Source organism: uncultured Maribacter sp., from assembly GCF_963974015.1.
Taxonomy (GTDB): domain Bacteria; phylum Bacteroidota; class Bacteroidia; order Flavobacteriales; family Flavobacteriaceae; genus Maribacter.
Map to the genome: position 1 here is coordinate 1 of NZ_CAXBBZ010000005.1, position 57,671 is coordinate 57,671.

Genomic DNA, 57,671 nt, shown 5'->3' on the forward strand with positions numbered 1-57,671 from the left:
GTGTAAACGATGTTTCTATAACTCTGTAAAGGATGTTTGTATATCGTACCTAATGTTTGCCAACGGTTTGTATATGAAACGTAGCGTGTAAAAATGCGCTGTACTTTTGATATTTTTTATTAAAAAAAAATCATTATTCTACCTTAGTCTTCAACTCATTTTCAATTTCAAAGATCAGGGATTCTATCCCACGTTCAACTCGATGTGCGCGATTTTGTACAAGTGTATTATCGAAAGCAATTGCATAAAGTAACTTGGAGAAATCAGCATCTTTTTTAATCATTAAATAGTCCATTGAACTAATCTGATAATGGCCAAAAAATTGTAATTCTGGGCGAGCGTGCCATTCGAAATATTGCAATAACGAAGGATTTATTTCTTGTAATTTAAATTGAGTGCGTTCTTCTTCATACCTGTAATAGTAGGGATACAGGGATTCATAAAGCAGTGAAAGAGATCCTCTTAAACTATCATTTAAAATAATTTCAACTCCCTTTGAAACCAAAAGATTATAACCACTTTTATTAGGGTCAAAATGGGGGTTCACACGAATTTTCGCCACATCATAGAAGAATGTCTCAGATGGGATAGAATCAGTCTTCATAAATCGGTTAATGTCTTTAGTAGCCTTGTTGATGCTATCCATTGATTCTATATCGGAACGTATTTCGACCAAATCATGTTCTAGATTGCTTAATATTTCTTGTAAAATTTTGATTTCTACGGATCTTTCTTTTACCGTGTCATTCCAGTTATTGAGCTGTAATGCAATCAAAATACCAATGACCACAAGTACTATTTCTCCAATCGCATATTTAAAGTACTTTCCAGTCCTGTTTTCCATCAGCAGGTTTTGTCTAATTTTTCGAAAGAATTTTATCATTGGTTAATGGTTGGTTTAATGAAGCACAACTACATCTATTTCTATTTTACAGTAATTTAAACAATCTTGTAGAATTGACGTAAAATAAAAAAGGGATAGTCATCGACCATCCCTTTTCTGAATATTTTATAACTGTCGTTCTAAGCTCTTGAGATCAATGATTTGAAGAATACAAACCAAAACCCAAGAATAACATAAAAGGAAAAGGAAACAATCCAAAATCATTTAAAGGTATAGCGCTGTGCATACCGAACATGAAATAGATTATTAAGGCGAATTCCAATACCATATTCGGAGACAATTTTTTAGCCAAGTACTTATTTCCTTTCCAACTTTGCTTCAACGTACTGTTGTTGAATTTTGGTGTACGAACAAATTCACTTTGCTTACCCATGTAGCCTTCTATTACAGCAATGGTGTTATGTAAAGAATATATTCATTCAAATTCGGTAGTATTTGTATTTATTGAACATGGGGAAGATAATTTTATGCTAGTAACATAAATTTTAAAACAAATATTATTTGTGATAATTTATATCGTTTGATCAACGGGAGTAAACTGTTAGTACAAAAGTATACTTACGCCAATGAGTGAATTGAGGGTGATCTATATCATTTTACAATTCAGTTTTTTACCATTACTTTATTTTTAAAAAATTATATTTTGAAAAATGTTAAGATCGGATTAAAGAGGTTTTTAAGGAGTACGAAGTGGTTTTCTTTTACTTCAGTTATCGTGCTTTTTATTTCTATGGGCATCTTAATATTAATCGGAATACACAAACTTGTTATTATTATTAAAGATATTTTTGTTCTTGGCATTAAGAATTTAGATGATATTAACATGAACATAGTGTCAACTGGAATTTTAAGTATTATTGATATTTATTTATTAGCTATAGTTGTTTATATTTTAGCTATTGGTTTGTATAAGTTGTTTATTGGACCTTTTGAAGGTTATACTTGGATGGAAATTGACAATATCAACGATCTTAAGCAACACATCGCAAAAATGATTGTATTATTTCTAGCAACTTTTTTACTGCAAAAGATAGTGGAATATGATGATCATGAAAAAATACTAAATTTTGGGTGTGTAATTATTGGAATCATGGCAGTTCTAATTTGGTTTAGTATTTCTCTAAAAAATAAAACAAAGCATAAGTAAAAAGATTTATTGGAATTACGACCAAATAGGCAACAAGTGTTCTCTTCGTGCAATTTTGGCGAATCTAACTTTGTTCAAGAAATAAAAAGAATTTATAACTCGCCATTTTGAGTAGTAGGAAATGGTATTGATGAAGTTTGAACAGCTGACAAGTGGCAATCTATAGAGATGCTAGTTACAAACTTACGCTAGAACTGAAAGTTACTTGAAATAATATCATAACTTCCATTTACTTATGAATACATCCTTTAAATTTAAAAGTGTCACAAGTTCTTGAGCGCATTCACTTATAATTGATTTTTATTGAAACTTTTGGCTAATGATTCACTTTTACACACATGTATAACACCCATATTTAACAAGAACCATAAATGCTAAAAAAATTTCTGATTACGCCAAAAATATCGGTACTTGGCTTCAGGAGATTTCTTGCATTAGACCATATTACCACTTTATTTTGACCAAATACCAAAGCATCAATATCTTTGTTATGTCATTATGATATAAATTACCTTTCTTGTTGGCAACGTGTTAACTTCAACTTTAAGTATTTTAGTTACATAATCTACAACCTTAAAAAGAAATTTTGATGCATCAATTTCATTTTGTTTTTCTGACGAGGTATTTTTATATAGAATGATCTATTTTCTCAGCCATAAGTTTGATAAACTCTTCTTTTCAAACATTTAACTTAATTTTCATGCTTTTTTTTTAAGTCCTAAAATGTTCAATATTTTGTCCATAAATATAATTTTATCAAATTTGCCATAAATAAGAACAACTACGCATATTCCTATTTTACCGGTAATTAAAACAATTTTGTAGAATTGAAGTAAAATAAAAAAGGGATAGCCATCGACCATCCCTTTGCTGAATATTTTACAACTGTAGTTCTAAGCTCTTGAGGTCAATGATTTGAAGAATACAAACCCAAAGCCCAAGAATAACATAAAATGAAAAGGAAACAATCCAAAATCATTTAAAGGTATAGCGCTGTACATACCGAACATGAAATAAATCATTAAGGCGAATTCCAATATAATATTCGGAGACAATTTTTTAGCCAAGTACTTATTTCCTTTCCAACTTTGCTTTAACGTACTGATGTTGAATTTTGGTGTACGAACAAATTCACTTCGCTTACCCATGTGGCCTTCTATTACAGCAATGGTGTTATGTAAAGAGAAACCTAAGGCTACCGAGAAAAATGTAAAGAATATTCTTATGTAATCTACAAAGTTGTTAAAGCCGCTACCTTGAATGCTCTTGTAGGTAAACCAATAACAGACAAATAAAATGATCGTACTAATGGCGAACAAACTTAAAAGAGAGAAAACCCAGTCTAGGTGCCCATAGGTGTTCTTAATATATAAAGAGGGTATGCTTAATATTGCTACTAAGAATACACATAAGAACATAGAGCTGTTCAGCAAATGCATAACCCCATGAAATTTTGTTTTAAATGGTATGTTCTTGGCTCTTACAACACTCCAAACGGTTTTTCTAAAGTTCTCTGCGCCACCTTTGTTCCATCGAAATTGTTGTGAACGTGCGGCACTGATAACTACAGGTAGCTCTGCAGGAGTTTCCACGTCTTCTAAATATTTGAATTTCCAGTTCTTTAATTGTGCACGGTAACTTAGGTCTAAATCTTCTGTTAGCGTATCGCCTTCCCAGTTACCAGCGTCAATGATACATTCTTTACGCCAGATACCTGCGGTACCATTAAAGTTAATGAAATGTCCTTTGCTATTACGACCTACTTGTTCTAATGTAAAGTGGGCGTCTAAGGCAAATGCCTGTATTTTCGTTAACGTTGAATAGTCGCGGTTTAAATGGCCCCAACGGGTCTGTACCACTCCTATTTCTTCATCTTTAAAATAAATAACGGTTTTCTTTAACCAATCTGAAGCTGGCAGAAAATCAGCATCAAAAATGGCGATGAATTCGCCCTTTGCTATTTTTAATCCTTCTTTTAGTGCACCTGCTTTAAAGCCAGATCTATCTGTTCTGCGAATATGCTGAATATCTAAACCGGTCTCTTGTAATTTAGCAATGGTGGCGGCAGTAGCAATTACGGTATCATCAGTAGAATCATCTAACACCTGAATTTCCAATTTGCTTTTTGGGTATTCTATTTTGGCGATATTCTCCAATAAACGGTCCATTACATACTCCTCATTAAAAACAGGAAGTTGAATGGTTACGAACGGAATTTCCTTTGGATCTAGAAGATTAAATTTAGGAGCGGTTTGGTTCTGTCTTTTTTGAGACAAATAGTTGAATAAAAGATTTAGCTGCGCCAAGCTATAAAAGAAAATCAATAGTAATGATAAACTATAAATTGCTATAATAAAATACGCTAGTGCTAATTCCATATTATTTTATACTGTATTTGAAGATCCACCCCAAAATTTTTATGCCTGCAAATATACTACCTTTTACGGTTCCTGAAACTTTTGAGACACCTATTCTTCGTTTGTAACGTACTGGTACTTCGGTATATGTCATTTTATTTTTAAGAATTTTCAATTGCATTTCCACTGTCCAACCATAGGTTTTGTCTTCCATGTTCAATTCTTTGAGCTTTTTGTACTTAATGGCTCTAAAAGGGCCTAAATCAGTAAACTTTGCGCCAAAAAATAATCGCATTAGAAATGTAGCCAACCAGTTGCCGAACACTTGCTGTGGAGTCATTGACCCTTCTTCACGCAAGTTTTTTCTTCTGGCCCCTACAACAAAATCAATATCATCTTTTAAAATAGGAGCAACCACCTTATCCAATTCCTCAGGATAATCAGAATAGTCTCCATCGATAAATACGATAATATCGGGCTGTTTGGATTTCGATGCTACATATTTTAAACCATGAAGACAGGCATACCCATACCCTTTGTTCGTTTCTGTAAGCACGGTAGCACCAGCGGCTTCGGCATTTTTTACCGTATCATCGGTGGAATTATTATTAACAACAATAACCTCGGATACCGTTTTCGGGAGTTCGTTGATGACATGTGCAATCGAATCTGCTTCGTTAAAAGCCGGAATAATTACTTTTATATCGGCCATTATTTTAAATCTGATAAATTGTTTTCACGAGTAAAGTCTTCGAATCTCGACCATTCTTTAATCTTTTTACCGTTACTATATTTTTCTGCAGAAATCATTTTCGAATTTTTGTATTTCAAACAATAACCATTTTCAAGTCCATTATTTAATTGACATTTATGATTTATTTGACCTTTCTTGTCATAAAATAACCACCAGCCTTCCTGCTTATTTTTGACATACTTACCTTCTTTAGTACGAATTCGATTTTCATCATAGAAAAACCAATATTTTTCTTTCTTACCATAAGTAAAAAAGCCTTTCTCGGCTATTTTACCATTCGTATGATAAAACGACCAGTAATCGGTCTTTACATTAAAACGCATCCACCCTTCGCTTGCCAAAGTACCATCTTCATAAAAGGTGCGTTCATAGCGTTTGTCTTCAGAACTTGTAAAAGCTAAAAAGACAAAGCTGATTAGAATGGCGTAAACGAATATTAATGGCTTCATGTTCAATCTTTTTACCAATTAATGAATTTGGACTAAACTTGGTTGTCAAAGATCGGTTAAAATACTTTGATAGTGAATTTGTACCGTTGATTATCGTTTTTATGCTTTGTTTGTATTTTAGATTAAGATTGATAGGTATCGATAATCATTGATTTAAGTCACTAATACTGATTTTAGAAATTGCCAACTTCATTTGAGCATCTATTTTTTATTGACCAAATCCATAAGGTCTATATCGTTGCCTAATAAAACTTCTGTAGGATTGATACGGCCTTCTTCAGGACCATTTTCTAATTTAAGTACCCCTCTAGGGCAAACAGCAGAACATACACCGCAACCTACGCAGCTAGAACGAACTATATTTTCACCCTTTTGGGCATAAGCCCTAACATCGATACCTTGTTCGCAATAGGTAGAACAATTACCACATGAAATACATTGGCCACCATTTGTGGTAATTCTAAAGCGCGATTTAAATCGTTGTACAAATCCTAAATATGCGGCTAATGGGCAACCAAACCTACACCATACCCTATTACCAAAAATCGGATAAAAACCGGTACCAATAACCCCTGCAAAAATAGATCCTATTGCTAGGCTATATACATTTTGTACACTTTGGGTCTTAATACCTAAAACAGTACCCGTTTCTGAGAAGAAACTATAAAGTGTCATACCTGTCATTACAACGGCAAAAAGAAGTACTCCGTGAATTAACCAACGTTCAACTTTCCATGCGAAAAGAGATTTATCTGAATGTTGTCTGTAGGGGTCACCTAATGTTTCAGCTAGGCCGCCACAACCGCAAACCCAAGAACAGTACCATCGTTTTCCAAAGAAGTATACCATTACAGGAACAATTACCAAGGTTAAAACCACCCCCCAAAAAAGGATGAAAATACCGATGCTACCACTATTTAAAAGCGTCTTTAAATTCCATTGAAAAAAGAAGTCATAATCCAAGGGGAAAGCATTTTTAAAATCATAGTAGGGCATTTGTAAACGCACCATGATTTCTGGAATAAGAAAGGCGAATACAATCTGAAAGAATAGTACAGATGTTGTTCTTACTACTTGGTATATGTTGTGGCGGTATTTTATGTACATACGTACGGCCATAACCGACATTACAACACAATACATAAAGCCATACACGAACCAATGACCGGCTGGGTTGCCGCTTAAACTTTCGCTAATTGGGTCTACTAAGTAGGTCCAATTGGTTGCGTATTCTGGACGGAAATATAAGATCAAGTAAAATGAAACCAAGAAGATAAAGACCAGCCAAGCGATCCAACCTCTATTGGTGGAGCTCTGATGATAAATTCCGTCATTTTTAATTCCTTTAGGTCCCAAAAGAACTACTTGGGGAATAATGAAAAGTAGGGCGCCGATAATACCCAATCCAAAGGTTATGAACCACATTAGCCCTTTGTTTTCTGCTATAAAGCCTACTCCGGATTTTTTGGCAATAGACCCTGCCATATCTCTACCCTTTGTATAAATAATTTTTTTATACTCTTTATTTTTTCTGTGCGTCGCATTGGCATTATCCACGGCAGAAACAATTATTGGAGATAAGCTCTGAACACCATTAAATTCTTTGCCCTGTATTTTGGTTTCTAAATCTTGAATGAATAACTCACTTTTAATTGAATTGTCCGATACTATTTCTTGAACGATGGTTTTGTCGACTTTGAACGTTCCAAGAAGTGGTAAGGCAGCAAATGTGCTTAGACCTACCAAAAAAATAATCATTCCTATATTTTGAAGTACTTTCATTTTTTTGTGCGTTAAGCTTTGCTAAAAATTCGTTTCCAACTTTTCTTTTCTAGACGTATATTTTTATTGAAGTCTGTATTGTATTTCTTAACGATTTCTGAATCATATAGTTTATAAAACTCAGGGTCGAAATTTGCATCTTTGAGGTAAGTCATAACATAGTCTACATCTTTGTTTTCTGTAAGCCATTGGTCCAAAATCTCATGCCGCATTCGAATACCGAAGGTGTTGATGCCTAAGAATTTCATCGTGTCTTTATGATATGCAATGGTGATACAGATTTTTTCTTTTGAATGTCTCCAATGAAAATGATGCTCGTAATCTTCTTTACTTCGCTCGCTAAATACCCAACCATATGTTTGGTATTCTATATCTAAAAATTTGGCAGAATTAAACCAGTGTCCAGGATTATATTCTCTAGGATTGTCACATAGGGTTTGGGCCAAAGCTTCCCCCATCATACGACCAGTGTACCACACCGCTTCAATAGGTCTTCTACTGCCAATGCCTTCATGTTGTTCTGCACAATCACCAATAGCATAAACATCTTTGGCGTTAGTCTCTAAAAATCGGTTGACTTTTACGCCTCTTCCTAATTCGATGCCAGATTTTTTTAGAAAATCAATATTAGGAGAGACGCCAGCGGTTAACCCTACAACATTACATTTTATTGTTTCGCCTTTATCAGTTACTACAGCTCTTGCTCTTCCGTTTTGATCAGATATAATTTCTTCTAGATTGGTGTCTAAACGTAAATCGATATGATGTTCTAAAATGTGCTCGTTAATCATAGCAGATTCTCCTGATGGTAAGACTCCGTTCCAAAAACTTTTTTCACGTACAAGAAATGTTACCGGTATTTTTCGAGAACGAAGCATTTCTGCCATTTCAATACCAATGAGTCCACCCCCAACAATAACAGCTCGGTTACAAACCTCATCATTAGGAGCATTTTTTTCAAGTAATTCTAGGTCTTGTTTTGAATAAAGTCCTTGAACACCTTTTAAATCTTGACCTGGCCAGCCAAATTTATTCGGTTTTGATCCTGTTGCAATTACCAGCTTATCATAAGTAATGGTAGAGCCATCTTTTAGAATTAGTTTTTTTGAATCAGTTGCTACTTTTTCTACAAAGCCATTAACTAAATCGATTCTGTTTTTTTTCCAAAACCAATTTTCATATGGCTGAGTATGTTCAAATTTCATATGGCCCATGTAGACATACATCAATGCGGTACGGGAGAAAAAATAATCGCTTTCTGCAGATATAATGGTGATTTTATTTTCTGATAGCTTTCGCACATGTCTGGCTAAAGTAACCCCAGAAATGCCATTGCCTATAATTACAATATGATTCATATAATGCTTTTGTTGGTCCTTGTGTCGGTATTAAAGGTAATAACTTAACAGCTACATTTTTATTTAGAAAGATTATAAACACATGATGTGACAGTAGCTTTTTTTAACGTATTTTACGTTTTAATCATCTTTAAACGGGTTATTGGTAATCACATAATCAGTGTATTGTTTAATTGAAGTTTATTAAAAAAGTATATGAAATAAATTTAAGTGTATGGTTGTGATTCAAAGCACGACTTAAATCAACTCGATATCAATACTAATTTTAAAGTTTCATGAAACGACATATCATACAAATACTATTTTTCTTATTGATTGTGACCGGTTCATCAGCGCAAGAATTGAATACGTTTTTTAACGGAACCGATAGTTTTTTAAAAGCTAATATCGTAGATGGTCGGGTTAAGTATAATGGGATTAAAGAAAATCCAGAAGCTTTGAAAACTATTTTAGATTTAGCAAAGGATATTTCTGTGTCAGAATCAGACCCTATGAACTACCAAACCTTTTGGGTCAATGCTTATAATCTTATTGTGATAGATGGTATCGTTAAAAACTACCCATTAAAATCACCCTTGGATGTTGATGGATTTTTCGATAAAACTAAACATAGTGTCGGTGGTAAAATGATAACTTTAAATGGTATTGAAAATGAATTGTTACGGGCAAAATTTCCGAATGAACCACGATTTCATTTTGTGTTGGTGTGTGCAGGATTAGGTTGTCCGCCGATAATAAATGAAGCGTATATTCCAAAAAAGTTCGAAACTCAATTACAACGACAAACAGTTTTAGCAATGAACAATCCTAGTTTTATTAGGGTAGAGGGTAATAAAGTCAGTGTTTCGCAAATCTTTGAATGGTATAAAGATGATTTCGAAAGGGCAGGGGGTATAGTTGCATTCATCAATAAATTTAAAACTTCAAAATTACCAGCTTCTGTCGAATTTGGCTTTTACCCATACGACTGGACCTTAAATTCCAAATAGTTGAATTACTTCTTGTATAGGCAATTGATGGTTAACGATTAGCTGGTATTTCTTAACATATAGTTATGTGTGTACCCTATTGCAACATGCTGTAAATAATATAATTTTAGGGGACTAAGGAATTTAAAAATGAAAAAATTAAGTCTTTTATTTTTATTCGCCATTCCGTTTTCTTGTTTTGGCCAGGTAAATAAGAAAATTAATGGGGTGAGCTTTGTTGCCTCGAGGGAAAAGGTGGTTCAAGAGCAAGTGGAAGCTATAGTGCAGGTAAATGCAAATAGTGCTGCTGTAATGCCTTTTGGATTCATCAGAGAAGTGAATAATCCGCAAATTACATTCAATACCGAACGACAATGGTTTGGTGAAACGAAGAGCGGAGCAAAACAATATATAGATATGCTACATGAAAATGGTCTTTCGGTAATGATAAAGCCACAAATCTGGATTTCTAAAGGTGTTTTTACCGGAGTTCTGAAAATGGATAGCGAAGACCATTGGAAGCAATTAGAAGAATCATACTGTGAATTTATCATGACTTTCGCTCAATTAGCGGAGGATAGTAAAGTTGATGTGTTTTGTATAGGTACCGAATTAGAGCAATTTGTGAATAATAGACCAGCGTATTGGAATGGATTAATTTCTGAAATACGGCAAGTATATAAGGGGAAACTTACCTATGCAGCGAACTGGGATGAGTTTGACCGAGTACCCTTTTGGCAGCAACTGGATTATATAGGTGTAGATGCCTATTTTCCGTTATCAGAATCAAAAACACCATCAGTTGATGAGCTTGTAGTCGGTTGGCAACCTTGGAAATCTAAGATTTCAGCGTTGTCAAATCAAAATCAAAAACCAATTCTTTTCACGGAATATGGATATAGAAGCATGGACTATTCTGCTAAGAAACCCTGGCTTGTAGATCGTACTGAAGAAAGGCCTAATATGGTATCTCAAGCGAATTGTAAAGAAGCTATTTTCTCTGAGTTTTGGGGAGAAAAATGGTTTGCAGGTGGTTATGTTTGGAAATGGTTTCCAAACCATGGTGCGGCCGGTGGTTTAAATGATAACAGATTTACACCTCAGAATAAACCATCGTTAAAAATAATCAGCGATAATTATAAAAAGTACGGTGAATAGTTTCAATTTTGCAGGCCGTTAGTTGTTTCGAAAGATGGCACAAACTTTGTTTCCCTTGTCATATGTTTAGGTATTTAATTTTATTGGTATTTATTACTCAAGTCACAATTGGTCAAGAATCGTTGAAAACAGTAACGGCCCAACCTGGCGATGGTATTCTTTCCCTTTTAAGAAAGCAAGGGGTTAATCCTTATGAAATTTTTGATGAATTCATAGCATTGAATAATCATGATTTAAGAGATAGTGTGCATCTTATCGCTGGTAAAACCTATGTGATTCCGAAGTTCGAATTAGAAAAGGTACCAGTAGTAGACTCGTTACAAAAACAATCTACTGATGTTAAAAAGTTAGAGAGTGCTTCTTTTGCTATTTTCGGTGATAAGCATAAGACGGTAATAGCCAAAAGTGAACGACTAAATGGGAATGTGTATTATTTGGTTTCTGGTCATGGTGGTCCTGATCCTGGTGCAATGGGTGTTTATGCAGGTAAAACTATATCGGAAGATGAATATGCCTATGATATTACATTACGTTTGGCGAAAGAATTATTAGCTCATGGGGCAATGGTTTATATTATTATACAAGATCAGAACGACGGAATTAGAGATGAGCGTGTTCTTGAAATTGACCATGATGAAGTTGCCTATCCAAATAAAACGATTCCTTTAAACCAAGTGGCACGATTAAAACAGCGGGTAGAAATCGTTAATGACCTTTACAGGTCGAATAAGGGTAGGTATCAGCGTTTAATAGTTACACATGTTGATAGTAGAAGTGTGGGGCAAAATATAGATGTGTTTTTCTATTATCATGAAAATAGTAAGAATGGTAAAAAGTTGGCAGAAAGTATTCATACTACTTTCGATGCCAAGTATAAAAAATATCAACCCAATAGAAGTTATGCAGGTACTTTTGAAGATAGAACCTCGCTTTATTTGGTTAAGAAAACGCACCCTGCAATGACGTTTATTGAAATCGGTAATATTCGTAATGCTAAGGATCAAGTTAGAATCGTCGATCCAGATAATCGCCAAGCATTGGCAAAATGGATTAGTGAAGGGGTGTTGTTAGATTTTGAAGAGGAATAAAATTTATATGGCAATATGTTTCAAATAGTATTGATGTAATTCTTGGGGTTTTGCCCCTAGATAATATTTAAAATGAATCATTCCGAAATGCCATTGTAGCATCCACATTCCACATTCCTCATAGCGGCGAGCAGAGGTTGTTACTGCTGCGGGTATTATTTTGAAAGGTTTTAATTTATACATGCGGCCAATAAACTCATTATCCTCATATATGATATAGTTTTCATTAAAACCGTTATTCTCATGAAATAGTTTGTTGGTGATAAACAGAGATTGGTCTCCGCCCCGACAGATCTGATGGTTGATTTTTGTGCACCAAGCAAAAAACTTCAAAAAATTACTGTCACTATTAAAGCGCATTTGAAAACAACCTACTTCATGACCTTCTTCAAAAGCTTTAAATATAGCCAAGTCAAAGTGTTTTGGTGGTAAGGAATCTACATGTAAAAAATAAAGAATTTCTCCAGTTGCTATTGCAGCACCGACATTCATTTGAGCTGCCCTCCCTTTTTTGCTATTAATTACGATAGCACCATAATCACGCGCAATAGAAGTTGTTTCGTCGCTGCTGCCGCCATCAACGACCAGTATTTCTTTAATGAGATTAGAACCCGCATTTTTTGAAATGGCGAAAAGTACCTTCTTGATATAATCGGCCTCGTTCAATACTGGAATAATGATACTAATTGTGGGCTGATAACTGCTCATAAACACCTATTTGCTTTCTTATGGTAGTAAAATGACGACCTAACTTACAGTTGCTTTATCAATTCTTGAAATAATTTTACCATTTTAGGTTCTGTTTTTTCAGCTATGGTAATAATTTCACTAATGTCTACAGGCTTAAGATTATCTGGGTCACATTCGTCGGTTAAAACTGAAACAGCTACAATAGGAAGCGATAAATGGTTGGCTACGATTACTTCTGGTACGGTACTCATGCCAACGGCGTCTGCGCCTATTAGCTTAATCATTCTATACTCTGCCTTCGTTTCAAGTTGGGGGCCTACGACCGAAGCATAGACTCCGGTTTTTAATGAAATATCGTTGGCTTTGGCGATAGCTAATAATTTATTTCGCATGTCTAAATCGTAAGGTTCAGACATGTCTGCAAAACGCTCTCCATACTCACCTACATTCTTAAACGCCAATGGCGATCCACCTTGCAGATTAATGTGATCTTCGATCAACATCATATCACCTTTTTTGAAGTTTAGGTTAACTGCACCAGCTGCATTTGAAATGAAAAGTTTGGTAATGCCCAACATATGCATAACACGTATTGGGTATGTAACATCTAAAAAATCATAGCCTTCATATAAATGAAATCGGCCTTGCATAACCACTACTTTCTTGCCAGAAATGGTGCCATATACCAATTTACCCGTATGAAACTCTACGGTTGCTAAAGGAAAAAATGGAATATGGTTGTAATGGGCATCTATAGGGTCTTCGATGCTATCTACCAATTTTCCTAATCCAGTACCTAATACGATTCCTATTTCAGGTTGGTCAAAACCTTTGTTTTTAAGGTATGCTACAGATTCTAATAATTGTTCTTTAATCATGAATTTATATGTTTTAAAAAGGGTTGAAAAGCTTCAATATCCTTTATGTCCTCGTAATAATCTACGTCGTTTCTTGTTTCTAAAAGAGCAGTTTTCTTGTCTTTAAGGTCGGCAAGGGTATCCTTTAAAACCGTTTCGGTGCCCCAATCTTTGTTTGTGAAAAGTTCCGGTATATAATTTTTCATCCCAAGTAAATAATAGCCCCCATCTTCTGCTGGCCCAACTACAAAATCATTAGATTCAAGTGCTTTAAATGCTTGTTCTATATCTTCCTGCGATAAATCGAACATATCACTGCCAATTACTATGATTTTTTGATAATCGCTTTGAAATCCCTCTTGAAAAGCATTCGCCATACGAGCGCCCAAATCGTTACCATTTTGTAGTTTCTTGCCAAAATGTTTGTTGTCCCAAATATCATTCTCCCAAATCTCTTCAGAGTAATATACGAGCTTTTCAGCATACAAATTACGGGTGATTTTAACGGTATGGTTGAGTAGAAATTGATAAATATTCAAGGCCGACTCGTCGCCAACCGTTGCCGCCAATCGCCTTTTTCCTTTACCCAGCTCAGGATTTCTGGTGAAAATCAACAGTAAATTATTAGAGCTTGCCAGTGTAAAATCAATTACCTTTTCATCTCGCTCAGCTTTGTTGTCTTGTATTATTCCCAATTTAAATTTTATTGTTTGTACTAACTAATAAACCTTTATTCCTTCATGTAAAAGCTTGCCCCAATGCTTGCTAAACGAATGAACACTATCTGTCGCTATTTCTTTGTCGTTAAATACTTCGCCACCTTTATTTTTCCATTCAAAAATACCACCGTGTAAATTAAGTACTTTGGTGTAACCAAGCTTCTTCAACTTTTCTCCAATATTTTCTGAACGCACACCAATAGAGCAATAAACTATAATGGGTTGAGAAGTGTTAGGGATAATTTCAAGAATATTTTGTTCGTCAAAATCTTTATAACCTACCCAAATTGCATTCTTTAAATGGCTAACATCAAACTCTTCCTTTTCTCGAGTATCTAAAAACAGAATTGAATCTGACATAGATAAACTTTCAGGATAGATATAGGGTATACTTTCTTTGTTCCAGGTTTTTAAAGCGCGATCAATATCATCTTGCCCAACTACAACGTTTGAAAAGAACATGAGGAAAAGTAAACTGAAAACCTGCAGATATTTGATTAACTTCATGGCTACAAAGGTACTATTTTTAGTTTCCAAGGGTTATAGTTTTAAATTCGAGTTTATGGTTAAAGTTTTGCAAAAAGTATTTTTTAAATCGGTGTTAGTCATGTTTATCATGTTCGGTTTTAGCTGTAAACAGGATGTGAAAATTCAAGAAAACACCACAGAACCGGAACCATCTGACTATTATACGGAATTATATCGGCCGCAGTTTCATTTTACCCCAGAAGAAAAATGGATGAATGATCCTAACGGACTTGTTTATACCAACGGAAAATATCATTTGTTCTATCAGTATTATCCAGATAGTACTGTTTGGGGCCCTATGCATTGGGGTCATGCGGTAAGTGAAGATTTGATTAAATGGAAGCATAAGCCCATCGCACTTTATCCTGATGAGAACGGATTAATTTTTTCGGGTAGTGCCGTAATCGATAAAGAAAATACATCTGGTTTCGGTACAATAGAAAAACCGGCAATGGTTGCGATTTTCACGTATCATAACATGGAAGGAGAACGGTCTGGTAAAAAGGATTTTCAAACTCAAGGAATTGCATACAGTTTAGATGATGGAGATAGTTGGACGAAGTATGAAGGTAATCCTGTTATCGGTAATGATGGGATAAAGGATTTTCGGGATCCTAAAGTTTTTTGGAACGATAAAGAGCAAAACTGGACCATGCTTTTAGTTGCGGGAGACCATTTGCAAATATGGGACTCAATGAATCTAAAGGAATGGGAAAAAGTATCTGAGTTTGGAAAAGATAGAGGCGCTCATGGGGGCGTATGGGAATGTCCTGATTTATTTCCTTTAAAAATTGAAGGAACTGATAAAGAGAAATGGGTGCTTTTAATAAGTATTAACCCAGGTGCGCCGAACGGAGGTAGTGGTACACAATATTTTATTGGTGATTTTGATGGAACAACTTTTACAACAGATCAAACGGAATCTCGATGGATAGATTTAGGAAGAGATAATTATGCAGGAGTTACCTATAACGATACCCCGAACAATGAAAGAATATTTATTGGGTGGATGAGTAACTGGGATTATGCGAGAGATACGCCAACCGAAAAATGGCGAAGTGCTATGACAGTGCCTAGAAAATTAACATTACGTGAAATTGAAGATGAGATTTTCTTGGTGAATTATCCCTTAGACAATATGAAAGGAGTAGAAGATAAAGTTAATTCAGTAACTCAATTTCAGTTAATGGATAATCAGAAGAAAGTCATTCCGTTGAAATATGGTAATCAATCTGAAATTAGATTAACGGTCAAGAATCCTGATATGAAAATGTATTTAAGTAACGAAGTTGGTGATAGCTTGGAAATAGGAATTGATAGAAAAAACAAAATGGTGGTTTTTAACCGTGAGAAATCAGGTAAAACCGATTTTAGTGAAAAATTTGTTGGGGGTTTGCAAAAGATGGATATGTCGAATTTACCAGAAGAAGCTATTGAGGTAAGAATATTTTTAGATCATTCTTCTATAGAGCTTTTTATTAACGGAGGGCAGTATGTGATGACCAATCAAATATTTCCAAATCAGTTCTATACCGCTTTGACCCTTGAGAATAATTCAATTGGTGAATTGAAAATAAACGATTTCAGTGAGCGTAAGATGCAGCGTATTTGGGATTAGACCTATTGTTGCGTCATTTCTTTTGCTAAAGTTTCTAGGTCTATGCCTAAATTTCCCTTATTGACTTTAAGTACTTTTTCTCGTAATTCTTTTGGAAGTGCTTTATAGCCTAATTTCGCGCCTAAAATCATACCGGCTACTGCTGCAACGGTGTCATTATCACGACCATAATTGATTATGAATTGCATCGTTTTTACAAAATCACCTTTTCCAAATTCAAGGCCTGTTACTAGTATTTGCCAAATTTCTGCGGAATGTAATGCAATGCCGCGCTTATCCTTTTCCAATATTTGATAAAGCATTTCTTGACGTACCCAATCTTTTTTTGAGCCAATAAATCCCTTAGGTATTTTAAATATAAGAGAGTCCTTTAGAAATAGAGAATCAATTAAAACAAGTTGGTTTATGCGTCGAACGTTTTTTTGCGTACCATCTAAAATTACCGTAGGTATACGACCTACTAATCTACTATCTGCATACCCAATAGGATCTATGAATTTAGAAGCGTTCATTATCGAGTCTAAATCTTCCGTTCGCAATGCCATATGCGTCATGGTTGAAACCAAAGCTGAAATATCTTTGGCGTAGCCAATATCAAAAAGACTTAAGTCATATGCTTTTTGGTAAGCCTCTAGTGGGGATTTGGATATGAGTCCGATCATTGGGGTGTATAATTGTCCGGCGCACGACATTTCTCCACCATAGAATCGGTTTAGGGCTTGCAAATATGCATTGTTGTCTTTTTTGTAGGCCATTGACACTCTTGCCCATTCCTTGATCCAATCTATTTTTTCAATTTTTGTGTCGAGTGCATCCGTACTTGTTTGAATATCTTTATTGGCTAATGCTTTTGTTAGGCTGGTGTAATATTCGATGATGTACTGTGCGAAATTATCTGGAGATATGGTGTTGTTATTGGCTTTAAAATAATGTACCATCAAGCTTTTCCAACGGGTATCATCAGTTGTTGCTCCAGATAATAAATTATGCTCCCAAGTTCCTTCGGGAGATTGTTCTCGTACCGCAGGTGTTAATCCATTTATATATCCATAACTAAGCTGAATATCCTTTCTGTGCCACATCTCTGTAGAAGCTCCCATGGCATCACCAATTGCCGAACCTACCAGTGCACCTAACACTTTGTCATAATAAACAGAATCTGCTAATTGTAATTTTTCACTAGCATACGTACTGTTGGTTGGAGAGGGGATATCAAATTTTTTATTTTCATTTTTGCATCCAACAATACAAACTAAGATAAGGAGAGATACATATTTCATGATAGTATCATGTTTTTGCTCATGAGTAATAACTGTTCTTTTTCGACTAGTGTTCTGCTTAAGGGTAATTGTGCCAAACCTATTAATCTTCGCATAATTTCAATGCCCGTGATTTTTTTTAATAGTTCTGAATCTAAAACGGTAGGATATGTTTTTTCAATTTTTTCAATATAAGAGGTGTCGTTAGTTGCCATTATTAAGTGCCCCGCCATTACCCCAAGATCAAATTCGGGAAAACCAATAAACCCAAATTCTGGGTCAATAATATAAAGATGGTCATTTTTCGACATCCAACTTCCTGGATAGTAATCTCCATGTAAAAGCGTATTTCCTTTCGATAAATATTTTTCGCCAATTAGGGATACCTGCTTTTTAAGGTCTTCATTTTCTTTAAAAGGCATCGATAGTTCTTGTAGCCCTATTTGAATATCGTCTAAGGAGAAACCGTTATCCGTAAGAAAAGGCAGAACAAAAATATGCTGGTGGTTAAGCTCTCTCATTTTCATATTGGCAGGAAAATCGCTTTTTGTCGCAGTATTGTGAATTTGATGGATTATGGTAATAAGTTTTTCAAAATGATCAGTATTGATAGTGCGTTCGTGATAAATTAAATTCATATCATCACAATCACCTATATCCTCCATCGCTAAAATGTAAGATTCAGGGTCAAATCCTATAATAGTGGGAGTATTTTCTTTGATGACTCCGCTACCAATTGCTTCGTAGAAATAATTTTCGACTACAATTCTTTCTACAGGGGCCGGTATGTCTTGGTATTTCTGAACGAATGGTCTAGATTGTTTTATAACTATAGAGCTTATGTCAGTAGTTACACGAAGTACCACATTCATATTGCCTTCACCAGCCTTGGTGATCTTGGTGATTCGTTCATTTTCTTCTATCCAATGTTTATTTGTTAGATAGTTTTCTAAAGAATTATAAGAGCTGTCTTCACTAATTTGTATCAAAATCTTTTCTTGTATATCAAATGAAGATAGGTATTAAAACAAAAAAATCCTTACCGTTTAAGTAAGGATTTATTGTGGTGCCTCCAGGAATCGAACCAGGGACACATGGATTTTCAGTCCATTGCTCTACCAACTGAGCTAAGGCACCATGTCGCTATAAGCGGCTGCAAATATAATTTCAATTTTAGGATTTACAAACTAATTCATAAAAAAAGCGAATTGTTTTTTTAATTTATAATCTTTGTAACATGAATTTAATCATTGATGCCGGTAATACTAGTGTAAAGTTGGCAATATTTAAAAAGACGGAAATCATTCATTTAGAGTCTGTTGCTACCTCTGATTTTGTAGCGGCAGTAAAGATAATTTTCAAAAGTTATCCGAAAATTGAATCTGCAATTATTTCTAGTGTTGGGGCACTTTCTAAGGAACAAATGAAGGTTCTGGCTATTTTTTGCGAGGTGCATGAGCTTTCGAATGCCTCAAAAGTGCCGTTTAAGAACTCTTATGCCTCTCCTCAAACTCTTGGTGTTGATCGTTTGGCTCTTGCAACGGCCGCTTTTTATTTTAATCCGCACCAAAATAATTTAATAATAGATGCAGGAACATGTATTACCTATGATATGTTGAATGATTTTGATGAATATTTAGGTGGTGCCATATCTCCCGGAATGCAAATGAGATACAATGTTATGCATGATCAAACGGCCAAGTTGCCTTTGTTGGAGAAAGAAGAGCTCTTGGATTATATTGGAAATACTACTGAGAAATGCATGCACAGTGGGGTCATAAATGGTGTAACTCTCGAAATTGACGGTGTCATTGACCTATATAAGAGACGTTTTGAAGATTTAACAATTATTTTAACAGGCGGTGATGCACTATTTTTGTCTAAACGATTAAAAAATACCATATTTGCGGATTCTAAATTTCTCCTGAAAGGGCTTAATTATTTGCTAGAATACAACAAGCACTAAATGATCAGAAAAATTGTAATTGCAATTGTATACATATTCACTATTGGTATGTACGCTCAAGATGGTACTGTTTCTCCCTATTCTTTTTTTGGAATCGGTGATTTGAAGAATGCCAGTACGGTAGAAAATCAAATGATGGGGGGTATAGGCGTTTATGCAGATAGTATCCATCTAAACTTAAAAAATCCTGCCGCTTACGGTAAATTAGGTTTAGAGGTAATGGATAAAGAAGGGCTTGTTACCTATACTGCCGGGGTTTCCAATAAACAATATCGACTTAAAAGTTTTACAGAGGAAGAGAAAAGTTCAATAACTAGTTTAGATTATTTGGCTTTGGGGTTTAGTCTAGGTAAAGGTTTAGGAATGGGATTTGGTATTATGCCTTATTCTTCTGTTGGGTATAATTTAATAAACGAACAAACTAATTCAAGCGGTTCGTTGACGAATATTTACACTGGTGAAGGTGGTTTAAATCGTGTTTTTTATTCCGTTGGATATGAGGTTTTAAAAGATGTAAGCATTGGAGCTACTGTTAATTTTAACTATGGTACTTTAAAAAATTCGCGCCTACAACAAATTGATGGTATTCAATTTGGAACTTTCGACAGACGTAGTTCCAGGGTAAATGGTTTCGATTTCAATTATGCCTTAAATTATTCGCCTGTAATAAAAGATAGATATAGGCTGCATTCATCTATACGTGTAAACACTCAAGGTAATTTGGTGTCTACGAACGATAGGCAAATAGGCTCGTTTTCTGTAGCTACAGGGGGTGATATTGAAGAAATTGAAGTTAATTTAAATGCCCAAAATTTAAAATATACAGAATTAAAAATACCTACAACTACTACGTTAGGTCTTGGTTATGGTGAGGATTATAAATGGTTTGTAGGAGCTGAATATAGTTTACAAGCAATGAGTTCCTTTGAAAATGTTTTTCTTGGGGCAGATAGTGTACAATATAATGATGCAAGTTCAATTGCTTTAGGTGCTTTTATTACTCCTGACCATGATTCTTTTACAAGTTACTTAAAACGAGTAACTTATAGAGCAGGTTTGCGTTTAGATAAGACTGGAATGATAGTCAATGATGTTGATATCAATAACTTTGGCATAACTTTTGGATTAGGCTTACCACTGGGTAGAAGTTTCTCAAATCTTAATTTAGGATTTGAATTTGGAAGAAGAGGGACGACTAGGGCGAATTTAATAGAAGAAAGTTATTTCAAAATAAATGTTGGACTTTCATTGAACGATCGTTGGTTCCAGAAAAGAAAAATCAATTAATAAAAATTTAGTACATTAACCACTTTAAAAAGAGAAAAAATGAAATCGAAACTTTACTTCACGGCAATAATGTTCCTTGGGATGATGGGGGTAAGTAATGCACAGGCTCAGAACCCTGAATGTATGACGAATCTGTCTATCTTTTCTGAACACGCAAAAGTTAAAAATTATGATGCTGCTTATGAGCCATGGAAAATGGTTTATGAAACATGTCCTCAATTAAATAATGCAATTTATGTATATGGAGAACGTATTCTAAAGGATAAATTGGATAAAGCGACAGGTGCTGATAAAGAAAAATTCGCAAATGATTTGATGGGTCTTTATGATAATAAAATGAAGTATTTTGCCTCAAAGACTAGTATGGCTGAAACCATGGTCGATAAAGCATTGGTGAAGTATGATAATAAAATGGCTGATGATGCAGAAATGTATGCCATGATGAGCGAGGCTTTTACAAAGGATCAAGAAAACTTTACAAACCCTAAGGCATTATATATCTATTTTTCTAGTTTAGTTGATGAACATAAAGCTGGTAGAAAAGATTTGCAAGAGGTTTTTGATGTTTATGATGCTGTGACAGAAAAGATTGAATTAGAAAACGAACAAATCACTGGTAAAATTTCTAAGCTTCTGCCAAAAGAAGAAGCAGGAACGTTGACATCTAAAGAGAAGTCTCGTTTAAAATCTTATAACTCTTATTCTGAGGTTTATGGTAAAATCGCGGGTAGTATCGATTCTAAATTAGGTCCTTTAGCAGATTGTAGTAACTTGATTCCTTTATATGAGAAGAGTTTTGAAGAGAAAAAAGGTGATGTTGTTTGGGTGAAAAGAGCGGTAGGCCTTATGTTCAACAAAGAATGTACTGACGACCCAATGTTTCAGAAATTATTTGAAGCTCAATTAAAGTTAGATCCATCTGCTGATGCCTATGTATATGGTGGTACTTTGAAAATGAAGAATGGCGATACTGCAGGTGCACTTGCCGATTTTGATAAAGCTTTATCTTTAGAGACAAACAATGATAAGAAATCTAAGATTGCTTATAAAGTTGCTGTGATAAACAAGAGAAAGGGTAGTAAGTCTACAGCACGTAACTACGCTCAGAAAGCTATTGATGCAAATCCGTCTAATGGTCGTGCTTATTTATTGATTGCTAACTTATACGCAACTAGTGCAAATGATTGTGGTAGTACCACTTTCGAAAAAAGAGCAATCTATTGGAAAGCTGCGGATATGGCAAGAAAAGCAGGTAGAGTGGATCCATCTTTAAGTGGTTCTGCAAGTCAAGCAGCAAATAGTTACCAAGCTAAGGCACCAACTAAAGAAATGATCTTTAGTTCAGGTATGGCCGGTAAAACTGTGACCTTCTCTTGTTGGGCAGGTGGTAGTGTAAAGGTTCCATCGTTATAGTAAAAATGATACAAATTTTCAATTATAGAGGCATTGCCATGGTATGTACCATGGCAATGCTTTTTTTATCTTGTACGGATAATTATAAAAGAGTGGGTGATGAGGCTGCTAAAAAAATCTATCCTAGAGGTGTTGTTGAAGATTTTGTGCTTACATATACTGAGTCCCCTGAAAAATTAGGTTCTGAAGATCAAGGTGCTTCTAAAGTTCTTGCAATTTTATCGGGTCCTATCCGTAATGATTTCGACCAGCTTTCATTTCCATATCAAACCTTTCCAGAGGGTTTATTAGTGGAAATATTTAATGAAAAAAATGAAAAAACAACAATAGAAGCAGATTACGGAGTGTTGTATACTGCAACTTCTATTGTAGATTTGCGTGGAAATGTAGTGATAAAAGGAGATGATGGCAAAAAGCTAGAGACCTCTCAGTTGTATTATGACCGTGCAAATGAATGGGCGTTTACACAAGAGAAGTTTACATTTACCAACCCAGATGATGGTACGGTGATGGATGGAGAGGGTATGGATATTCAAAAGGACCTTCAGTTTTTGAATGCGCATAAAACCTATGGTCTAATGTTGATAAAAGAAAAAAAGGATGATTAATATTTTAAGGTATACTGAATACCTATATATTTTAGTAGCGGGTTTTTCTATTTTTAGAATTTTTACCGATTGGAATACGGACCGAAGTATGGCATATTTGTTCATATTTTTTGCTGTAGTTTCTATTGGCATGTTTTTGTTTAGAAGAAGCTATAGAAAAAAGTTTGAACAGCGTAAGCGAGATAATAATACTAAAGAATAGTGGGTACAGCTGGTATTATCATTATACTTTCACTAGTTTTTTCGGCATTTTTCTCAGGAATGGAGATTGCATTTATTTCTGCAAATAAAATACATATCGAAATTGAGAAAAAGCAAGGTGGCTTTTTAGCAATGGTGCTCACTAGGCTAACCAAAAAACCATCGAAGTTTATTGCAACAATGCTAATTGGTAACAATATAGCTTTAGTTATTTATGGTCTTTTTATGGGAGAAATTCTCATGAATTGGTTTACGGGCATGACCCCTGAAAATACTGTCTTAAAGATTTTAATTACAGATTTCAGTCTTTTAACCCAAACTTTGATTTCCACTTTTATCATTTTGATAACAGCAGAGTTTTTACCGAAAGTGATGTTTCAGATTTATGCTAATAGCTTATTGAAATTATTAGCAATTCCTGCGTTTATTTTCTATCTGTTATTTTCATTTATTTCAGATTTCATAATCTGGATTTCAGATTTAATCTTAAAATATATTTTTCGCACTTCAGGTGATGAAGTACAATTAGCATTTAGCAAATTAGAACTCGGTGATTATATTACTGAGCAGATGGAAACTGTTGAAGCGGAAGACGATGTAGATACAGAAATTCAAATTTTTCAGAATGCTCTAGAATTTGCAGCTGTTAAGGCTCGAGAAGTTATGGTTCCTAGAACTGAGATTGTGGCTGTTGAAATGCATGAGACTCCCAAAAATCTTGCTAAAATTTTCACTGAAACCGGATATTCGAAAATATTAATTTACAATGATACCGTAGACAATGTTATTGGATATGTGCATTCTTATGAGCTTTTCAAAAAACCCAAGACTTTAAAAAGTATTTTACTTCCTGTTGAGTTCGTACCAGAAACAATGCTTATACAAGATATACTGAATACTTTAATGAAGAAGCGAAAAAGTATAGCGGTAGTCTTAGATGAATATGGCGGTACCTCTGGCTTAGTTACCGTTGAAGATATTGTAGAGGAGCTTTTCGGTGAAATTGAAGATGAACATGATACTACCGATTTACGTGAAGAACGTGTAGATGAGCGTCATTACCTTTTTTCTGCTCGTTTAGAGGTAGATTATATAAATGAAAATTATAAGATAGAGCTTCCTGTTTCGGATGAATTTGAAACATTGGGGGGGCTTTTGGTGCATACTTTAGGGGAAATACCAGAAAAAGAAGTAGAGTTAACCATAGGGGCTTACAAGTTTATTGTATTGGAAGTTTCGAACACAAAAATTGATTTAGTATCTATAGAACTTTTAGAAGAACAATAACAGTGTATCGACCAATAAATTAGGTGTCTTTTTAGTTTTTATTATTTCAATTAAAAATGGTAGTTTTGCCTCCCAATAACCACAAACGATTATTTTAAACGTTAATTAGAATGGCAGTATTAGAAAATATAAGGAAACGTACAACAGTGTTGATCTTGATTATAGGTTTAGCGCTTTTTGCATTTGTTATTTCTGGTGTTTTTACCAGTAGCAATTTTGGAGGTGAAAAAGTAGGTTCGTCCATTGCGGAAATTAATGGTGAGGATATATCCATAGATGAGTTTAGACAAGAGGTAGAGACGGCGTCAAGAAGAGTTGGTCCAACTGCTTCATCTATGCAGGTTGTTAACCAAGTTTGGGAGAACACAATTAGAAAGAATGTTTTAGGAGAGCAATTCGAAGATTTAGGTATCGGTATTGAGCAAGATCAGATTGTTGACTTTCTACGTTCTACAGGATATGCACAAAATCCTGAGTTTCAAAACCAAAATGGTCAGTTCGATCCTAATATCTTTAAGCAAACAGTAGCTGATTGGAAAGTTAATAACCCAGCACAATATGAAGCTTGGTTGCAAACGGAGAACGAAATCATTCAATTGGCTAAAGAACAGACTTACTTTAATATGGTAAAGGCTGGTGTTGGTGCAACTTTAAAAGAAGGTGAGCTAGATTATAAGTTGGCAAACGAGAAAATGGATATTAAATATGTAAGAATACCTTACTCTTCAATTCCAGATAGTACAATAACGGTAACTAAAAGTGAGATTGCTGATTATGTTAATGATCATAAAGACGAATATAAGCAAGACCCAGCTAGAGATTTACAATATGTGTACTTTGAAGAAAAGCCATCTGAAGCAGATGAAAATGAGATCAAAGTTGCTATTACAAAACTTTTAGATGACACTATAGAGTATAACTCTCAGACAGATCGTAACGATACTATAAGAGGTTTCAGAAACACTAAAGATGTATCGGCATTTTTAGACAGAAACTCAGATACGAAGTTTGATACTATTTATAAGGCTAAGAAAGATTTACCTGCTAGTGTTGCAGATACTTTAATGAGCTTGAATATAGGTCAAATTTATGGTCCTTATAAAGACGGTGGTTCTTATAAGATGTCAAAAATGATTGCAAGAAAGCCAAATGGATCTGTAAAAGCAAGTCATATCCTTTTAGCATACACAGGTGCAACTAGAGCTAATCCTGATGTAACAAGAACTAAAGAAGAGGCAGAAGCAAAAGCTAAAGAATTACTTAAGGAAGCAAAAAAATCTGGAGTTGTATTTTCTGAATTGGCAAGAGATAATTCAGATGGTCCTTCGGCACCACAAGGTGGTGATTTAGGGTATTTCCAAAGAGGAGTTATGGTTCCTGAATTCAATGATTTTGCATTTAATAATAATGTAGGTACTATCGGTTTAGTAGAAACTGATTTCGGATTCCATATAATTAAAGTTGATGATAAGGAAGATGTGGTTCAGATAGCTACTATTGCTAGAGAAATTGTTGCATCCGAACAGACAATAAACACATTGTTTACAGAGGCGACAAAATTTGAAATGGAAACTACTGATGATGAAAGTACTTTTTCGGCAATAGCTAAAAAAGAGGAATTTGTTGTACGACCTGTGAATAAAATAAAAGCTTTGGATGAAAACCTTCCTGGTTTAACTAATCAGAGAAATATTGTTCAGTGGGCTTTCAATGGAGATACTGAAGTTGGCGATGTTAAACGTTTCAATATCAACAATGGCTACGCGGTCGTTCAATTGACAGGTAGTTATGCAGAAGGTGTTATGAGCGCAGAAGATGCGTCTGTATTAGTTTTACCTATAATTAGAAAAGAGCGTAAGGCAGCCAAAATTATTGCAGCCAATAAAGGGAAGGACATGAGTACTATTGCTTCAGATAATAGCGTTTCTATTTCTAATGCCTCAGCACTTACGGTGAAGTCACCAACTATTCCTGGTGCAGGTAGCGAGCCAGTTGTTGTAGGTACAGCTTACGGTATGGCTGAAGGAGCGACATCAGGATTGATTGAAGGGAATACCGGAATTTTCAAAATCGAAATCGTTAAGAGGACAGAAGCTCCAAAACTGGATAATTACAGTGTTTACGCAAATCAATTAAAGACTAGTGCTGCAAGTCGTGTGAATACTTCAGTATATAACGCGTTAAAGGACGCTGCGAAAATTGAAGATAAGAGAGCTACTTTTTACTAGTAGAATACTATAATATTAATAAAAAAGAGCATCCATTTTGGGTGCTCTTTTTTTATAGAATCATTTCTTTGTAGGGCAGAATAATTGAATAACCTTTATTTCTAAAGTAAGTCATTTCAGATGCTGTTCCTGTAACCAAAACAAAGTCGCCTCCCCATGCTCCTAAACTTTTAATAGTACCCGGGTAATTTGAAAATAGGGTTTCTTTTACAGTAGGTATTTTTAGAGTTTCCGATAAAATTGCTTCATGTTTATTTAAGAGCGCAGCAAATTCTTTTAAATCTTGACATGTCGAAATTTTGTCTGTAATAGTATCGATTTTTGAGATTAAAGCAGTTTTATCAAAATCTAAATTTCTGTAACTGTTAATAGCTTCACGACTATTTTTCTTTTGGTTGAGATAAACAAAGTAGAGTTGGTCAGAAAAGTTGGGGTGAAAAGGAACTTCACTTACTGATGGCTTATACTTATTTCTTTGGTATAGAATAGGGGTATTGTGTAGAGCACAAGCAATATCATAACCACTTCCACCAAAGGTTGCTGCTAATAATTGATAAGGGTTTACATTTGCCCATTGTGCGATATTAGCGATTAAGGTAGATGAAGAGCCAAGGCCCCAGTCTCTAGGAAAAGTAAGTATTGCTTCTATTGAATTATAATCGGTTTTTCTTGATAAAAAATCAGGATTTAATTGTTTTGCTTGCAATAAAATTTGTGCTAATCTTTGAGAAATATCAGCATCTGAAGTATGAATGGTTTTTATATCAATTTTAGAGAATTGAGCGCTAAACCAGATAGAACCATTATAATCTAAACTTTTCCATAAGAGTGCTTCTGAGTTTGATGTTTCTAACTTTAAAGACTGTCCGAATTTGGTAGGTAAGGCTAAACCTTTAGCGCCATCTAAAATGGCGTACTCTGCAGTCAATAGTAATTTTCCGTTGCTATAGAGTTCCTTCATCATTTCGAAATACTTAGTTCCTTAGTGCATTCAGTTGTAGTTCAACTTCGTGATGGGTAATGGTATTCGTTTTGAAATGTATAACTAACTTCCCTTTTTCAATGTCGGATGCTCCAAGTTGATTTAAGATGTTTAATAGGTGCATTTTCATATGACCTTTTTGGATTCCTGTTGTTACCAATGAACTAACTGCTGCAAAATTCTGGGCAAGCCCTGCAACCGCAATAATTTGCATGAGTTCTTCTGCTGAAGGATTTTGAAGTATTTCTAAATTTAACTTAACCAGTGGGTGTAGGTTGGTTAGTCCGCCGACTGTTCCTAATGCCAGGGGTAGTTCTATCCAAAATTTAAAAATGCCATTGTCAATTTCAGCATGTGTTAGACTGCTATATTGGCCATTTCTGCATGCATAGGCGTGAACACCAGCCTCCACGGCCCTAAAGTCATTACCGGTCGCCAAAACCACAGCATCGATTCCGTTCATAATACCCTTGTTATGTGTAACCGCGCGGTAAGGTTCAATCTGGGCTATTTTAATGGCTTGTATTATTTTTTCTGCCGTATGTTGGGGAGATAAGTCTGAACTTAATTTTAGCTCTTCTACAGGGCAGCTAACTTGAGCGCGTACAGTACAATTAGGAACATAGTTAGACAAAATACTCATGATTATTTCAACATTCTTTTCCTCTTCAGAAAAACCATTGTAAGAAATAGATTCTTTTTTCAAAGTTGCCGCAAATTGCTCTAAACAACTATTTATGAAGTTTGCCCCCATGGCATTCTTTGTCTGAAAGGTAGCATGTAGTTGATAATAGTTTTTCAGCTCAGCTGTCTTATTTTTTAAAACAATATCACTGATACCACCACCTCTTTTTTCCATACTAGTAGTAAGTGAAGCGCTTTCACTAAATAATTTCGGTTTTAAATAAGTGAAAAAACTACTAAGCTTTTCAAAACTTCCTTTAAATAAAAAGTGTACTTGACCTACTTTTTCCGTACCCAAAACTTCAGTTTTGAACCCACCTCTTTTTAGCCAAAACTTAGATGATTTGCTTGCTGCCGCAATAACAGAACTTTCTTCAATCGCCATAGGTATAGCGTAGAGGTTGCCGTTAATTAAAAAATTTGGAGCAATACCTAATGGCAGGTATAAATTAGTGAGGGTATTTTCTATAAATTCATCATGCAACTGCTGAATATTCGAATTCTGGTTCCAATAGGTTTGCAGGATTTTTATTGATTGTTCTTTGTTTTGTGTGTAATGCGAGGTTACCCAATCTATTTTCTCTTCTTTCGTAAGTTTGGAAAAACCACTAATCGGCTCAGTCATTTAGGTATAACTTTCTTCTAAAGGTTGATATAACTATACGGCATTTATTTAAAAGGCCTTGTATTTTTTATGGGAGTAAATATAAGCATATTGGCACGAACCTTTATATGTTGATCATTGCGTTAAAAGCAGTTTCTTTTTACATGCAAATTGTGTTTTTTTGAGGAAATAGTGGTAAACTTGAGAGATTTAACAAAATTCTAAGTTTTATGCGAAAAACACACTTATTTATATTGATTGTAATTGCTTTCAACTTATTTACTTGGGCACAAGAGAAACAAATTGAAGTAACGGATATATATCAAGGTGCTTTTGGAACCGAAGGAATGGATGCTTTGCGCTCAATGAATAATGGAAAACAGTATACGGTTCTTAATATGGATAGAATGAATCGATCTACAATGATCGATAAATATGACTATAAAACTTTAAACAAGGTTTCTACAATAGTATCATCTGCAGATTTAAATGACATTCCTTATTTTTCAGCATACAGTTTTAGTGCCGATGAAAAAAAGATATTATTATCAACTGAGGTAGAACCTATATTCAGACGATCTACTTTAGGTATTTTTTATGTGTATGATGTAGACTCTAAAAAGGCAGTACGAATAAGCAATACTAAAATACAAGAGCCAACGCTTTCACCAGACGGAAAGCAAGTTGCATACGTTAATGATAATAATATTTACCTATTTAATATTGCAACTGGTAAAACCATACAAGTTACCACGGACGGAGTAAGGAATAAAATAATAAATGGCGTTACCGATTGGGTCTATGAAGAAGAATTTGCATTTGTTCGTGCTTTTGAATGGAATGCTGATGGAAGCAAAATAGCTTTTCTTCGTTTTGATGAAACCAATGTTCCAGAATTTTCTATGGATGTATATGGCACAGGATTATACCAACAGCCACATGTTTTTAAATACCCAAAGGCAGGAGAGAACAATTCATTGGTGACTTTACATCTTTTAGATGTAGCCAGTGGCAAAATAGCTTCGGTGGACTTAAACGATGCTTATTATGTGCCTCGAATTAAGTGGAAGAATAATAAAGATATGTTGAGTGTGCAGACTTTGAACAGACATCAAAATCATTTAACCATGTATTCGGTTAATGCTAAAACTGAAAAAGCTTCAATCTTATTAGAAGAGAAAGATGATGCCTACGTAGATATTACAGACAATTTAACTTTTTTAGAGGATGATAGTTTTATCTGGTCAAGCGAAAAAGATGGATGGAATCATATTTACTTGTACAATGAAGATGGTAAATTGATGAACCAAATAACCAAAGGGGAATGGGAAGTGACAAATTATTATGGGTATGATCAGAATGAAGATAAGATTTACTATCAATCTACCGAAAATGGTTCTATAAACCGTGGAGTTTATAATATTAGTAGTGGCGGCGATGACAAGAAAGCATTGGCAGTAACCAAAGGAACGAACAATGCTTCGTTCAGTACAGACTTCACTTATTTTATAAATACCTATTCCAGTGCGGAAATACCTCCGATGTATACGTTGCATCAAGCTATAAATGGAAAGAAGGTAAAAGATATTAAAGATAATAGTCAGTTATTACAAAGGTTAAATGGCTATGACCTGAGTCCAAAAGAATTCTCTACAATTTCCATTAATGGCAATGATCTTAATATGTATATGATTAAGCCGAAAGATTTTGACCCATCAAAGAAATACCCTTTGTTAATGTATCAATATAGCGGTCCGGGTTCACAGAATGTATCGAATAGCTGGATGGGTTCAAATGATTATTGGCATCAAATGTTGGTATCTGAAGGATATATCATTGCCTGTGTTGATGGTCGGGGAACTGGTTTTAAAGGTAATGATTTTAAGAAGGTTACGTATATGAATCTGGTGAAATATGAAACGGAAGATCAAATTGCAGTAGCAAAAAAATTAAGCGAGTTAGCGTATATTGATGAAGAACGAACGGGAATTTGGGGATGGAGTTTTGGCGGTCATATGTCAACAAACTGCCTTCTTAAAGGTAACGATGTTTTTGAAACCGCTATTGCAGTGGCACCAGTGACTTCATGGCGTTTTTATGATACAATTTACACGGAGCGTTTTATGCGTACACCAGCTGAAAACCCAAGTGGTTATGATGATAATTCTCCATTTAATTATCCTGAATTGTTAAAAGGTAATTATTTGTTGATTCATGGTTCAGGTGACGATAATGTACATGTTCAAAATTCTATGCGTATGATAGAAGCTTTGATTCAGGCAAACAAGCAATTCGATTGGGGAATCTATCCAGATAAAAACCATGGTATTTCTGGTGGTAATACCAGAATTCATTTGTTTACTAAAATGACCAATTTCATAAAAGAAAATCTTTAAATCAAACAAACTAAATTATGACTGAAAGCAATGAATTTTCAGACCAAAAACAATTATTTGGGCACCCGATAGGATTATTTTATTTATTTTTTGCAGAACTATGGGAACGCTTTAGCTTCTATGGCATGCGAGCGTTACTTACGCTGTACATGGTGAATGTAATTTTTGAAAAACTAGTTGAGCGTGATTTTGCTACAGCGGCAGTTTATGCATCATATGGGTCTTTAGTATATGCGTCTACTGTTATTGGGGGTCAAATTTCCGATAAGATTTTAGGTATGCGTAATTCTATTTTCTTAGGCGGAATTTTAATGGCTATCGGTCATTTCGTATTAGCTATTGAGAATGATATAGCATTTTTCTTGGCATTGGCAATGATAATTGTAGGTAACGGATTTTTCAAACCTAATATATCCACCTTCGTAGGAACCTTATATCCATACGGAGATCCTAAAAAGGATTCGGGATTTACCATATTCTATATGGGAATTAATATCGGTGGATGGATAGCACCATTATTATGTGGTTGGTTGGCTTATAAATATGGCTGGCACTATGGTTTTGCCCTGGCGGGTATAGGTATGTTGACAGGACTAATCGTATTCTGGAGTGGTATCAGAAAAAATGTATTTGGAGATAAAGGACTTCCTCCGAATACAGAAGTAATGGATAAAAAAATAATGGGGATAAAGCAAGGCATTTTAATCCCGGTACTGGCAGTTTTATCTGCGCCATTAATTGCGTTTCTACTTTCTGCGTACAAATCTTTAGGGGCAGAAGGAACATTTTTTGGAGACCAAAATATCGTAAATGTGATTTTTAAATTAATAGGTGTATCTATCCTTATTTATTTAGGAAGCATAATGTACAAGGCAACATTAGATGAGCGAAAGAAATTATTTGTAGCAATATTGATTACTTTCTTTATGACGATTTTCTGGGGATTTCATGAGTTGTCCGGTAGTGTGATCACGCTTTTTGCGGCAAGAAATGTAGAGTTGACCATCATGTCTGCTTCTCAAACAAATTCTTTAAACTCAATGTTCATTATCATTTTAGCTATCCCAATTTCAATGATGTGGACGTATTTAAGCAAGAAAAATAACAATCCAAGAACACCATATAAATTTGGATTCGGACTGTTGTTCGCAGGTATCAGTTTTTACGTATTGGCATTGAGTGGTGCAAGTGCAAATGACAATGGTCTAGTTCCATTTGGCTATTTACTATTGATGTACTTCTTACTTTCAATAGGCGAGTTATTTATGTCTCCAGTAGGTCTTTCTAAAATTACGGATCTGTCACCAAAACGTATTGTAGCATTTATGATGGGTGTATGGTTCTTGTCGTCTGCATTTGCTTTTCAAGTGGTAGGCTTTATTGGTAAGCAATTAGCCATAGAAAGTACGGATAAAAACATTGGTGGTTTTGATACCTTAATGGTGTACACTGATGGTTTTGATTTAATTGCAAAATATTCTATAGCTGCAGGTGTCTTGGTGCTATTGGCATCACCATTAATAAAAAAATTAATGGGCAACGTTCATTAATATATATTTACTCAAAATAATAAGCTCCCTTTTCACCAGTATAGTGAAAAGGGATTTTATTTTTTAGACAAGTCAATCTCCAACGGTCGATATAGCTTCTGTAATTACTACCATCAGCAATGATTTCTTTTGGTTTGATGCTGTCTATTAATCTCTCGAGATTAATTTTTGGTGATTGGGTCAATAGAATTTTATCAATTGATTCAATTTTAGAATAAATACCTGTACTATCCAAAACCAGTAATGTTCCATTTTCTAATGAGTAGCTATTCTTCAATGAGTCAAAGCGAATCGATTTTATTCGTTCAGCTGTCTGATAATCTAAAATCAGATTGTTAGCCATTTCCTCAGAATTCGATAAAATAGATAAGTGCCTGCCACTTCTATTGAATAAGATACTGTTTTTGGTTTGGTGTAGAACTATTGCTTCCGTTGTTTTGGAAGCTTCAAGTTTTTGAAAATAAGTATAGCTTTGAAAGCAAAGTAAACTGATTAAAAATAAAGCGATACGTTTGTAGGTGAAAAGGGTGCAGGCTTTAATAAACAAAACAATCGTTGTAATAGACAAAATAAGTTGCCCAAAATCAAACGATATAGAACTGAAAATAAAACTTTCTTGTTTCGCAATCCATCCTATTAAATTGTTCATTACGTTTATTATTTCATTGTAAAACCATGCAAGTTGCGTGGGAAGCCAATTTTGTAATGAAAGCAAAATCACTAAGATACCCATACCTAAAATAATACCTAAACCAGGAACTATTATTAAATTGGAAATAAAGAATAACCCTGGAAATTGATGAAAATAATAAAGACTTATTGGCAATACGCCCAATTGAGCAGCTATACTTACACAGAGAAGTTGCCAAAAATATCTTACGATTTTATTCTTTGGGAACCACAATTTTTTGAGCAAAGGAAAAATCCATAGGATAGCGAATACGGCCGCATAGCTCATTTGAAAGCCAACCTGAAATAATAAATTAGGGTTAATGAAAAGAAGAATGAATAATATCGATAAGGCCAGTATATTAAAGGAGTTGCTAGGCCTGTTTAAGTATAAGGCATAGGCTACGAATGTGAACATTGTGGCTGCGCGAATAATACTAGCGGATAAACCCGCAAGAAAAGCGAAGCCCCATATAAATAGAACAGATAGTATTAAAATGATTGTTCTGCCCTTTGGAATATGTTTCAACGGCCTTAGCAAGAATTGAATTAAAAGCAATAGAATACCCATATGGAGGCCTGAAACGGCTAATATGTGTACAGCGCCTGCTTTTTGGTAATTGGTATAAGTTTCCTCTGAAATATCAGAGCGCTGACCTAACAATAAAGCCTGAATAACTCCAAGTTCATCAGTACCGAAATTCTCTTTTTTAAGTTTATTAATAATGTGATTTCTAGCTTTTGCAGCAATTCCGATTAATGTTGTTTTTGGTTTTTCTACTTTTATAAATTGTCTTGAACTAATATTTACCTGATGATAAACTCCTAATTTTTCTAAATATTTTTTATAGTTAAACTGATGCGGATTTAAAGGCTCGTTGATTAATTGAATATTAGCAAAGGTCAAGAATTCATCATCAACTTGTAATAAGGTATTAGTAGAATCTTTAGGTGTCGTAATTAAAAGAGTTCCAGATACATTTTTATCACCAATACTCGTGACCGATGCCAAATAGCGGTGTAAATAGTGATTAGGTTTTAGTACTTCATTAATTTTTAAAGTCCAAGCGCCATCTTCTTTAGAGGTTATCTTAGTGTAATGGTTAGCGCGATTTTGTGGTTGTGCAGATGTGTAAGAGTAGATGCCTAGCGAAATGAAAGCTATGGCAGCAATAAAGCCAAATAGTTTTGTGTTAGTTTTCCTTTCTAATATAAATACTGCGGAAAGTAAAATAAAAAGGGAAATCGTACCAATAAGAAGATGAACCGGATTGAAAAAGAAAAAGTAACCTATTAAAATTCCGAGGATGAGTAATAGCGTTAATTTTATAGGAATAAACGCTAAAAGCTTCATGCTATAAAATTCTTGTTGCCTTTACAAAGGCTTGGTTCCAGAATCCATCTCTCAAAGAAGAAACAGTTACGCCTCGCGACGTAGATGCATGTATAAAGGTTATTTCATCATTATCGGTTCCGACGACCATACCGACGTGGTTAATTCGTTTAGAACCTCTACTTGTTTTGAAAAACAAAAGATCTCCTTTTTCTACATTTTTAACAGTAACCCGATGGCCTTCTTCGGCCATATGAAAAGAAGTTCTTGGTAGTTGAACATCATGTTCTCCAAAAGACACGTACAATAAGCCAGAGCAGTCCATGCCTTTTGTGGTAGTTCCACCAAATTTATAACGAACACCAGAGAATGAAAGTGCAGTGTTAATAATTTGGTCGGCTTTATTTATGTTGTGGTTTGTAACTATTCTAGGTTCTGTCGGTGTTTTTGTTTCGGCAACATAGCCAGTTCGCGCATTGTTAGCAGCGGCCACTGAAATTTTTCGTTCCTTATCAGAACTACTTGTTTTTTTGCTTGAGCCACAACTCGTTAAAAAACAGACTATAAGAAAGTATGGTAGTATACGCATAAATATAAGGTGTACCCTTTAGTATGTGAACTTCAAAATTATAGAATTATTTTATAAAAATAAGAATCCTAATTGTTTTTGGTATTTTCAATGATTAATGAAGCGGCTATTGCACTTGCTCCAGAACCACCCAATTTGGTTATAAGTTCATCGTAGGCAGCTAATTGTTTAGCCCTTGCCTTTCCATCAAGAATTGAAGTTATTTCCTTTTTTAAATTCTGCTTTGTAAAATCATCTTGTATCAATTCTTTTACAACCTCTTTCTGCATTATTAAATTAACCAAAGAAATATATTCTAAAGTAATAATGCGTTTCGCTATTTGATAAGAGACCCAATTGGCTTTATAGCAAACTACTTGCGGTACTTTAAATAAGGCTGTTTCTAAAGTTGCCGTACCACTAGTAACTAATGCCGCGGTTGAAACGGAAAGTAAATCATAAGTTTTATTTTGAATAAACTTAACATTGGCATCTTTCAGAAAAGAAGCATAAAATTCTTTGTCTAAACTAGGTGCACCGGCGATTACAAATTCATACTCCGAAAAATCACTGGTTAACGAAAGCATCAACGATAGCATTTTTTGAACTTCTTGCTTGCGACTACCTGGTAAAAGTGCAATAATTGGTTTGTTTGAATCTATATTATTGGTCGACCGAAATGTAGCTTCATTTAATTCGGATCTGTTCGATATCGCATCAAGTAATGGGTGGCCTACAAAATTGACAGGAAAATTATGTTTCGTTTCATAAAACTCCTTTTCGAAAGGAAGAATAACATACATGTGGTCTATCGTAGCTTTTATTTTCTCGATTCTACCTTCTCGTGATGCCCATATTTGAGGAGAGATATAATAATTTGTAAGAAAATTATGCTCTTTGGCCCATTTTGAGATTCTTAAATTAAACCCAGAATAATCAATGAATATAATAGCGTCAGGTTGAAAGAATGCAATATCCTGTTTACAGAATTTTATATTTTTAAAAATAGCGTTCAGATTTAAAACCACTTCTAAAAAACCCATAAAGGCTAATTCTTTGTAGTGTTTAACCAAACTTCCGCCAGCTTGTTTCATTAGGTCGCCGCCCCAACATCGTATATCCGCATTCTTATCTTGGTCTTTTAATGCTTTTATTAAATTCGATCCATGTAAGTCACCCGACGCTTCTCCAGCAATTATATAATACTTCATTTTAAAAGACTTTGTAGTAAAGAATTATAAAAGCGGTTAATATGGTTGCCAACAATACTCCTTTTGCTCTATTGTCTCTTTTTATTCGTAAAAATCCGAAGAAAGCGATTAGGTTTAAAACAGCTCCTAAGGCTAAAAGGCTGCCAACATGCTCTTGTGCAACTGCAGCTTTATATGTTTCAGAGATACTTAAATCTGAAAAAATGAGTATATAGAGCAACGTGCCTATGGTGTTGGCTATAATGCCTACTACGAGTCCTATTAGAATTTCTTTTTTCGTGTTCATGTAAAAATTTTGAACTTAAAAATTAAAGTTATGTATTATAGTTTCCAGGTATTCAGTTCTGAAATTACATGATGGGCGGTTAAATCGAAATGAGTTGGCACAACAGAGATGTAGCCATTTGCTAATGCCCATTCATCGGTATCTTCACCTTTATCCAGTAATTCGAATTCACCTGTTAACCAGTAATAATCCTTACCCATTGGGTTGGTGCGTTTATCGAATTTCTCTTTCCAATTTGCCTTTGCTTGTCTACAGATTTTAATACCTTTTATCTTATTTTTCTTTAGTTTAGGAATGTTGACGTTTAATACAGTGCCTTTAGGGATACCATTCTTTAATGCCTCGGTTACAATAGTGAAAATGAAATTTTGTGCTTGCGAAAAATCAGCTTCCCAAGTGTAATCGCAAAGCGAAAAGCCGATGGCGGGTATACCTTCAATACCAGCCTCTATCGCCGCACTCATGGTACCTGAATAAATGACATTTATAGATGAATTAGAACCGTGATTTATGCCGCTTACGCAAATGTCTGGTTTTTTAGCCAGTAGTTCTTGTAATGCTAATTTAACACAGTCTGCAGGTGTGCCACTACAGCTATATTCATCAATACCTTCACTGTCTAGATCGATAGTTAGTTTTTTTGAATATAGCGTGCTGTCTAAAGTTATGGCATGGCCCATACCGGATTGCGGACTGTCGGGAGCAACAACTACAACTTCGCCTATTGTTTTCATTATTGAAACTAGCATACGCAGCCCTGGGGCAGTAATTCCGTCGTCATTGGTAACTAAGATCAATGGTTTTCCCATAGCATATACTTTCTACAGTAAAAATACGTTTTTATAAGTGATATGGCCGAAGCGTCGTTTAACAAAAAATTAATTCCTAGCTCCATAATTGGCATGGTTTTTTCTTTATCTTAGACATTTATGTAGCTTTATCGCTACAAAGAATCACTAAATTAAGAGATATTGAAGAAGAAGGTAAAAGATAATTTTATGAAGAGAAATTTAGCTTATGTACTGCTTTTAATGCTCGTTGCTGTTGCTTCGTGCAGTTTTACAAATAAGACTTTTGAAAACGATGACAAAGATAAATTGTTATTAGATTTGATTACTTATGTATTAGAAAAAGGACATTACGAGCCAAAAGTATTAAATGATGAATTTTCGATAAATGTATTCGAAGATTTTATTGATGTAATCGACCCAACAAAAAGATATTTTGTAGCATCTGATATTGCCGAATTTGAAAAGTATAAATATCAAATTGATGACGAAATTAAAAATACGGATATCACTTTCTTTAATGTTGTTTATGAAAGATTAATGCAACGTATGGCTGATGCGAAGGACATATATAAGGAAGTTTTAGCAACTCCTTTTGATTATTCTGAAAACGAAAGTATCAGTATCAAATATGATGAAGAACCGTTTGCGGCTAATAGAGATGAGCTTAAAGAGCGATGGAGAAAGCAATTGAAGTATGCCACTTTAGGAACATATGATTCTAAGATTGTTCATATGGAGAAAGAAGTGGTCGCAACCAAAAAGCATGAAAATGGCGAAACGGTTACGGAATTAAGTAATGTGAAATTAGATGATGATCATGATCATAGTGCTCACACTCCTCAAGAAGCTGAAATAGAATCGAGAAAATCTACCGAAACTACATTAGATGAGTTTTTCGATTTTGTTAATGATTTGGAACGTAAAGATTGGTTCGTGCAATATATTAATACTATTGTAGACGAATTTGACCCACACACATTTTATTTTGCACCAGAAGAAAAAGAAAAATTTGACACTAGTATGTCAGGTAAATTCGAAGGTATTGGAGCAAGACTTCAAAAGAAGTCTGAAGGAGCAAAAATTGTAGAGATTATTTCTGGTGGTCCTGTTTGGAGAGATCAACGACTAGAAGTTGGTGATGAAATTATTAAAGTTGGTCAAAACGGTCAAGAGCCGATTAATATTGTAGGTATGCGTTTAGACGATGCCATCAAATTGATAAAAGGTGCACAAGGTACCATTGTAGATTTAACTGTTAGAAAAGTAGATGGTTCCTTAGATGTAGTTTCATTAACCAGAGATGTGGTTGAACTTGAAGAATCTTATGCTAAATCTGCCACCATTATTAGAGATCAAGAGAAATTCGGAATTATTAATCTACCTAAGTTCTACGTTGATTTCAATGATTATAGTGAAAGAAACGCAGCTACTGATGTCGCTAAAGAAGTAGAGCGATTAAAAGATGAGGGTGTTGAAGGTCTTATTTTAGATTTACGTGATAATGGTGGTGGATCATTGAAAACTGTTGTCGAAATGGCAGGACTTTTCATAAAAGATGGGCCAATTGTTCAGGTTCAATCTAAGGATAAGGGTAAAGATGTATATGATGATAAGGATGAAAGAATTCAATGGGACGGTCCACTGGTAATTTTAGTGAACGAATTATCTGCATCAGCTTCTGAAATTTTAGCGGCTGCTATGCAAGATTATAAAAGAGCCATTGTTATAGGTAGCAAGCAAACTTTTGGTAAAGGAACGGTGCAAAATGTTATACCATTAAATAATATGTTACGTAGTAACGAGCATGGAGATTTAGGTGCGATTAAAATTACTACTCAGAAATTTTATAGAATTAATGGAGGTTCAACACAATTAGAAGGTGTAAAAAGTGATATTGTAGTTCCGGACAGATATAGTTATATCGATTTGGGTGAAAGAGATCAATCTAATCCTTTAGGATGGGATAAGATTTCGCCAGCCGATTACAAGCCTTGGGATGGGTATATTAACTATGAGAAGACAATTGCCGATAGTGAGAAAAGAATGCAAACAAGTCAGCAAATTAAATTGATTGAAGAAAATGCCAAGTGGTTAAAAGCTGAGCAAGATGAAACTGAAATCTCTCTTAATTTTGATACCTATAAGGAAGAAAAAGAAAAGGATAAAGAACAATCTGATTACTTTAAAAGGTTAACAGATTATGATTCTAAGCTTACCTTTAAATCGTTAGGCTATGAAGAGCAATTGTTTACTAAAGATTCGGTATTACGTGAAAAGAGAAACAGGTGGCATAAAAATTTAGCGAAAGATGTTTATGTTGAAGAGGCGGTAAACGTATTAGAAGATTTGAAAATCAATAATATTAAGCAGGGTAAACTCGCTAGCGTAAAGAATTAATTAAACAGTTATTTGAGCATAAAAAAAACCGCTGTAAATAGTACAGCGGTTTTTTTTATGCTTTATTTTCTTTATAAATGTATTTTGTTTTCCCGAATTGGGCTAAAAAATTACTTGAGTCTCTTACTTTTTTACTTTGAATATAGGTAATGAATAAAAGAATAATACAAATAACGGCAGATGCACCATTACCATCTTGTATAACTAAATGTGAAATAGCACCTAAAGAATAATTCATAAAGAAACCGGCAAATGCCCATTCAAGTGACCAATGAGATTTATTAAACCACATTAATGATAATCCGATTATTTGAAATAGACCTAATAATTGAATTAAGTAAATAGGCTAGCCTAGTTTCAAAAAGGTCAATGAAACTGCTTCGCAGTTTATGAATGTATTCAATATTGACCCTAATACAGCTGTGGTGAAAAGGCCTAATACTATGTAATATATTTTTTTTGTGAAATCATAATTTTTGGTTTTAATTATTGCCCCATAAAAATACATTCACCTATGAATTCAATAAATTCTATAGGTGAATGGAAAGTAGCTGTGATCGAATCGATATTTTTATTCTTTTAAATAAAAAATGAAACTTAATTTAAAAGCTTATCGGCATGTAACTTTCTAAGTTTCGCCAATTTAGGGCTGATTACTACCTGACAATAACCCTGTTCAGAATTATTCTTGTAATAATCTTGATGCTGTTCTTCAGCATCATAAAAAACTCCGAGAGGGCTTAATTCAGTGACAATTGGTTTTTCATAGATAGCTGACATTTCTTTTAATATCATCTTAGCCTTTCTCTCTTGAATATCATTATGATAATATATAACAGAACGATACTGTGTACCTGCATCGGCACCTTGTCGGTTTAAAGTAGTAGGGTCATGTGTTGTCATGAAAATAAGGAGGATATCTTCATAAGAAATGATTGCGGGGTCAAAAGTAACCTGTACTACTTCGGCATGCCCGGTAAGTCCAGAACAAATTTCCCTATATGTTGGTCTGCCAGGTGCATTGCCGCCGGTATAACCAGAAACAACTTTTTGAATACCTTTCACTTCTTGAAAGACCGCTTCGGTACACCAAAAACATCCACCGCCAACAGTAGCGATTTCTAAATTAGTATTAGCCATGAGATTCCTCCTTTTCTAATTGCATGGATTCAGAGTTAATGCAATAGCGTAACCCACTAGGTTCAGGTCCGTCTGGGAATACATGACCTAAATGGGCATCACAAGCATTGCACATTACTTCTACACGTACCATTCCAAAAGAAACATCTTTATGGTATTTAATAGCGTTCTCTTTAATAGGTTGGGTGAAACTTGGCCATCCAGTACCAGATTCAAACTTAATAGTTGAATCGAACAAAGATGTGCCACAACATATACATTCATATTTACCCGCTTCGTGAACACTACATAGTGCACCGGAATGCGGGGCTTCCGTTCCTTTTTTACGAGCTATTCTAAACTGTTCGGGCGTTAAAATTTCTTTCCATTCCTGTTCGGTCTTTTCAACTCGCTTATCAGGTTTTGGGTTACCATTCACTGAAAAATGAATCACATCTTTCCAAGTTAGCATCATAATTTTTCTTTCGTTTATACTTTTAACACTCGGTTTATTGGTCGAGAAATTCCTATATATCCTACAAAATTACGGTAATTTTGGCGTATGGCATACCGTAGAAGAAATGGAAGTGTTTATAGTGTTTTAATTCTTGTTTGCTTAGTAGGTTTTTGGTTCTTCGAAAATTTTTATACGCCAGCTACTTATTCAAATAATGATGAAAGTTCGAGTGCCAATGAATTTCCAAAAGAACTTTTACCTTCTTCAACTACCGGCGTAATTGTTGACCATTCATATTTTTCATTATCCTATAATGAGCCCTTTGAACAGGCAGAATGGGTAGCATATATGCTTGATAAAAAACACCTTACCTATGATGATAGAAAACGCCCATATTTTATAGAGGATCCCTTTGTCTCAACTAAATCTGCTGATTATAGAAATTACAAAGGCTCGGGTTATGACCGTGGCCATTTGGTACCTGCGGGAGATCGAAGGTTCTCTTTGCAGGCATATAATGAGACTTTCTATACAAGTAACATAAGTCCGCAAGATAGCGAGTTTAATGCTGGCATTTGGAACGATTTAGAGCAGCAAACTAGACGTTGGGCCAAGAAGTATGGAACTTTGTATGTGTATACTGGAGGAGTGTTGGAAAGTGGATTAGAAGAGATAGGTCAAGAAGACGTAGATGTGCCAGATTCATTTTATAAGATTATTGCACGTAGAAAAGGTGATAAAATTTATTCAATTGCCTTTCTAATGCCGAACAAACCTCAGTTTATGCCACTTCGAAATTTTGTAGTATCTGTTGATGACATAGAAAAAATAACTGGAATAGATTTTTTTACTGAATTACCTGAAAATAAACAAAGTACTTTCGAAAGTAGTAACAACATAACCGGATGGAAATTCTAGAAACTCTCTTTTAATCTATTCGTATCAAGTCTTAGGAAGATAAAGAGCAAAATTGTAAAGAACAATAATCCGGATCCACCGTAACTAAAAAAGGGTAGCGGAATGCCAATAGTGGGTAGAATACCTATTACCATTCCAATGTTTATGAAGTAATGAATTAAGAGTATAGATATTACCCCGTAGCCATACATTCGGGCAAAAGCATTTTTCTGTCGTTCGGCGAGAGAAATGAGACGTAAAAATAGAACCGAGAATAGAATTATGACAGTGGCAGTTCCAAAGAATCCCCATTCTTCACCAACGGTACTAAAGATATAATCCGTATGTTGTTCAGGTACGAAATCACCCTTGGTACGTGTACCTTCCAAAAATCCTTTTCCAAAGAATCCACCAGATTCGATTGCTTTTTCAGATTGATAGGTGTTGTAACCTATTGATTTTCTAATCTGCTCTAATTTATTCGGGTCTTTTTCTAGTCGTAACCATAATCCAAAACGATCTCTGTGGCGTTGTTCAAAAACATTATTATAAACAAAATTTACAGATAAAGAAAAGAGAATAACTGCTACGCTAATTAAAGTTAAGGGTATAGCCGGAATTTTAAGTGATTTTCGTTTAAAGCCAAATAATAGAATAACTAGTAATGCCAAGCCTATAATAAGCCAAATGGTACCGAACATTAAGGTGATGATGAATATTAGAATAAGACTTACAACGATTGCCAAATAGAATAGGGGAAGACCTTCTCTAAATATGACAAAAATGAGTGCAAAAAATACGAGGGCACTACCAGGATCCGGTTGCGGAATTATTAGTAAGGCAGGTATTAGTAAGATCAGTAAAGAATAAAGTTGGTCTTTCCTTCGTTTAATATCGGTTTGTATGTCGCTTAAATATTTAGCAAGGGCCAATGCTGTTGCTACTTTTGCTAATTCAGAGGGTTGTAAGTTAAAAAATCCTAGGTCGTACCATGAGGTTGCACCAGCTATCGTTTTACCAAATACAAACAGGCCCAATAGAGAGATCATCGAAATTATGTAGAGTAGGCTTGAGAATCTTTCGTAAAAGTTAACTTCTAGAGCAAGTATGATAATAATGGTAACCAGGCTAACTCCAATGAAAAACAGTTGTTTACCATATAGGGTGCCGAAATCAAAAATGGAACTGTGTTCGTTAGTAAATGTACTGGAGTAAATATTAATCCATCCAATGAAAACAAGTGCGAAATAGATGAATACACTTAGCCAATCTATACGTTTAAGAATACTTCTACCAGACACGCTCGTTTATTTTAAACTCCTCCCCACTGTAGGGTTTTGCATATTCTGCTTCTAACGTTTTTTCAAGCATTCTTTTTTCGAGGTCCTTTCTAGTAATCTCTCCTTTTAAATATTTTTCAACCATAAGTGAAGCGATATGGCCAGCATATCTAGAGCCAAAATATCCATTTTCGATATATACGGCAATAGCTATTTTTGGGTTATCTACCGGTGCAAAGGCCACGAAAACAGAGTGGTCTGTTAGTTGCGTTCGAACACCATCTATTTTGGTGAAATTTTCAGCAGTACCTGTTTTTCCGGCAATTTCGATACCAGGAATCTGTAACCATTTAGCAGTGCCTTTTGTGTACACATCGGCCATACCCCTTACAACTGGTTCAAAGTACTTTGGGTCTATAGTGGTATGTTTAGCTTCAGTAAATTTAGGTTCGGTAATATCCTTTCCTTCGATTTTTTTTAAGATATGTGGAGTAAAATAATACCCTCTGTTGGCGATAGCTGCAGTCATGTTCGCTAATTGAACAGGAGTAGCTAGTATTTCGCCCTGACCAATAGAATTCGATATAATGTATGAAGAGCTCCATCTATTATCTCCATACCATTTGTCATAATATTCCTTATTAGGAATTCGACCTTTTTGCCCGAATGGTAAATCATAGCCCAAATAATCGCCTAAGCCAAAGCTGCGCATGTGCTTTTCCCAAACGTCCATGGCTTCGTCTGTAGTTTCGAATTTTTCAAATATTTTACGAAAAGTACCTGCAAAATATGCGTTACATGACATGTAAATACCTTTATTCATATCTCGCATGCCACCACCACAGTGACAACCTCTTTTTGTCTTTCCAACATAAAACCCATGAAAACATTGAATAGTGCTTGATTCATCCATTACTCCTTCTTGTAATGCTATAAGTGCATTAAGGGTTTTGAAAGGTGATCCAGGTGGTTGTTGAGCATGTATTGAGCGATCCCAAGTAGGGTTGGCAATTGTATCATTATATAATTTGGTGTAATTTTTTGAACGTTCTCTGCCAACTAAAAGTGCAGGCTCGTATGTAGGCCCTGAAATCATAGAGAGAATTTCACCTGTAGCAGGCTCTAAGGCGACTATGCCACCCCTTTTACCATGCATTAGTAGTTCACCATATTCTTGTAATGTTTTGTCTATAGTGATACTAATTTGTTTTCCTTGTTTAGGTAAAGTGTCAATAGTGCCATTTTTATATGGGCCGATGTCTCTATTGAATCTGTCTTTTTGAATGTACTGTACACCTTTTCTACCTCTAAGCAAATCTTCGTAATATCGTTCTACCCCGGTTCGCCCTTTAAGTTCACCTTGAACATAATATTTATTCACGGCAAGGTCTCCTTCGTTTACTTCGCTAATATATCCGAGAACATTAGCTGCGCTAGGGGTGTCATAATAACGTAAAGACCTTTTTTGAATGTAAAAGCCTTTGTACTTACGCATCTTCTCCTGTAGCTTGGCATAATCTTGCTTAGAGAGTTGAGGTACTAAAACAGAAGGAAGTCTTGGGGAATAAACCCTTGCTTTTCTAAGTTTCTCTATAAATTTTTCTTTATCAATCCCTAATAAGCCACAAAATTCTAGAGTATCTAATGGTTTTACTTCTCTAGGAATTACCATTACATCGTAAGCGGGATCATTCCCAACTAAAAGTTTACCGTTTCTGTCATAAATATAACCGCGTTCGGGGTAATCATAAATAGCTTTGATGGCAGGGTCTTCTAAAACCTGATCGGTAGAAAAGCTAAAAATTTGCAAATAGGATAGCCTTCCCAAAAAAGTAATTGCGATAATTATGATAATAGATGATAAAAGAATTTTTCTCATTCTTTTTTACTGCTGAATAATGTGCTGAACAATATGCATAATATCAATGTGGCGATACCAACTGTAACGGTCTTTTGTAAAATTAACAAGCTATTTGTGAAGCTGAAAATTTCTAACGTAAAGTATACCAAGTGATGTATTATAATCAATAACGCTAAAAATGTAAATTGTTGTGCCTTAGTACTGTTGTTTAACTTAAAACTTTGAAATTCATAGTTGACGCCAAAAACAAAACGCATAATGGTTGGTCTTAAATAAGCTATCGTAACTGTCGCCGCTGCGTTTATGGCCAATGTGTCAGAAAATATATCTACGCAAAGTCCTAAGAGAAAACATAGAACCATAAAAGTAGTTCTATTTTGCTTGATTGGGTACCAATATAAAAACAGAATATAAACCAGCGGATTTATATAACCGAAGAAATTCAAATTATTAAATACTAGTACCTGCACTAGAACCAATAAAATAAATCGGAGCACTATTAAAAATGAAGTACTATTGATCATTAGCTTCTGTTTCTGCTTCTAGTTCTAAAACTTCTTTACGGTTTAAATTTCTAATGATGTACACATTACCAATATTGGTCATGTCGTTAAATAATTCTACATCTATAAAATAGAAACTTTTTGAATTGTCTAAATCAAATCTTTTAATTGTGCCAATAGGAATATTCTCTGGAAAGATGCTACTCATGGCTCCCGTAACAATGGTGTCACCAATAGTAAGCGGCACTAATCTAGGTATATCAATGAGTTGAACCACATTGTAATCTGTGGTGTTTTCCCATACTAAAGAACCAAAGTGATTGGAATTTTTTATTTTAGCATTGATATTTGATTTCTCGCTTAAGATACTTTGTACTGTAGAATAATTAGCTGATGTGTTTTCGACAATTCCCAAGATTCCCTTATCCGTAATCACGCCCATATCTTGTGCGATACTATCATTTTGACCTTTATTAATGGTAATATAATTACGCTGGTCATCATAACTGTTGTTAATTACGCGACCTCTTATTACTTCATAGTCAACAGAAGCGGTGTCAATCGATATACCAAAAAGTTGTATGTTATTAAATAGCTTATCCCTTAGCTTTTTATTTTCTTCTACTAGTCTATTGTTTTCTTCTCTTAGATTGAAGTACGATGTAATATTATCAGAAAATGAATATATGCTTCCTGTTATATAATTTGAAGAATTTAAAAATTTAGACTGATGGTATGAATGTGATTGAAATGTAAAAATGAAGGATATTAATAACAGAAATAGGTATAGAAGAAAGGTTTTATACCTAATTAGAAAATTTATGATCTGCTGCATTCACCCCTAAATTTTTAAAATCATATAAATAAGCCAATCAAAATGACTTTATTACTTGATCAATATACTCTTATAACGTTCTAGATTTTTTAATGCAATACCTGTACCACGTACTACGGCACGTAATGGGTCTTCAGCAATATATACGGGCAAGTCTGTTTTTTGAGACAATCTTCTGTCCAATCCTCGTAACATAGAACCACCGCCAGCAAGGTAAATGCCAGTATTGTAGATGTCTGCCGCTAATTCTGGTGGTGTCTGAGATAATGTTTCCATTACTGCATCTTCAACACGAAGAATCGATTTATCCAAAGCTTTCGCTATTTCCCTGTAAGAAATTTGCACTTGCTTAGGCTTGCCTGTCAATAAATCACGCCCTTGTACCGATTTTTCATCTGGTGGTGACTGTAAATCTTCTGTAGCCGATCCAATTTCAATTTTAATTGCCTCTGCCGTGGTTTCGCCAACATATAGATTGTGCTGGGTACGCATGTAGTAAATAATATCATTGGTGAATACATCACCTGCAATTTTAACTGATTTGTCACATACGATTCCACCTAATGCAATTACAGCAATTTCGGTAGTACCACCTCCTATATCAACGATCATATTTCCTTTAGGTTGCATAATGTCTAAGCCAATACCTATTGCAGCTGCCATAGGTTCGTGAATTAGATATACTTCTTTACCATTTACTCGTTCTGCAGATTCCTTTACAGCTCTCATTTCCACTTCGGTAATACCAGAAGGAATACAGATAACCAGTCTTAATGCTGGTGGAAACCATTTCTTCTTTAATGCCGGAATGTTTTTAATAAACATCATCAACATTTTTTCAGAAGCATCAAAATCTGCAATTACACCATCTTTCAATGGTCTAATCGTTTTTATATTTTCATGGGTTTTACCTTGCATCATATTGGCCTCTTTGCCAACTGCAATAATTTTTCCACTAATTCTATCCCTGGCAACGATGGACGGGCTATCGACAACTACCTTGTCATTATGAATAATAAGGGTGTTCGCTGTACCTAAATCTATAGCTATTTCCTCGGTCAAGAAATCAAAAAATCCCATATGTGATGTTTAAATTTTAGATAAAAGGGTATATTTTATCGACAAAAGTAATGAAATTAATGTTTGAAATGACGAGTGCCCGTCATCACCATTGAAATTTTGTGTTCGTTGCAATAATCAACACTTAATTGGTCTTTTATGGAACCACCTGGTTGTATTACACTGGTAATGCCAGCTTTGTCCGCAATCTCCACACAATCGGGAAAAGGGAAGAAAGCATCACTCGCCATAACCGCGCCTTTTAGGTCGAAATTAAAGGTTTGTGCTTTATGGATTGCCTGGTTTAATGCATCAACTCTACTAGTCTGGCCAGTTCCGCTTGCACAAAGTTGTTTATTCTTAGCGAGAACAATTGTATTCGATTTTGTGTGCTTGCATAATTTTGATGCAAAAATCAAATCTTCTATTTCTTGCTCGGTAGGCTTGGTGATTGTTGCATTTACAAGATCGGCAATAGTATCAGTTTTATGGTCCTTTTCTTGAAGAAGCATACCATTTAAGCAAGTTCTTACCAACATTTCTGGCATTTCTACTTCATTCTGTATTAGAATAATCCTGTTTTTCTTGCCTTTTAAAATCTCTGAAGCCTCAGCATTGTAACTTGGAGCGATTACTACTTCACAAAAAAGTTTATGAATTTCTTCAGCGGTAGCTTTGTCGATTTCTTTATTGCTAATAAGAACACCGCCAAATGCTGAAACAGGATCACCTGCCAAGGCGTCTACATATGCTTGGTGCAAGGTGTCTCTTTGAGAAAGACCACAAGCATTGTTATGTTTAAGAATCGCAAAAGTAGGTGCGTCGTTTTTAAATTCTAACATCAAGTTAACCGCAGCATCAACATCTAATAAGTTGTTGTATGATAATTCCTTTCCATGTAATTTAGAGAACATAGCATCGAAATCTCCAAAAAAGAATCCTTTTTGATGAGGATTCTCCCCATAACGTAAAACCTTTCCATTGGTCTCGCTTATTTTAAGGGCCGCTAGATCGTGGTTTTTGTTAAAGTAATTAAAAATGGCAGTATCATAATGAGAAGAAACGTTGAAAGTTTTGGCGGCGAAACGCTTTCTATCCTCCAAGCTGATATTCCCGTTGTCTGCTGAAATTACAGAAAGAAAGTCGGCATAATCTTCCATGGAAGATACACAGGTAACATCTTTAAAGTTTTTGGCAGCGGCACGAATCAATGAAATTCCGCCGATATCAATTTTTTCTATAATATCTTGTTCAGAAGCACCACTTGCAACCGTTTTTTCGAACGGATATAAATCAACAATAACGATATCTATTTGTGGAATTTCGAATTCAGCCAATTGTGCAACATCACTTTCATTGTCCTGTCTGTTCAAAATACCACCAAATACTTTTGGGTGTAAAGTCTTTACTCTACCACCTAGTATAGAAGGGTAGCTAGTTACATCTTCAACAGGTACCACATCGATTCCTAAATCTTTGATGAACTTTTCCGTACCCCCGGTAGAATAAATAGTAATTCCTAATTCTTGAAATTTCTTAACTATAGGCTCTAACCCATCTTTATGGAAAACTGAAATTAAGGCTGAAGACGCTTTTTTTACACTGCTCATTGTATGATGCTTAAATGTTTTTAATAAGCAAGCAAAAGTAATTTTTTTGCAGCTATTATATGAGCTTGTTTATCAACAAAAAGCCTAAAGTTTTAAAGAATTTTGGCTACTTCAAAATTTACGAATTCTAAAAAGCGCTCATCTGCCTTGGTAAATGGGTCTGGAGTGTTAGAGTCAATGTCTATTTGACCAATGTTTTCACCATTAACGAATAAAGGAACTACTATTTCGGCTTTAACCGTAATGCTGCATGCGATATAGTTGTCTTGTGCCTGAACATCAGGTACTACAAAGTTCTGGTTGCTTTCTGCTACTTGTCCGCAAATGCCTTTTCCATAAGGGATAATTGTATGATCAGTTGGTGCCCCGGCATAAGAACCTAGTTTTAATTCACGTTTATCACCATTTTTAAAGTAAAATCCTACCCAGTCATAGTGTGGTACTTCAGCTTTTAAAATCTCGCAGATAGCTTGCATTTTAGCATCTGCGGAAGTATTCGAGTCAACTATACAACTTACTTTTGGGCGTAGTGCGCTAAACATAACTTTTTTTTGCAAAAGTAAGAATTGTTCATATTGCTTGGTGTAGTCTGACCTATAAAAATAAAAAAGCGGATGTTCCAATAGACATCCGCTTTTTTTACCACTTAATATTTTGTGTGCTAATTATGGGTGAATTTTCAAGTCAAATTGAATCAAGTCATTATTATCAAAACCAGGCTGAAGACCTTCTATTGGAAATCCGAAAGAAGCATCATACTGCTTTGTTGAAGCAAATGAAGCATTGTCATCTGCAGATACGCCAGAAGCACCATAGTAATATACTAAGTCCCAAAACGCTCTAAATTCGCGACCAATATTTACTCTGTAAATCGTTTCGTTTAGTAAAGAGAAAAAAGTTTCTGTGTTACCTTTAACTTCTGCTGCAGGGTTTGTACCTGTTCCAACAGTTTCGGTAAATTGACCAGCACCTAAAGCCAATCTTTTTGTAGTATCTCTAAAATCCCCTTTACCGATTGTAGTCCCAAAAGTATACACAATTTCGCCATTATCAATGTCTGGTACAGGAAGAGGAAAAGAAAAGTCGATTTCCTTTTTAGGAGCACCATCTAAATCAATAGAACCATCTGCTTTTAAAACTTTACTTAAATCATCACTTATAAGGTCAAATGAGCTAAAAGGCATTTCTCCTTGTCCTAAATAATTTTTTGTAATGTACATTCTGCGTTGGGTAGTGGCGTCCGAAGTGAAAATAACTCTACCGGTAACACTTGTACCTGCTTCTCCATTGGCAGATGCCGATGTAATGTCTGCAGAAGGGACAGCTTTGTCAAAAACTGAGCCGTCGTCTGAACTACAGCTACTTATAAAAAGTGTTATAGTGCATATTAGTAATGTGTATTTTAAATGTTTTCTCATAATTTTTAGTTTAAATAACTAGAGCTTAAAGATGTTAATGATTGTTATTTATTAATGTGTGCCACTCATTTAACTTAAAAGCACAGGTGGTCGTATAGTCTAAATCTGTTTTTTTGTATGTATGAAAGAATAAGTACTAGGTGCGCCAATATTTCGTTAAAGAAATGACGTATAGAATCTTATATATTGAATATTTCGTAAATTTGCGAAGATGAAAAATTTGCTTCATAAATTATTTTCTGTTTCAATGGCATTGCTATTGTTGCTGTCCACTATTTCGTGGACGGTTGAAAAGCATTTATGTATGGGGCGGGTATTGGATATTGCTTGGTTCGATACTGCTGAAGATTGTGGAATGGAAGCTGGTTTGGCTTTGTTAGATGATTCCTCTCAAATTACAAAGCATTGTTGTGATAATGAATCGTTTACTATGCAAGGTCAAGATGATTTAAATCATGATATCTTTAGTTTAGATTTTTCTCAACAAGTATTCTTAATTTCATTTACAACAACTTATTTAGGCTTATTTCAAGAGTCTGTAGATAAGAATATTGTTTTTGATTCCTATCCGCCTCCTATATTGGATAAGGATTTGAATATACTTCACCAAGTATTCTTGATTTGATTTAAAACGTGTTTTACGTCGCTTTTTTGCGTTCACACATTTTTTAATCAAATCTAACATTCCATGAAAAATAGAATTTGGCTTTCAGCCATTATCCTTTTTGGCGTACAATTTGCTGAGGCCCAAGGACCTCCGATTACTGCCGATAAACCAATTATGCTGGGTGGCGGTAGTTTTACCGCAAAAACCTTAACAGAAATAAGACATACCGAAAGAGGTGATTTCACCTATGTTCCCGTTATGCTACATTATTTACCTACCTCTAATTCTTTGGTAGCAATTCATTTACCTTATATAAATTATGATATCGAAAACGGACCAAGCGGTAGCAGTTTGGCAGATATTAAAATCATGGGTAAATATCAGTTCTTTAGAAAAGATGGTACGGGTAAAACCTTTAGAATGGTCGCTAAAACATTACAAACACTACCGACGGGTAAGGATTTAGATGTTATGGAATTAAGCACAGGTAAATATGCCGGATACTACGGTATTGTTGCGGGTTATGAATCATTAAAGTATGGAATCTCAAATGAACTTGGTTATAACTGGATGCCAGATGGTACAATGGATGCTCTTATGCATAAAATTGGGTTTGGGTTACCATTGTTAAAACCTCAGTATCCTAACAAACAGGTCAACCTATATTTTGAATATACCAATGCATGGTTGGTGGAGCGCGATTGGTACCAGTTATTATATGCCCAAGGTATACAGTATGCACGAAAGAATGTAACGTTCGATTTTGCAGTTCAAGTGCCCATAGTGAACGATATTGAAGCAGGGCGTAAATTAAAATATAGCCTGTTTTTAGGCTCTAGATATTCTTTTTAAGAAAATTTTTAAAACATAAAATAATGAAAAAATCAATAATAGTATCGGTGTTATTAATGGTAATTGTAGTCTTTAGTGCAGTTGCACAAGAAGGTAAGGATAAATTTATGGTGCAAGTAGACGGACTAGGTTGTCCGTTTTGTGCATACGGACTTGAGAAGAAATTCAAGGAATTTAAAGGGATAAAAAATGTTAAGATTGATATCGAAACAGGTGACTTTAGTTTTTCTTATCCGGCGGAAAAAGGATTAACCCTTACAGATGTTGAGAAGCAAGTTGAAAAGGCAGGATATACACCAATAACTGCTAAAGTAGAGCGTGCCAATGGTACGGTGGAAGAATCTTCTGCTATGACAATGATGAAAAAAACGGAAGGTACCATAACTAAAAATGTAATGGTTGCAGGAAATTGTGCTATGTGTGAAGCTCGAATTACCAAAGCTGCAGAATCAGTAAAAGGTGTTTCTGCCGTTTCTTGGAATAAGGATACTAAAATCATGAATGTTTCTTTTGATGCAGGGTTGACTTCTCTTGAGAAAATAGAAAAGGAAGTAGCAGTTGCGGGTCATGACACCAAAAATCATCAAGCACATACCGATGATTACGGTGATTTACCTGCATGTTGTAAGTACGAACGTTTAAACTACTAGTGATGAGAAAAAGTATTTTTATAATATTCGTATTGGTTTTTGCATCGGCCTGTAAAGAAAAAGTAGCCGTTCCTAAAGAATGGGTGTTGTCTAAAACTATTCAGTTAGATGGGGTGAATCCCATTGGTTTAACCCAAGTAAATGGTTCAATTTGGCTTTCTGATGGTGATCATAACCGTTTGGTAAAAATTGATGAAGAGGGTGAAATCACCGAAACAATAGATTCTCTAGACAGACCAATGCATATTGATGCTATAAAGGAAACTATTTTTATTCCTGAATACGGAAAAGATGCAATTGAAACGGTTGATAAAAAGGGAAGATTTGTTATGCAGGTATCCGATTCTTTAGATGCACCAGCAGGAGTTTCCGTCTATAAAAATGAAAGGGCTATTGCAGATTTCTACAATAATCGTGTTCTATATTTTGATGGTGCCAATTGGATTTCTTTTGGTAAGGAAGGGAAAGCGGAAGGGGAGTTTTATTACCCGACAGACGTTCAAATTACTAAGGACAAGATTTGGGTAGCAGATGCCTATAACAATCGAGTACAAGCTTTTGACAAAAAAGGTGCTTTCCTTCAAATGATGGGACAGGATCAAAAGATGAATGCGGCAACAGGAATTTTTGTTTCTGAAAATGAAGTGTTTGTTACTGATTTTGAAAACAATCGTGTTTTAGTTTTTGATATGTCCGGTGTACTATTACAAATTTTAAAAGACCAAATAGAAAAGCCTACCGATATGATGATAAAAGATGATATGCTGTATATAATTAATTACAGAAATGGCAAACTCAATCTTTTTGATAAACGGCCAATAGCGGGAAAGGAGTAATAACAAGAAATAAAATAATAGGTCTATCTGGATGTCTAATTAGGTTTCCAGATTTATATAATAATTATAATGCAACGTATGAAACATACATATACTATAGTTGGCATGACCTGTAATGGATGCAAAGCTAATGTTCTGAAAACACTAGCGAATGTTGAAGGTGTAACTAGTGCTTTGGTAGATTTGCAAAAAGCTGAGGCGATTTTGGAAATGGATAAACATATTTCATTAAAATCGATGCAAACCGCCATGAAAGAAGATGGCGGACATTATTCCATTCATGAATTAGGGTCGCAACATCATGGGGATGTCAAGTCCAAGAAAGTAGAAAACGGAAATGGTGTTTTCTATTGCCCGATGCATTGCGAAGGTGACAAAACCTATTCTGAGCCTGGAGATTGCCCTGTTTGTGGAATGGATTTGGTAGAAGAGGCGAGTGCTGATGGCCATCAAGGTCAGGAGTATACGTGTCCCATGCACCCAGAAGTGGTGAGAGATGAACCAGGGGATTGCCCTATTTGTGGTATGGATTTAGTGCCAAAACAGGCTGATGTTTCTGCCGAGGAAAAAAGCTATTCTAAGCTTTTGAAAAAATTTAAAATAGCGATCACTTTTACGCTTCCTACATTCATTATTGCGATGTCTGAGATGATACCGAACAATCCTCTTCAAAATATTCTGAGTTTAAAGTATTGGAACTGGGTTCAGTTTGCATTGTCTATTCCTGTAGTATTTTATGCAACATGGATGTTCTTTGAGCGTGCGTATCGTTCCGTAAAAACATGGAATTTAAACATGTTTACGTTAATTGGTATTGGAGCAGGGGTAGCTTGGTTATTTAGTGTTTTTGCCATTTTGGTGCCCGATTTTTTCCCACCACAATTTAAAACCGATCAAGGTACGGTACATGTGTATTTTGAAGCAGCTACGGTTATTTTAACCTTAGTGCTATTTGGACAATTGTTAGAGGCTCATGCACACAGTAAAACCAATTCTGCCGTAAAGGAACTTTTAAAACTTGCTCCCAATATAGCGATTCGTATTGTAAATGGAATTGAAGAAACCATAGCAATCGATAAGATTTCAAAAGGTGACTTGTTGCGTGTAAAACCAGGTGACAAAATTCCGGTTGACGGGGTTTTGACTGATGGTGAAAGTACGGTCGATGAATCTATGATTACGGGTGAGCCCGTTCCAGTGCAAAAGGTTGTTGGTGATAATGTAAGCTCAGGCACCATAAATGGCAAACGTTCTTTCGTAATAAAAGCAGAGAAAGTTGGTTCCGATACTTTGCTGTCACAGATTATTGACATGGTGAACAAGGCAAGTCGTAGTCAGGCTCCCATTCAAAAACTGGCTGATAAAATCTCTGGTTATTTTGTACCTGCTGTGGTATTTATTTCTGTAATTACTTTTATTGTTTGGGTCATTTTTGGTCCAGAGCCGGTGTATGTATATGCGTTGGTAAATGCAATCGCAGTATTGATTATCGCTTGCCCCTGTGCTTTAGGGTTGGCAACCCCAATGTCGGTTATGGTAGGTGTGGGTAAAGGTGCGCAATCGGGAGTGTTGATAAAAAATGCCGAAGCTTTAGAGCGAATGGATAAAATCGATACGTTGATTATTGATAAAACAGGAACCATTACTGAAGGAAAACCATCCGTAGAAAAAGTAGGTAGTATTGCTGATTATGATTCAGATAAAGTGCTTCAGTATATCGTATCCTTAAATCAGTTTAGTGAACACCCCTTAGCTGACGCTACCGTAAGATATGGAAAAGCAGAAAAGGTGGGTGTTTTAAAAGTAGATGATTTTGATTCCATTACGGGCATGGGGGTTACTGGCACCATTAATGGGGAGTCTATTGCCTTGGGTAATGAAAAGATGATGACTGAAGAGCAAGTTATTATTCCTTATACTTTAAAGTCAGAAGTGGTGTCTCATCAAAAGCAAGGGAAAACAGTTTCTTATTTAGCGGTCGATGGTAAAGTGGTCGGATATGTAGCTATCGGGGATAAAATTAAAAAGACAAGTGTAAAAGCAATAAAAGAGCTTCAAAAATCAGGTATAGCGGTCATTATGCTCACAGGAGATAATCATGATACGGCTAAGGCTGTGGCAGAGCAATTGAATTTGGCCGACTTTAAGGCAAGTATGCTCCCTCAAGATAAGCTGGCTGAGGTTGAACGTTTGCAATCTGAAGGCAAAAAAGTTGCCGTTGCAGGAGACGGAATTAATGACGCACCTGCTTTGGCGAAAAGTGATGTAGGTATAGCGATGGGCACAGGTACCGATGTTGCTATCGAGAGCGCTTCAATTACCTTGGTGAAAGGTGATTTACATGGTATTGTAAAAGCTAATAAGCTTAGTCATTCGGTCATGAAAAATATCAAGCAGAATTTATTTTTTGCATTGATCTATAATACTGTTGGTATTCCGATTGCAGCGGGAGTATTGTTTCCATATTTCGGAATTTTATTATCTCCTATGATTGCGGCTTTGGCTATGAGTTTTAGTTCGGTTTCGGTTATTGCAAACGCATTACGCCTGCGGGTAGCCAAAATTGGTTAATGCAATTGTATGTACAATACATAAAATATACATGAATAAATTTATAGTGATAATTGCATTAACCCTGTTGCCTTGGTTCTGTTATTCTCAAGAAATGGTTGAAGGAGTAGTTCTAGATTCTAACGGTGCAAACGCTTTAAGTCTTTCGGGTGCCAATGTGTACTGGCAAGATTCGCAAACGGGAGTAGTGACAGATTATGATGGTAAATTTTCTATACCCTTTCTAAAGGGATTCAACAAACTGATTGTTAGTTACGTTGGGTACGAATCGGATACACTAACGATAAATCAGCCAAAGACCATTCGGCTTAGTTTAAAATCGTCCAACGAGTTAGATGAGGTGGTGGTGCAGCAAGAACGCGATGCTATACAGAAAACGTATTTCAGTCCGCTGAATGTTATAACGGTAAATAGCGCAGAACTATTGAAGGCGGCATGTTGTAATTTGGCAGAAAGTTTTGAAACCAATCCGGCGATAGATGTTAATCTATCCGATGGTCTTACCGGAACCAAGCAAATTCAGATGCTGGGGTTGACCAGTCCGTATTTATTGATTACTCAAGAAAATATTCCTATGGTCCGTGGAGCCTCACAGGCTTACGGGTTGACCTTTACGCCAGGTACTTGGATAGAGAGTATCCAAATCACCAAAGGAGCTGGTAGTGTGGTCAATGGTTATGAAAGTATTTCGGGTCAGATAAATACCGAATTGGTGAAGCCATTAACAGATAATGCTGTTTTTGTAAATGGCTATGCCAATGAAAATGGGCGCTATGAAATGAATACTCATTTTAATAGAAAGCTTACGGATAAGTTGAGTGCCGGACTTTATATTCACGGAAATATGCGTGCACAGAAAGAGGATAATAATAAAGACGGATTTTTGGATGCTCCTTTAGGTAATCAAATAAATGTGATGAACCGTTGGCAATATCAAGATGCTGAAAAAGGATGGGTCAGTTTTTTAAATGTTCGATTTTTGAATGATGAAAAACAAGTAGGGCAGGTAGATTTTAATC

Annotated in this window: 52 protein-coding genes, 1 tRNA gene and 1 pseudogene (1 of these 54 running past the window's edge); 22 read left to right on the forward strand and 32 right to left on the reverse strand. The window is 35.1% G+C overall.

The window, feature by feature from the left end; genetic code table 11:
- Positions 1-133 precede the first annotated feature (133 nt).
- A complete protein-coding gene (locus AACZ41_RS09595; protein WP_339628206.1) occupies positions 134-844 on the reverse strand; it encodes a DUF6090 family protein in 711 nt (236 codons plus the stop codon).
- 179 nt (positions 845-1,023) lie between these two features.
- Positions 1,024-1,316: pseudogene (locus AACZ41_RS09600) on the reverse strand (glycosyl transferase family 2); the annotation flags it as partial.
- 231 nt (positions 1,317-1,547) lie between these two features.
- On the opposite strand from AACZ41_RS09600, the gene AACZ41_RS09605 reads away from it, so the two are divergent.
- Positions 1,548-2,051 (forward strand): YqhA family protein, encoded by a 504-nt coding sequence (locus AACZ41_RS09605; protein ID WP_339628207.1) that lies wholly within the window; start codon positions 1,548-1,550, stop codon positions 2,049-2,051.
- An 893-nt stretch (positions 2,052-2,944) separates the two neighbouring features.
- On the opposite strand, the gene AACZ41_RS09610 is transcribed toward AACZ41_RS09605, so the two are convergent.
- The 5 genes from AACZ41_RS09610 to AACZ41_RS09630 all read right to left on the reverse strand — a co-directional run bounded on the left by AACZ41_RS09610 (position 2,945) and on the right by AACZ41_RS09630 (position 8,751).
- Positions 2,945-4,429 carry a cellulose synthase family protein gene (locus AACZ41_RS09610; protein ID WP_339628209.1) on the reverse strand — a complete coding sequence of 495 codons (1,485 nt, stop codon included), beginning with the start codon at positions 4,427-4,429 and terminating at the stop codon, positions 2,945-2,947.
- 1 nt (position 4,430) lies between these two features.
- A complete protein-coding gene (locus tag AACZ41_RS09615) occupies positions 4,431-5,120 on the reverse strand; it encodes a glycosyltransferase family 2 protein (RefSeq protein WP_339628210.1) in 690 nt (229 codons plus the stop codon).
- Positions 5,120-5,611, reverse strand: coding sequence for a hypothetical protein (locus AACZ41_RS09620; RefSeq protein WP_339628212.1), 492 nt, complete (start codon positions 5,609-5,611; stop codon positions 5,120-5,122). The genes AACZ41_RS09615 and AACZ41_RS09620 overlap by 1 nt, the downstream gene beginning before the upstream one ends.
- Before the next feature lie 201 nt (positions 5,612-5,812).
- Positions 5,813-7,393, reverse strand: a complete 1,581-nt coding sequence (locus tag AACZ41_RS09625; RefSeq protein WP_339628213.1) for a 4Fe-4S binding protein — start codon at positions 7,391-7,393, stop codon at positions 5,813-5,815.
- A gap of 11 nt (positions 7,394-7,404) precedes the next feature.
- On the reverse strand, positions 7,405-8,751 hold the full coding sequence (locus tag AACZ41_RS09630; RefSeq protein ID WP_339628214.1) for an FAD/NAD(P)-binding oxidoreductase: 1,347 nt from the start codon (positions 8,749-8,751) through the stop codon (positions 7,405-7,407).
- A 275-nt stretch (positions 8,752-9,026) separates the two neighbouring features.
- Here AACZ41_RS09630 and AACZ41_RS09635 point away from each other — a divergent pair, with 275 nt between their 5' ends.
- From AACZ41_RS09635 to AACZ41_RS09645, 3 genes are all read left to right on the forward strand, one after another.
- Positions 9,027-9,740: a DUF547 domain-containing protein gene (locus AACZ41_RS09635; RefSeq protein ID WP_339628215.1), complete on the forward strand. Its 714-nt coding sequence runs from the start codon at positions 9,027-9,029 to the stop codon at positions 9,738-9,740.
- Between the two features lie 129 nt (positions 9,741-9,869).
- A complete protein-coding gene (locus tag AACZ41_RS09640; protein ID WP_339628216.1) occupies positions 9,870-10,877 on the forward strand; it encodes a glycoside hydrolase in 1,008 nt (335 codons plus the stop codon).
- Between the two features lie 62 nt (positions 10,878-10,939).
- On the forward strand, positions 10,940-11,965 hold the full coding sequence (locus AACZ41_RS09645) for an N-acetylmuramoyl-L-alanine amidase (protein WP_339628218.1): 1,026 nt from the start codon (positions 10,940-10,942) through the stop codon (positions 11,963-11,965).
- Between the two features lie 3 nt (positions 11,966-11,968).
- On the opposite strand, the gene AACZ41_RS09650 is transcribed toward AACZ41_RS09645, so the two are convergent.
- Genes AACZ41_RS09650 through AACZ41_RS09665 form a run of 4 tightly spaced genes read right to left on the reverse strand, consistent with a single transcriptional unit; the run spans position 11,969 to position 14,693 of the window.
- Positions 11,969-12,673 (reverse strand): TIGR04283 family arsenosugar biosynthesis glycosyltransferase, encoded by a 705-nt coding sequence (locus AACZ41_RS09650; RefSeq protein ID WP_339628219.1) that lies wholly within the window; start codon positions 12,671-12,673, stop codon positions 11,969-11,971.
- A 44-nt stretch (positions 12,674-12,717) separates the two neighbouring features.
- Entirely contained in the window at positions 12,718-13,533 is an 816-nt protein-coding gene (locus AACZ41_RS09655; protein WP_339628220.1) for a purine-nucleoside phosphorylase, read from the reverse strand.
- Positions 13,530-14,207, reverse strand: coding sequence for a TIGR04282 family arsenosugar biosynthesis glycosyltransferase (locus AACZ41_RS09660; RefSeq protein WP_339628221.1), 678 nt, complete (start codon positions 14,205-14,207; stop codon positions 13,530-13,532). The genes AACZ41_RS09655 and AACZ41_RS09660 overlap by 4 nt, the downstream gene beginning before the upstream one ends.
- Positions 14,208-14,231: 24 nt before the next feature.
- Entirely contained in the window at positions 14,232-14,693 is a 462-nt protein-coding gene (locus tag AACZ41_RS09665) for a rhodanese-like domain-containing protein (protein ID WP_339628223.1), read from the reverse strand.
- 100 nt (positions 14,694-14,793) lie between these two features.
- On the opposite strand from AACZ41_RS09665, the gene AACZ41_RS09670 reads away from it, so the two are divergent.
- Positions 14,794-16,377: a glycoside hydrolase family 32 protein gene (locus AACZ41_RS09670; protein ID WP_339628224.1), complete on the forward strand. Its 1,584-nt coding sequence runs from the start codon at positions 14,794-14,796 to the stop codon at positions 16,375-16,377.
- 2 nt (positions 16,378-16,379) lie between these two features.
- Here the strand turns inward: AACZ41_RS09670 and AACZ41_RS09675 are convergent, their stop codons facing one another.
- From AACZ41_RS09675 to AACZ41_RS09685, 3 genes are all read right to left on the reverse strand, one after another.
- Positions 16,380-17,657, reverse strand: a complete 1,278-nt coding sequence (locus AACZ41_RS09675) for an ADP-ribosylglycohydrolase family protein (RefSeq protein WP_339628225.1) — start codon at positions 17,655-17,657, stop codon at positions 16,380-16,382.
- A complete protein-coding gene (locus AACZ41_RS09680) occupies positions 17,654-18,625 on the reverse strand; it encodes a phosphotransferase (protein WP_339628227.1) in 972 nt (323 codons plus the stop codon). The genes AACZ41_RS09675 and AACZ41_RS09680 overlap by 4 nt, the downstream gene beginning before the upstream one ends.
- A 75-nt stretch (positions 18,626-18,700) precedes the next feature.
- Positions 18,701-18,773 (reverse strand) — tRNA-Phe (locus tag AACZ41_RS09685).
- Between the two features lie 100 nt (positions 18,774-18,873).
- Between AACZ41_RS09685 and AACZ41_RS09690 the strand changes: the two genes are divergently transcribed.
- From AACZ41_RS09690 to AACZ41_RS09720, 7 genes are all read left to right on the forward strand, one after another.
- Complete coding sequence (locus AACZ41_RS09690) at positions 18,874-19,602, forward strand: type III pantothenate kinase (protein ID WP_339628228.1); 729 nt, start codon at positions 18,874-18,876, stop codon at positions 19,600-19,602.
- Positions 19,603-20,889 (forward strand): hypothetical protein, encoded by a 1,287-nt coding sequence (locus tag AACZ41_RS09695; protein WP_339628229.1) that lies wholly within the window; start codon positions 19,603-19,605, stop codon positions 20,887-20,889. It abuts the gene before it with no gap.
- A 39-nt stretch (positions 20,890-20,928) separates the two neighbouring features.
- Positions 20,929-22,302, forward strand: coding sequence for a hypothetical protein (locus AACZ41_RS09700; protein WP_339628230.1), 1,374 nt, complete (start codon positions 20,929-20,931; stop codon positions 22,300-22,302).
- Between the two features lie 5 nt (positions 22,303-22,307).
- Positions 22,308-22,910 (forward strand): LPS export ABC transporter periplasmic protein LptC, encoded by a 603-nt coding sequence (gene lptC, locus AACZ41_RS09705; protein WP_339628232.1) that lies wholly within the window; start codon positions 22,308-22,310, stop codon positions 22,908-22,910.
- Positions 22,903-23,112, forward strand: coding sequence for a hypothetical protein (locus AACZ41_RS09710; protein ID WP_339628233.1), 210 nt, complete (start codon positions 22,903-22,905; stop codon positions 23,110-23,112). The genes lptC and AACZ41_RS09710 overlap by 8 nt, the downstream gene beginning before the upstream one ends.
- On the forward strand, positions 23,112-24,398 hold the full coding sequence (locus AACZ41_RS09715) for a hemolysin family protein (protein WP_339628234.1): 1,287 nt from the start codon (positions 23,112-23,114) through the stop codon (positions 24,396-24,398). The genes AACZ41_RS09710 and AACZ41_RS09715 overlap by 1 nt, the downstream gene beginning before the upstream one ends.
- A gap of 110 nt (positions 24,399-24,508) precedes the next feature.
- Positions 24,509-26,626: a peptidylprolyl isomerase gene (locus AACZ41_RS09720; RefSeq protein WP_339628235.1), complete on the forward strand. Its 2,118-nt coding sequence runs from the start codon at positions 24,509-24,511 to the stop codon at positions 26,624-26,626.
- Between the two features lie 52 nt (positions 26,627-26,678).
- Here the strand turns inward: AACZ41_RS09720 and AACZ41_RS09725 are convergent, their stop codons facing one another.
- Entirely contained in the window at positions 26,679-27,590 is a 912-nt protein-coding gene (locus AACZ41_RS09725) for a GYDIA family GHMP kinase (RefSeq protein WP_339628236.1), read from the reverse strand.
- Positions 27,591-27,600: 10 nt separating this feature from the next.
- Positions 27,601-28,917 (reverse strand): hydroxymethylglutaryl-CoA reductase, degradative, encoded by a 1,317-nt coding sequence (locus AACZ41_RS09730; protein WP_339628237.1) that lies wholly within the window; start codon positions 28,915-28,917, stop codon positions 27,601-27,603.
- 209 nt (positions 28,918-29,126) lie between these two features.
- Between AACZ41_RS09730 and AACZ41_RS09735 the strand changes: the two genes are divergently transcribed.
- Entirely contained in the window at positions 29,127-31,292 is a 2,166-nt protein-coding gene (locus AACZ41_RS09735; RefSeq protein WP_339628238.1) for a S9 family peptidase, read from the forward strand.
- Positions 31,293-31,309: 17 nt separating this feature from the next.
- Entirely contained in the window at positions 31,310-32,842 is a 1,533-nt protein-coding gene (locus AACZ41_RS09740; protein WP_339628239.1) for an oligopeptide:H+ symporter, read from the forward strand.
- Positions 32,843-32,849: 7 nt separating this feature from the next.
- Here the strand turns inward: AACZ41_RS09740 and AACZ41_RS09745 are convergent, their stop codons facing one another.
- The 5 genes from AACZ41_RS09745 to surE all read right to left on the reverse strand — a co-directional run bounded on the left by AACZ41_RS09745 (position 32,850) and on the right by surE (position 37,718).
- Complete coding sequence (locus AACZ41_RS09745) at positions 32,850-34,865, reverse strand: ComEC/Rec2 family competence protein (RefSeq protein ID WP_339628240.1); 2,016 nt, start codon at positions 34,863-34,865, stop codon at positions 32,850-32,852.
- 1 nt (position 34,866) lies between these two features.
- Entirely contained in the window at positions 34,867-35,433 is a 567-nt protein-coding gene (locus AACZ41_RS09750) for a C40 family peptidase (protein ID WP_339628241.1), read from the reverse strand.
- A 68-nt stretch (positions 35,434-35,501) separates the two neighbouring features.
- On the reverse strand, positions 35,502-36,623 hold the full coding sequence (gene lpxB / locus AACZ41_RS09755; RefSeq protein ID WP_339628242.1) for a lipid-A-disaccharide synthase: 1,122 nt from the start codon (positions 36,621-36,623) through the stop codon (positions 35,502-35,504).
- Between the two features lies 1 nt (position 36,624).
- Positions 36,625-36,909: a hypothetical protein gene (locus tag AACZ41_RS09760; protein ID WP_339628243.1), complete on the reverse strand. Its 285-nt coding sequence runs from the start codon at positions 36,907-36,909 to the stop codon at positions 36,625-36,627.
- A 35-nt stretch (positions 36,910-36,944) separates the two neighbouring features.
- Positions 36,945-37,718: a 5'/3'-nucleotidase SurE gene (surE, locus tag AACZ41_RS09765; RefSeq protein ID WP_339628244.1), complete on the reverse strand. Its 774-nt coding sequence runs from the start codon at positions 37,716-37,718 to the stop codon at positions 36,945-36,947.
- 189 nt (positions 37,719-37,907) lie between these two features.
- On the opposite strand from surE, the gene AACZ41_RS09770 reads away from it, so the two are divergent.
- Entirely contained in the window at positions 37,908-40,097 is a 2,190-nt protein-coding gene (locus tag AACZ41_RS09770; protein WP_339628245.1) for a carboxy terminal-processing peptidase, read from the forward strand.
- Positions 40,098-40,152: 55 nt separating this feature from the next.
- On the opposite strand, the gene AACZ41_RS09775 is transcribed toward AACZ41_RS09770, so the two are convergent.
- The 3 genes from AACZ41_RS09775 to msrB all read right to left on the reverse strand — a co-directional run bounded on the left by AACZ41_RS09775 (position 40,153) and on the right by msrB (position 41,688).
- Entirely contained in the window at positions 40,153-40,389 is a 237-nt protein-coding gene (locus tag AACZ41_RS09775; RefSeq protein ID WP_339628246.1) for a hypothetical protein, read from the reverse strand.
- A 305-nt stretch (positions 40,390-40,694) separates the two neighbouring features.
- On the reverse strand, positions 40,695-41,237 hold the full coding sequence (gene msrA, locus AACZ41_RS09780; protein WP_339628247.1) for a peptide-methionine (S)-S-oxide reductase MsrA: 543 nt from the start codon (positions 41,235-41,237) through the stop codon (positions 40,695-40,697).
- A complete protein-coding gene (gene msrB / locus AACZ41_RS09785) occupies positions 41,230-41,688 on the reverse strand; it encodes a peptide-methionine (R)-S-oxide reductase MsrB (protein WP_339628402.1) in 459 nt (152 codons plus the stop codon). Before msrB ends, msrA begins: the two co-directional genes overlap by 8 nt.
- Positions 41,689-41,778: 90 nt before the next feature.
- Between msrB and AACZ41_RS09790 the strand changes: the two genes are divergently transcribed.
- Entirely contained in the window at positions 41,779-42,591 is an 813-nt protein-coding gene (locus AACZ41_RS09790; protein WP_339628249.1) for a DNA/RNA non-specific endonuclease, read from the forward strand.
- Here the strand turns inward: AACZ41_RS09790 and rodA are convergent.
- The 8 genes from rodA to AACZ41_RS09830 form a co-directional block, all read right to left on the reverse strand.
- Positions 42,588-43,871, reverse strand: a complete 1,284-nt coding sequence (gene rodA / locus AACZ41_RS09795) for a rod shape-determining protein RodA (RefSeq protein WP_339628250.1) — start codon at positions 43,869-43,871, stop codon at positions 42,588-42,590. The two genes, AACZ41_RS09790 and rodA, sit on opposite strands and share 4 nt — an antisense overlap.
- Entirely contained in the window at positions 43,861-45,729 is a 1,869-nt protein-coding gene (mrdA, locus tag AACZ41_RS09800; protein ID WP_339628251.1) for a penicillin-binding protein 2, read from the reverse strand. The genes rodA and mrdA overlap by 11 nt, the downstream gene beginning before the upstream one ends.
- The gene (gene mreD, locus AACZ41_RS09805; RefSeq protein ID WP_339628252.1) at positions 45,726-46,235 is read right to left on the reverse strand and encodes a rod shape-determining protein MreD; all 510 of its coding nucleotides are present in this window, start codon (positions 46,233-46,235) and stop codon (positions 45,726-45,728) included. Before mreD ends, mrdA begins: the two co-directional genes overlap by 4 nt.
- Positions 46,225-47,049, reverse strand: a complete 825-nt coding sequence (gene mreC, locus AACZ41_RS09810) for a rod shape-determining protein MreC (RefSeq protein ID WP_339628253.1) — start codon at positions 47,047-47,049, stop codon at positions 46,225-46,227. The genes mreD and mreC overlap by 11 nt, the downstream gene beginning before the upstream one ends.
- A 51-nt stretch (positions 47,050-47,100) precedes the next feature.
- A complete protein-coding gene (locus tag AACZ41_RS09815; RefSeq protein WP_068487365.1) occupies positions 47,101-48,129 on the reverse strand; it encodes a rod shape-determining protein in 1,029 nt (342 codons plus the stop codon).
- Positions 48,130-48,185: 56 nt separating this feature from the next.
- Positions 48,186-49,718, reverse strand: coding sequence for a bifunctional phosphoribosylaminoimidazolecarboxamide formyltransferase/IMP cyclohydrolase (gene purH / locus AACZ41_RS09820; RefSeq protein ID WP_339628254.1), 1,533 nt, complete (start codon positions 49,716-49,718; stop codon positions 48,186-48,188).
- 92 nt (positions 49,719-49,810) lie between these two features.
- On the reverse strand, positions 49,811-50,260 hold the full coding sequence (locus AACZ41_RS09825; RefSeq protein WP_339628255.1) for a GAF domain-containing protein: 450 nt from the start codon (positions 50,258-50,260) through the stop codon (positions 49,811-49,813).
- A 123-nt stretch (positions 50,261-50,383) separates the two neighbouring features.
- A complete protein-coding gene (locus tag AACZ41_RS09830; RefSeq protein ID WP_339628256.1) occupies positions 50,384-51,136 on the reverse strand; it encodes a hypothetical protein in 753 nt (250 codons plus the stop codon).
- A gap of 211 nt (positions 51,137-51,347) precedes the next feature.
- Between AACZ41_RS09830 and AACZ41_RS09835 the strand changes: the two genes are divergently transcribed.
- The 6 genes from AACZ41_RS09835 to AACZ41_RS09860 all read left to right on the forward strand — a co-directional run.
- Entirely contained in the window at positions 51,348-51,761 is a 414-nt protein-coding gene (locus AACZ41_RS09835; protein ID WP_339628257.1) for a hypothetical protein, read from the forward strand.
- A gap of 63 nt (positions 51,762-51,824) precedes the next feature.
- Positions 51,825-52,595, forward strand: coding sequence for a hypothetical protein (locus AACZ41_RS09840; RefSeq protein WP_339628258.1), 771 nt, complete (start codon positions 51,825-51,827; stop codon positions 52,593-52,595).
- A 23-nt stretch (positions 52,596-52,618) separates the two neighbouring features.
- The gene (locus AACZ41_RS09845; protein ID WP_339628259.1) at positions 52,619-53,245 is read left to right on the forward strand and encodes a heavy-metal-associated domain-containing protein; all 627 of its coding nucleotides are present in this window, start codon (positions 52,619-52,621) and stop codon (positions 53,243-53,245) included.
- 2 nt (positions 53,246-53,247) lie between these two features.
- Positions 53,248-54,081 (forward strand): NHL repeat-containing protein, encoded by an 834-nt coding sequence (locus AACZ41_RS09850; RefSeq protein ID WP_339628260.1) that lies wholly within the window; start codon positions 53,248-53,250, stop codon positions 54,079-54,081.
- A gap of 78 nt (positions 54,082-54,159) precedes the next feature.
- A complete protein-coding gene (locus AACZ41_RS09855; protein ID WP_339628261.1) occupies positions 54,160-56,652 on the forward strand; it encodes a heavy metal translocating P-type ATPase in 2,493 nt (830 codons plus the stop codon).
- A gap of 31 nt (positions 56,653-56,683) precedes the next feature.
- On the forward strand, positions 56,684-57,671 hold the 5' end (the start) of the coding sequence (locus AACZ41_RS09860) for a TonB-dependent receptor (protein ID WP_339628262.1). 1,253 nt of this gene lie beyond the right edge of the window; 988 of the gene's 2,241 nt are visible here — the first part of the coding sequence; the start codon lies at positions 56,684-56,686; its stop codon lies off the right edge, out of view.

What these genes read in the sequence shown, in the direction of transcription:
- AACZ41_RS09595 (WP_339628206.1), bottom strand. Translation starts at nt 844, where the DNA reads ATGGAAAACAGGACTGGAAAGTACTTTAAATATGCGATTGGAGAAATA.
- AACZ41_RS09610 (WP_339628209.1), bottom strand. Translation starts at nt 4,429, where the DNA reads ATGGAATTAGCACTAGCGTATTTTATTATAGCAATTTATAGTTTATCA.
- AACZ41_RS09615 (WP_339628210.1), bottom strand. Translation starts at nt 5,120, where the DNA reads ATGGCCGATATAAAAGTAATTATTCCGGCTTTTAACGAAGCAGATTCG.
- AACZ41_RS09620 (WP_339628212.1), bottom strand. Translation starts at nt 5,611, where the DNA reads ATGAAGCCATTAATATTCGTTTACGCCATTCTAATCAGCTTTGTCTTT.
- AACZ41_RS09625 (WP_339628213.1), bottom strand. Translation starts at nt 7,393, where the DNA reads ATGAAAGTACTTCAAAATATAGGAATGATTATTTTTTTGGTAGGTCTA.
- AACZ41_RS09630 (WP_339628214.1), bottom strand. Translation starts at nt 8,751, where the DNA reads ATGAATCATATTGTAATTATAGGCAATGGCATTTCTGGGGTTACTTTA.
- AACZ41_RS09635 (WP_339628215.1), top strand. Translation starts at nt 9,027, where the DNA reads ATGAAACGACATATCATACAAATACTATTTTTCTTATTGATTGTGACC.
- AACZ41_RS09640 (WP_339628216.1), top strand. Translation starts at nt 9,870, where the DNA reads ATGAAAAAATTAAGTCTTTTATTTTTATTCGCCATTCCGTTTTCTTGT.
- AACZ41_RS09645 (WP_339628218.1), top strand. Translation starts at nt 10,940, where the DNA reads ATGTTTAGGTATTTAATTTTATTGGTATTTATTACTCAAGTCACAATT.
- AACZ41_RS09650 (WP_339628219.1), bottom strand. Translation starts at nt 12,673, where the DNA reads ATGAGCAGTTATCAGCCCACAATTAGTATCATTATTCCAGTATTGAAC.
- AACZ41_RS09655 (WP_339628220.1), bottom strand. Translation starts at nt 13,533, where the DNA reads ATGATTAAAGAACAATTATTAGAATCTGTAGCATACCTTAAAAACAAA.
- AACZ41_RS09665 (WP_339628223.1), bottom strand. Translation starts at nt 14,693, where the DNA reads ATGTTCTTTTCAAACGTTGTAGTTGGGCAAGATGATATTGATCGCGCT.
- AACZ41_RS09670 (WP_339628224.1), top strand. Translation starts at nt 14,794, where the DNA reads ATGGTTAAAGTTTTGCAAAAAGTATTTTTTAAATCGGTGTTAGTCATG.
- AACZ41_RS09675 (WP_339628225.1), bottom strand. Translation starts at nt 17,657, where the DNA reads ATGAAATATGTATCTCTCCTTATCTTAGTTTGTATTGTTGGATGCAAA.
- AACZ41_RS09690 (WP_339628228.1), top strand. Translation starts at nt 18,874, where the DNA reads ATGAATTTAATCATTGATGCCGGTAATACTAGTGTAAAGTTGGCAATA.
- AACZ41_RS09695 (WP_339628229.1), top strand. Translation starts at nt 19,603, where the DNA reads ATGATCAGAAAAATTGTAATTGCAATTGTATACATATTCACTATTGGT.
- AACZ41_RS09700 (WP_339628230.1), top strand. Translation starts at nt 20,929, where the DNA reads ATGAAATCGAAACTTTACTTCACGGCAATAATGTTCCTTGGGATGATG.
- lptC (WP_339628232.1), top strand. Translation starts at nt 22,308, where the DNA reads ATGATACAAATTTTCAATTATAGAGGCATTGCCATGGTATGTACCATG.
- AACZ41_RS09710 (WP_339628233.1), top strand. Translation starts at nt 22,903, where the DNA reads ATGATTAATATTTTAAGGTATACTGAATACCTATATATTTTAGTAGCG.
- AACZ41_RS09720 (WP_339628235.1), top strand. Translation starts at nt 24,509, where the DNA reads ATGGCAGTATTAGAAAATATAAGGAAACGTACAACAGTGTTGATCTTG.
- AACZ41_RS09725 (WP_339628236.1), bottom strand. Translation starts at nt 27,590, where the DNA reads ATGATGAAGGAACTCTATAGCAACGGAAAATTACTATTGACTGCAGAG.
- AACZ41_RS09730 (WP_339628237.1), bottom strand. Translation starts at nt 28,917, where the DNA reads ATGACTGAGCCGATTAGTGGTTTTTCCAAACTTACGAAAGAAGAGAAA.
- AACZ41_RS09735 (WP_339628238.1), top strand. Translation starts at nt 29,127, where the DNA reads ATGCGAAAAACACACTTATTTATATTGATTGTAATTGCTTTCAACTTA.
- AACZ41_RS09740 (WP_339628239.1), top strand. Translation starts at nt 31,310, where the DNA reads ATGACTGAAAGCAATGAATTTTCAGACCAAAAACAATTATTTGGGCAC.
- AACZ41_RS09745 (WP_339628240.1), bottom strand. Translation starts at nt 34,865, where the DNA reads ATGAAGCTTTTAGCGTTTATTCCTATAAAATTAACGCTATTACTCATC.
- AACZ41_RS09750 (WP_339628241.1), bottom strand. Translation starts at nt 35,433, where the DNA reads ATGCGTATACTACCATACTTTCTTATAGTCTGTTTTTTAACGAGTTGT.
- lpxB (WP_339628242.1), bottom strand. Translation starts at nt 36,623, where the DNA reads ATGAAGTATTATATAATTGCTGGAGAAGCGTCGGGTGACTTACATGGA.
- AACZ41_RS09760 (WP_339628243.1), bottom strand. Translation starts at nt 36,909, where the DNA reads ATGAACACGAAAAAAGAAATTCTAATAGGACTCGTAGTAGGCATTATA.
- surE (WP_339628244.1), bottom strand. Translation starts at nt 37,718, where the DNA reads ATGGGAAAACCATTGATCTTAGTTACCAATGACGACGGAATTACTGCC.
- AACZ41_RS09770 (WP_339628245.1), top strand. Translation starts at nt 37,908, where the DNA reads ATGAAGAGAAATTTAGCTTATGTACTGCTTTTAATGCTCGTTGCTGTT.
- AACZ41_RS09775 (WP_339628246.1), bottom strand. Translation starts at nt 40,389, where the DNA reads ATGTGGTTTAATAAATCTCATTGGTCACTTGAATGGGCATTTGCCGGT.
- msrA (WP_339628247.1), bottom strand. Translation starts at nt 41,237, where the DNA reads ATGGCTAATACTAATTTAGAAATCGCTACTGTTGGCGGTGGATGTTTT.
- msrB (WP_339628402.1), bottom strand. Translation starts at nt 41,688, where the DNA reads ATGCTAACTTGGAAAGATGTGATTCATTTTTCAGTGAATGGTAACCCA.
- AACZ41_RS09790 (WP_339628249.1), top strand. Translation starts at nt 41,779, where the DNA reads ATGGCATACCGTAGAAGAAATGGAAGTGTTTATAGTGTTTTAATTCTT.
- mrdA (WP_339628251.1), bottom strand. Translation starts at nt 45,729, where the DNA reads ATGAGAAAAATTCTTTTATCATCTATTATCATAATTATCGCAATTACT.
- mreD (WP_339628252.1), bottom strand. Translation starts at nt 46,235, where the DNA reads ATGATCAATAGTACTTCATTTTTAATAGTGCTCCGATTTATTTTATTG.
- mreC (WP_339628253.1), bottom strand. Translation starts at nt 47,049, where the DNA reads ATGCAGCAGATCATAAATTTTCTAATTAGGTATAAAACCTTTCTTCTA.
- AACZ41_RS09815 (WP_068487365.1), bottom strand. Translation starts at nt 48,129, where the DNA reads ATGGGATTTTTTGATTTCTTGACCGAGGAAATAGCTATAGATTTAGGT.
- purH (WP_339628254.1), bottom strand. Translation starts at nt 49,718, where the DNA reads ATGAGCAGTGTAAAAAAAGCGTCTTCAGCCTTAATTTCAGTTTTCCAT.
- AACZ41_RS09825 (WP_339628255.1), bottom strand. Translation starts at nt 50,260, where the DNA reads ATGTTTAGCGCACTACGCCCAAAAGTAAGTTGTATAGTTGACTCGAAT.
- AACZ41_RS09830 (WP_339628256.1), bottom strand. Translation starts at nt 51,136, where the DNA reads ATGAGAAAACATTTAAAATACACATTACTAATATGCACTATAACACTT.
- AACZ41_RS09835 (WP_339628257.1), top strand. Translation starts at nt 51,348, where the DNA reads ATGAAAAATTTGCTTCATAAATTATTTTCTGTTTCAATGGCATTGCTA.
- AACZ41_RS09840 (WP_339628258.1), top strand. Translation starts at nt 51,825, where the DNA reads ATGAAAAATAGAATTTGGCTTTCAGCCATTATCCTTTTTGGCGTACAA.
- AACZ41_RS09845 (WP_339628259.1), top strand. Translation starts at nt 52,619, where the DNA reads ATGAAAAAATCAATAATAGTATCGGTGTTATTAATGGTAATTGTAGTC.
- AACZ41_RS09850 (WP_339628260.1), top strand. Translation starts at nt 53,248, where the DNA reads ATGAGAAAAAGTATTTTTATAATATTCGTATTGGTTTTTGCATCGGCC.
- AACZ41_RS09855 (WP_339628261.1), top strand. Translation starts at nt 54,160, where the DNA reads ATGAAACATACATATACTATAGTTGGCATGACCTGTAATGGATGCAAA.